The sequence below is a fragment of the Nocardioides allogilvus genome (assembly GCF_003047285.1).
Classification (GTDB): Bacteria; Actinomycetota; Actinomycetes; order Propionibacteriales; family Nocardioidaceae; genus Nocardioides; species Nocardioides allogilvus.
Map to the genome: position 1 here is coordinate 390,994 of NZ_PZYX01000002.1, position 54,402 is coordinate 445,395.

Below are 54,402 nucleotides of genomic sequence, written 5' to 3' on the forward strand. Positions count from 1 at the left end.
ACCTTCATGTAGGCCTTGTCCATGCCGACGGCCGAGGCAAGGACTCCGGATCCGACGTAGCGGACGCCGGCCATCTCGAGCATCCCCTGCAGGGTGCCGTCCTCGCCCCACGGACCGTGCAGGAGCGGGAAGACGACGTCGACCGAGCCGAGGGTCTGCGGCACCTGTGCGGCCTCGGTCACGACGAGGTCGGTCGAGCCGGCAGCGCCGAGCAGGGCGACCATCGAGCGCGATGCGTCGACCTCGGGCAGGCTCGATCCGTCGATGGCCAGGCGGGAGGCGTCGTCGGCCTCCAGCACCCAGCGACCGTCGGTGGCGATACCGACCGGGACGACGTCGTACTTCTCCCGGTCGATCGCGGCCAGGACGCTGCCGGCCGTGACGCAGGAGATTCCGTGTTCGCTGGACCGACCACCGAAGACGACGGCGACGCGAGGCTTTCGGGGCTCGTTCATTGCGAAGACCCTATCGGCCTACGCTGGCGGACATGGCTCCAGACCCGTCCCTCTCCCCCGCCACGCTGGCCGTCACCGCCGGGCGCCCCGACCCGCTCCCCGACGCGCCGCTCAACGCCCCGATCACGATGGCCTCGACGTACGTCGCCGGCGGGGACCTCGAGTACGGCCGCTACGCCAACCCGACGTGGACCGCACTGGAGGACACCCTCGGCGCTCTCGAGGGCGGTCGGTGCCTGACCTTCGCCTCCGGCATGGCGGCCGTGACAACGGTGCTCCACCTCGTCGGCAACGGCGCCAAGGTGGTCGCCCCTCGTCACTCCTACAGCGGCACGATCCTGCAGCTCGCCGACCTCGAGGCACGCGGTCGCATCACCGCGGAGCTGGTGGACATCACCGACACCGACGCCGTGGTCAAGGCCTGCGAGGACGCCGCGCTGGTCTGGCTCGAGTCGCCGACCAACCCCGCCCTCGAGCTGGCCGACATCGAGACGATCACCGCCGCCGCCCACGACGCCGGGGCCTACGTCGCTGTCGACAACACCTTCGCCACTCCCCTGCTGCAGACGCCGCTCGCGATGGGTGTCGACCTCGTCGTGCACTCCGCGACGAAGTATCTCGCCGGGCACAGCGACGTCCTGCTCGGAGCGATCTGCACGAGCGACGACGAGCTCTACAGCGTGCTCAAGAACCGTCGCGACCTGATGGGCGCCATCCCGGGAGCCTTCGAGGCCTGGCTGGTCCTGCGGGGCATGCGCACCCTGCACGTGCGCGTCGAGCGCGCCCAGGCCAACGCCCAGGAGCTCGTACGCCGCCTGCCCGACCACCCGGCGATCGCCGAGGTCCGCTATCCCGGCTTCGGCGGCATCGTCTCGATCGTGCTCGCGCAGGGCGCCATGGCCGCCGACCTGCTGACCCACAAGACGAAGCTGTGGGTGCACGCCACCTCGCTCGGCGGCGTCGAGTCGACCCTGGAGCGCCGCCGTCGCTGGAAGGCCGAGGCGCCGACCATCCCCGAGGGGCTGGTCCGGCTCTCCGTCGGCATCGAGGACGTCGAGGACCTCTGGAACGACCTGCGCACCGCGCTCGACGGCTGCGTGGGCTAGTCGCGCGATGTAACGCCCCACCACAGAGCGGCAATGAACAGGTATGGACCCCACACCCGTCTCCGCGATCCTGCATGATCGCGAGTCGCTCGAGGCCTTCTACCTCGAGCACCTTCCGTGGGTACGGCGATTCGTGGCCCGACGAGTGGACGACGCCGACACCGCAGCCGACCTGACCGCCGACGTCTTCATCGCCGCGATCGGAGCGGCGGATCGCTACCAGGACACCGGTGCTGCTCCCCGCGCTTGGCTGGCCGGCATCGCCCGCAACGTGGTCGCGATGCACCACCGACGCCGATCACGAGAGCACGCGGCCAACGGTCGGATCGAGGGCCGGGCTCTCCTCGACGAATCCTCCGCTGAGCACATCGTCACCCGCATCGACGGTGAGCGAGCAGCCCGGCTGGTCCTGGCCCGGGTGGCCGAGCTCCCGGCCACCCAGCGCGCCGTGGTCGAGCTGGTCGCGGTGGACGGCCTCAGCCTGACCGAGGCCGCAGCCGCGCTCGGCATCACTGCCACGAACGCCCGGGTGCGCTACCACCGCGGCCGCACCCGGCTCCGGCTCGACCTTCCCGATCCCTTTGAGGTGATGACATGAGCACGCAGCTCGACTCCTTCGAGACCCGACTGCTCGACGAGCTCGACGCCTTCCGCGAGCAGGTCGTCGGCGCGTCCGGGCGTCGCCGTACGACCCGACGTCGAATCGTGGCCGGGGCAGGTGTGGCTGCCGCGGCCGTCGCCGGGGTCCTGGTGATCCCGGGCCTCGGACCCACCGCCGCCTACTCGGTCTCCGAGGGCAACTCCGGGCAGATCACCGTGGAGGTGCGTCGGCTCGAGGACGCGGCCGGACTGGAGGAGGCACTGGCCGAGCACGGCGTCGCTGCCGACATCCGCTACCTGCCGTACGGCCAGGCGTGCGCGGCGGGACGCTACGTCGCGGTCGAGCGCCGGCTGACCGGCATGCGCGCCGCGCTCGGCTCGAGCATCCTGCAGATCGTGCTGCCGCCCGGTGCGGTCCGCGACGGGGAGACCTTCGTGATGTGGGTGTCCGGTCGCGAGATGACCGCGGACGAGATGGCCGAGCTCGAGGTCGAGGAAGGCACGACCGTCACGCAGGGCTTCCACAGCCGCGTCGACTTCGACGTCGCGGCAGGCCCCGTCAAGCCCTGTGACGTCGTGCCAGCCGCTAGGTCCGAGGCGCCGTAGCGCCGAGTCGATCAGTCCGTCTCGGCCTTGGTGTCGCGCGCGATGAAGCTGTTCATCATCTCCAGCGCGGTCATCCGTCCGTCGACGACCGCGTCGACGTGCTCGGCGATGGGCGCGTCCACGCCATAGCTCTTCGCCAGCGCCAGCAGCGACTTGCACGATTTGGCACCCTCGGCGACCTGGTTGGTCGAGGCGTAGATCTCCTCGGTGGTCATGCCCTGGCCGAGCTTCTCGCCGAACGAGCGGTTGCGCGAGAGCGGCGAGGAACAGGTGGCGACGAGGTCGCCGAGCCCGGCCAGGCCCATCAGGGTCAGCGGGTTGGCGCCCTGGGCCATCGCCATCCGGGCCGTCTCCGCCAGCCCGCGGGTGATCAGGGACGCGGTCGTGTTGTCGCCGAAGCCGAGGCCCACGGCCATGCCGACGGCCAGGCCGACGACGTTCTTGTAGGCACCGCCGATCTCGCAGCCGAGCACGTCGACCGAGGTGTAGGGCCGGAAGGCCGGCGAGTGGCACAGGCCCTGGATCCGGCGGGCGACCGCCTCGTCCTCACAGGCCACGACGGAGGCGGCCGGCTCGCGGCGCGCGATCTCGGGCGACAGGTTGGGCCCGCTGACGACGGCGATCCGCTCGGGGCCCGCACCGGTCACCTGGGCGATCACCTCGCTCATGCGGTTGAGGGTGCCGAGCTCGACGCCCTTCATCAGCGAGACCAGGACGGCGTCCTTCTCGATGTGGGGGGCCCACTCGGTGAGGTTGGCCCGCAGCGACTGCGAGGGCGTCGCCAGCACGACCACCTCGGCGCCGTGCAGCGCCTTGTCGACCTCGTGGCTGGCCGAGACCCCGGCCGGCAGGTCGATGCCCGGCTGGTAGTCGGGGTTCTGGTGGGTGGTGTTGATGGCGTCGGCGAGCTCGGGACGACGGGCCCACATCGTCACCTCGTTCCCGGCGTCGGCGAGCACGATGGAGAACGCGGTCCCCCACGATCCGGCACTGAACACGGCGATCTTGGTCATGGGCGGTCCTTCTTCTTCTTGGTCGGGTTGCCGATCTGCTGCACACCGGCCTTGCGGGGGTCGAAACGTTCCGTGGGTGCCTGCTCGCCGCGCAGGTCGGCGACGATCTCGGTGACGGCCGCCATGATGCGATCGGTGGCCTGGGCAACCACCTTGGCACTGAGCGGCTGGGCGCGCAGGTCGTCGAGCGGGACGGGGTCGCCCGCCTTCATCGTGACGTGCTTGCGCGGGAACAGGCGAGGGCGGGAGGAGTAGGGATAGAGGATCTCCTGCACTCCCCAGTGACCGACCGGGATGACGGGTGCACCCGTCGCGAGCGCGATCCGGGCCGCGCCCGACTTGCCGGTCATGGGCCACAGGTCGGGATCGCGCGTGAGCGTGCCCTCGGGATAGACCACGACGCACTCACCGTCGTCGACGGCCTGCACCGCGGCATCGAAGGCACCGACGGCGTCCTTGGTGAGGCGCTCGACCGGGATCTGCTTGGCCGACGTCAGCACCGTGCCGACGAACTTCGTGCGGAACAGCACCGACTTCGCGAGGTAGCGCGGGATCCGGCCGTGGTCGTGGACGAAGTAGGCCGTCAGCAGCGGGTCGAGGTGGGAGATGTGGTTGGGCACGACGAGGCAGCCCCCGGTGGCCGGGATCTTGTCACCGTCGATCCAGGTGTGCGACGACGTCGCCAGCATGGCCGGCTTGATCGTGACGACCGCGAAGTTCACCGCCCAGCCACTCTTGTCCCGAACTCTGCGAACTGACACGCACCATCCTCCTGATCGTCGGTGAGCAGGCTACTCGCAAGGATGCGAGGATCGGACGCGATATGACTCCACCGTCGCCTGCCGGTTCCTTCGTGGTGATCGTGCCGGCCAAGCCACCGGCGCGCGCCAAGTCGCGCCTCGACGTGCTGCCGGCCGCCCGCCGCCGCGACCTCGCCGCGGCGTTCGCCCGGGACACGGTCGCCGCCGCGCGCCGTACTCCCGGCGTCGCGGCCGTCCTCGTCGTCACCGACGACTTCCGGTTCGCGGCCGACCTGCGGACCGACGGCTGCGAGGTCATCCCCGACGGGGTCTCCGAGGACCTCAACGCGACCCTGCGCCAAGCGGCAGCCGAGGCCGCGCGGCGCTGGCCCGACGCCGTGCCGGTCGCGCTGTGTGCCGACCTGCCCTGCCTGGTGAGCGACGACCTCGCTGCCGCCCTCGCCGAGGTGGACGGGCCGAGCTTCGTGCGCGACGCCGCCGGTTCCGGCACCACGATGTACGCCGCTGCGCACACCGCCTTCGACCCGGCGTTCGGCCACGAGTCGGCCGCCCTGCACATCACCCACGGCGCCCGCGAGATCGTCGTGGCCGCCTCGACCCTGCGCCTGGACGTCGACGAGCCCGCCGACCTGGCCCGAGCCCTCGAGCTCGGGGTCGGCGCGCACACCGCCCGGGTGTGGGAGGCCCAGACGCAGTGATGGCGGGTCCCCCGAGGGGGCCCGCCATCAACGCTGGTCGATCAGGCCTTCTTGGCCGCCGTCTTGGTGGCGGTCTTCTTGGCCGGAGCCTTCTTGGCTGGGGCCTTCTTCGCCGTGGTGGTCTTGGCGGTCGTGGTCTTGGCCGCGGTCGACTTCGCCGGAGCGGCCTTCTTGGTCGTCGCCTTCTTGGCGGCGGGTGCCTTCGTGGCGGGTGCCTTCTTGGCGGCGGGTGCCTTCTTCGCGGGCGTCGCCTTCTTTGCGGGCGCGGCCTTCTTCGCGGGCGTTGCCTTCTTGGTCGCAGCAGCCTTGGCCGGTGCTGCCTTCTTCGCGGGCGCCGACTTCTTGGCCGGGGTCGCCTTCTTGGCCGCAGCCCTGGCCGGAGCCGAGGCCGCGGAGGCCACGCTGCGCACCGACGGCGGCTTCGGCATGTTCGCCGCCGACAGCTTCGGGAGCTTCTTGGCGCCGGCGATGATGTTCTTCAACTCTTGGCCGGCCGTGAACTTGGGCACCGACTTCTTCTTCGACTTCATCCGCTCGCCGGTCTGCGGGTTGCGCACCCACCGGGCATTGCGGACGGACTTCTCGAACGAGCCGAATCCGGTGATCGCGACCTTCTCGCCGCGAGCGACCTCACGCGTGATGGTGTCGAGCACCGACTCGAGCGCGTGGGCAGCCTGCTTGCGGTTGCCCTCGTAACGCGCAGCAAGTGCGTCGATGAGCTGTGTCTTGTTCACTAGCTTCCCTTCCAATGAACCAATGGCACCGAGCCCGTGCCCGGCGTTGTGCTTGGCACGCTAGGCACTCGTGGCATGGGTCACAATCACCACGGGGTGTTTTAGGCCGCTTTTCTTGCGGCCGAGGCTCGGCGCCTCAGGGGTTCAGGCCTTCTGGGTTGCGGGTTTCCAGCTCGGTCGCGCGTTCTCGTACGCCGCGATGACGTCGTCGTGACCCAACGTGATGCCGACGTCGTCGAGCCCCTCGAGCAGGCGCCAGCGCGTGTAGTCGTCGATGTCGAACGAGTCGACGATCGCGTCAGGACCCTCGCCGGCCGTGACGGTCCGGCTCTCCAGGTCGACGGTCACGGTCGCGCCGGGGAACTCGTCGAGGTAGTCCCAGATGCGCTGGACGACCTTCTCGTCGACCTGCGCGGCGACGAGGCCGGCCTTGCCGGAGTTGCCGCGGAAGATGTCGGCGAAGCGCGACGAGATGACAGCCTTGAAGCCGTAGTTCTGCAACGCCCACACCGCGTGCTCACGCGACGAGCCGGTGCCGAAGTCGGGCCCGGCGACGAGCACGGTCGCCCCGGAGTACTCCGGCTTGTTGAGCACGAAGTCGGGGTCGTTGCGCCAGGCGGCGAACAGGCCGTCCTCGAACCCGTCACGGGTGACGCGCTTGAGGTAGACCGCCGGGATGATCTGGTCGGTGTCGACGTTGCTGCGCTTGAGCGGCATCGCGACACCGGTGTGCGTGCTGAACTTCTCCATGACTCAGACCTCCACGCTGACGAGGTCAGCAGGTGACGAGAGCGTGCCGCGCACAGCGGTGGCGGCAGCTACGGGGATGGACACGAGGTGGGTGCGACCACCCTTGCCCTGACGACCTTCGAAGTTGCGGTTGGAGGTGGAGGCGCTGCGCTCACCGACGGCCAGCTGGTCGGGGTTCATGCCCAGGCACATCGAGCAGCCCGCACCACGCCATTCGGCGCCGGCCTCGATGAAGACCTTGTCCAGGCCCTCCTCCATCGCCTGCAGGCGCACCCGCACCGAGCCGGGCACGACGAGCAGGCGGGTGCCGTCGGCGACCTTGTGGCCCTTGATGATCTCGGCCGCGAGGCGCAGGTCCTCGATGCGGCCGTTGGTGCAGGAGCCGACGAACACCGTGTCGACGTGGACGTCGCGCATCGGCGTACCGGCCTCGAGGCCCATGTACTTCAGGGCGTTCTCGGCCGCGATCCGGTCGGACTCCTCCTCGAAGTCGGAGGGAGTCGGCACGAGGCCGCCGAGCGGCACGCCCTGGCCGGGGTTGGTGCCCCAGGTGACGAACGGGGTCATGGTCGAGGCGTCGAGGACGATCTCCGCGTCGAAGACCGCGTCGTCGTCGGTGACCAGCGTCTTCCAGTGCTCCACCGCGGCGTCCCAGTCGGCACCCTTCGGCGCCTCCGGCTTGCCCTCGATGTAGTCGAAGGTGGTCTGGTCGGGAGCGATGAGGCCGGCCTTCGCGCCCCACTCGATGCTCATGTTGCAGACCGTCATCCGGCCCTCCATCGAGAGCTCCTCGATGGCCTGGCCGCGGTACTCGACGATGTAGCCCTGGCCGCCACCGGTGCCGGTGTGGGTGATCAGGGTCAGCACCATGTCCTTGGCGGTGACGCCGGGCGGCAGCGAGCCGTTGATGGTCACGGCCATCGTCTTCGGCTTGGCCTGCATGAGGGTCTGGGTCGCGAGGACGTGCTCGACCTCGGAGGTGCCGATGCCGAAGGCGATCGCGCCGAAGGCGCCGTGGGTCGAGGTGTGGCTGTCGCCGCACACGATCGTCATGCCCGGCTGGGTCAGGCCGAGCTGCGGGCCGACGACGTGCACGATCCCCTGCTCGACGTCACCGAGCGGGTGCAGGCGCACCCCGAACTCGGCGGCGTTGCGACGCAGGGTGTCGACCTGGGTCTTGGAGACCGGGTCGGCGATCGGCTTGTCCCAGTCGATCGTCGGGACGTTGTGGTCCTCGGTCGCGAGCGTCAGGTCGGGGCGGCGGACCTGACGGCCCGCCAGGCGCAGGCCGTCGAAGGCCTGCGGCGAGGTCACCTCGTGGATGAGGTGGAGATCGATGTAGAGAAGGTCGGGCTCCCCTGGGGCACTACGGACGACGTGTTCGTCCCACACCTTCTCGGCCAGGGTCTTGCCCATTGTCTTGCTCCTTCTCGCATGAGAGTTGGTCGTACGGCGCAGCGCCGGCCGCATCTGTTCGCTCGCCGACGCCTTCGTGGTGGTCTCCGACACTACCGCTTGCATCCCATGATCTGAGACGGCAGTATTGCCATATGGACAACTCTAGCGGAGTCGGCGTGCTCGACAAGGCCGCCCTCGTGCTCTCTGCCCTCGAAGCCGGACCTGCCACCCTGGCCGGTCTCGTCGCCGGCACCGGGCTCGCCCGTCCCACCGCCCACCGCCTCGCCGTCGCGCTGGAGCACCACCGGCTCGTGGCCCGCGACATGCAGGGCCGCTTCGTGCTCGGGCCGCGACTGGCCGAGCTGTCCGCCGCCGCCGGCGAGGACCGCCTGCTCGCCGCCGCCGGCCCGGTCCTGGCCCGCCTGCGCGACATCACCGGCGAGTCCGCCCAGCTGTGGCGCCGCCAGGGCGACCACCGCGTCTGCGTCGCCGCCGCCGAGCGTCCCTCCGGCCTGCGCGACACGATCCCGATCGGTTCCCAGCTGACGATGCGCGCCGGCTCCGCCGCCCAGGTGCTGCTCGCCTGGGAGGACCCCGAGCGCATGCACCGCGGCCTGCTCAACGCCGCCTTCTCCGCCACCGCCCTGTCCGGCATCCGCCGCCGGGGCTGGGCCCAGTCCATCGGTGAGCGCGAGCAGGGCGTCGCCTCGGTGTCGGCCCCCGTCCGCTCCCCCGGCGGCAAGATCATCGCCGCCGTCTCGGTCTCGGGTCCGCTCGAGCGCCTCTCGCGCCAGCCCGGTCGCATGCACGCGCCCGCCGTGCTCGCTGCTGCCGACCGGCTGTCCGAGTCGCTGCGCCGCGCGGCCGCCGACTAGGACGGCCCCGATCGGGTACGGCCCGGTCATGACCAACACTCCTGACGAACGTCCCGACGAGCAGGGCCAGGTGTCCGAGGTGTCGCGCCTGAGCGGCGAGCCTGAGCCCATCGACCCCTCCGACGCCACGGCCGGCGCCCCCGAGGGAGAGTCCGGCGAGCCCGACGAGGGTGAGGCCGGTCCGAACGCCCGACCCGCGGAGAACATCCGCGAGAGCCATCTCGACCACTGAGTACCCGTCCGGTGGTGCCGGCGCCCGGAGGGGCGATTCACTGGTGACATGAGCCTCGCCGTCGCAGCCCTGGTCCGCGTCGTCGCCATGGGGGCCGCCCTCGCCGCCTACTACGCGGCGATCCCCCTCCTCTTCCCCGATGACGGGGGTGGGGCGAACATCGGCGCCGGGCTGATCGTGTTCGGTGCGCTGGTGCTGATCAGCTTCGGCTGGGCCTTCGTCGATGGCGCCGCTCGGGACCTCTCCGGCGCGATCATCATCTGGGCGATCGTGGCCGCCGCCTTCTCCGTCGGCTGGCTCCTCGTGCGCGCGGTGATCGAGGCCGACGCGAGCACGAGTGCGTCGGAGCTCATCCGCCACGACCTCGGCGGCGTGCCGTTCACCCTGGGGCTGGTGCTCGTCCCGGCGGTCGTGGGAGCGGTCGTGGGCGGCGCGTTGCGACCGGCTGGGAGCAGTCACTGAGTCAGAAGAGCGCGTCCTGCTCCAGCTCGAGCAGCGTCTGCTTGCGCTCGATGCCGCCGGCATAGCCGGTCAGCGTCCCGTTGGCGCCGATCACCCGGTGGCACGCGATGACGATCGGGATCGGGTTGCGGCCGTTGGCCAGCCCGACTGCGCGGCTCGCCGCGTTGGTCATGCCGAGGCGTCCGGCGATCTCTCCGTAGGACGCGGTCTCGCCGTACGGGATGAGGCGCAGCTGTTCCCAGACGCGCTGCTGGAACGCCGTGCCGTGAGGCGCGAGCGGGAGGTCGAACTCCTTGAGGTCGCGCTCGAAGTAGGCCGTGAGCTGACGCACGGCCTCGGCCAGGAGGGGGTGGTCCTCGCTGCGGTCGCCGAGCGGGCGTCCGTCCGCGGGCTGCCGGAACGGGAAGAACTCGATGGCACTGATCATGCCGTCGCGCTCGATGATCCGCAGGTCGCCGATGGGTGAGGGCAACACGGTCCACATGTCAGTTGTCTCCTTGGGGTTGCGAGAGAGAGTGCCAGAGATAGGTCTGTGCGTAGGAGCGCCAGGGACGCCAGGCCTGGCTGTCCAGGTCGGGTGGAGCACCGAGCCGGCGGAGCGCGTCGCGGGTGCCGAGGTCGGTGGCGAGGAAGACGTCGGGGTGGCCGAGGGCGCGCATCGCGATGTAGTCGGCCGTCCATGGTCCGATCCCGGGCAGGTCGAGGAGTCCGGCGCGTACGGCGTCGCGGTCATCACCCCGGTCGAGCACCACGACCTTCTCGGCCAGCGCCCGGCACAGGCCGGTCAGGGCACGGCCCCGGGCGCGCGGCATCGGCAGGTCTTCGGGGTCGATCCCGGCGATCGACTCCATGCTCGGGAAGAGGTGGGTCAGACCGGGGACGGTGGTCTGGATCTCGGTGCCGTGCTGCTGCGTCAAGCGGGCGGCGACGGTGCGCGCGCCGGCCACGCTGACCTGCTGCCCCAGCACGGCGCGTACGGCGATCTCGTTGCCGTCGACGTGGCCCGGGACGCGCAGGCCGGGGGTCCGCCTGACCAGCCGCCCCAGGACCTTGTCGCCCGCGAAGGCGTCGGCCACGGCCACCGGGTCGCAGTCCGCGTCGAGGAGGCGGCGAGCCCGCTCGACTGCCGCGGAGGTGTCACGCAGGTCCGTGAGGGCGAGCTCGGCACGGACGAACTCGGTCGTGCCGCCGACCGGCACGTCGGGCAGCGTGAGCCGGATGGTCCCGGGGCCGTGGGGCAGCGCGAGGGTCCGGGCGTAGGTGTCGCCGTCGACGACCTCCACTCCCGGGACCGCCCGCAGCGCGAGGAAGTCGAGCAGGTCGCGACCGGCATAGGGCGTGCGCACGGGCAGCCGCATCACCACGCTGCCGTCGGCGATCGTGGGCCGGCGCCGACGCCCGCGCAGCTCGGTCGGCGACACGGCATAGACCTCGCGCACCGTCTCGTTGAACTGGCGGACGCTGCTGAAGCCGGCGGCGAAGGCGACGTCGGCGAAGCTCATGTCGGTGGTCTCGATCAGGATGCGAGCCGTCTGGGCACGTCGGGCCCGCGCGAGGGCGAGCGGGCCGGCGCCGAGCTCGTGGGTGAGGAGGCGTCCGAGGTGCCGGGGCGTGTAGCCGACGCGGGCGGCCAGGCCCTCGACTCCCTCCCGGTCGACCAGGCCGTCGGCGATCAGCCGCATCGTGCGACCGGCGACGTCGGCGGCCACGTCCCAGTCGGGGCTGCCCGGCGTCGCGTCGGGCAGGCACCGCTTGCAGGCCCGGAAGCCCGCTGCCTGACAGGCCGCCGCCGTCGGCCGGAAGGTGACGTTGGCGAAGCCGGGCGTGCGAGCAGGACAGCTCGGGCGGCAGTAGATCCCCGTCGTCGCGACGCAGGTGTAGAACACGCCGTCGAAGCGGCGGTCCCTGCTCTTCACGGCCCGGTAGCAGGACTCGGGGTCGAGGTCGGTGCGCTGCATGCTGACGAGTCTGACGCAGTCCCGGCGACGGCTCTAGCGGGAATCGGACACGACGGCCGACCGGTCACGAAGTGCCCGTCCGCGCGGGGGCGGCGCACCTTTGTGCCCGGTCGGGAAATGCAAGAAGGCCAGTCCTGACGGACTGGCCTTCTCAGTGTTGTACCCCCGACCGGATTCGAACCGGCGCTACCGCCGTGAGAGGGCGGCGTGCTAGGCCGCTACACAACGGGGGCAAGCACTGCTTTGACGCGGAGGGAACTATAGCCAAGGCCGTAGTTACGCTCCAAATCCCCGCTGTTGGGCGGAGATTCGCTGGGATACTAGGACTCGAACCTAGAATAACTGGACCAGAACCAGTCGTGTTGCCAATTACACCATATCCCACTGACTTACTGGTTTTCGGTCCTTCTGACGCGTCTTCAGGACCGAGAGGAAACCCTACACGTGACCGCGCGGCCCTTCCAAAATGGCCCGGTCCATCACCGTCAGAACCACGCGTCGCGCATGCTCAGCGCGGTGTCGTCACCGGAGGCCAGCAGGTCGAACTGCACGCGGGTGCGCGGCAGCTCCCAGCGGAAGAAGTAGGCCGCAGCCTGGCGCTTGCCGTCGTAGAAGTCGCCGGCCTTGTCAGCGCACGCGACGCGCTGCTCGAGCCAGATCCAGGCCACCACGACGTGGCCGACCGCTTCGACGAATGCCGTCGAGTTGGCCATCATCCGGTCGAGGTCACCGAGGTCGGCAAGTGCCCCGATGGTGCTCGCCAGCTGGTCCAACGACTCCTGGAGACGTCCCGCGAAGTCCGCGGTGTCTCCCCCGAGGTCGGTGGCGCGTTCGATCGTCACGGCCATCCGCGCACCCAGCACCTGCAGCCGGGCGCCACCGTCAGCCAGCACCTTGCGCCCGAGGAGATCGAGACCCTGGATGCCGTGGGTCCCTTCGTGGATCTGGTTGAGACGATTGTCGCGGTAGTGCTGCTCGACGTCGTGGTCGCGGGTGTAGCCCGCACCACCGAGCACCTGGATGGCGAGGCTGTTCGCCTCCAGGCACCAGACAGAGGGCCAGTCCTTGACGATCGGCGTGAGCACCTCGAGGACCTGGGAGGCCTCATTGCGTTCGGCCTCCGTCGGGGCGGTGAGCAGATCGTCATGGACCCTCGCGGCATAGAGCACCAGCGCGAGCGCACCTTCGACATAGGCCTTCTGCGCCAGCAGCATGCGGCGTACGTCTGCGTGCTCCACCAAGGGGACCTGGGGGTCCTCCGGGCCGGCCGCCATGGGGCGACCCTGTGGCCGAGAGCGGGCGTAGGCGAGGGACTTCAGGTAGCCGGTGTAGCCGAGTGCAGCACCGGCCAGCCCGACCCCGATCCGAGCCTCGTTCATCATCGTGAACATGCACGACAGCCCACGGTGCGGCTCTCCGACGAGGTAGCCCACTGCGCCCGGCTGGCCGCCCGGCGTGAACGCGCCGGAACCGAAGCTCGGCGCAGTGTTGACCGTGCCGCGCCAGCCCATCTTGTGGTTGATGCCGGTCAGCGTCACGTCGTTGCGCTCGCCGAGCGAGCCGTCGTCGTCCACGAGGACCTTCGGCACCAGGAACAACGAGATGCCACGCGTGCCCGACGGACCACCCGGGATCTTGGCAAGCACGAGGTGCACGATGTTGTCAGCGAGCTCGTGGTCGCCTGCGGAGATCCACATCTTCTGGCCGAAGAGCCGGTAGGTCCCGTCGTCCTGCGGGACCGCGCGCGTCGTGATGTCGGCCAGGTTCGATCCCGACTCCGGCTCCGAGAGCGCCATCGTGCCGAGGAAGCGGCCCTCGAGCAGCGCCGGCACGAACTTCTCGACCAGGTCGGGCGGCGCGTGGTGGACCAGCAGGTTGGCGTTGCCGGCCGTGAGGGACAGATAGCCCGTGGTGCCGATGTTCGCGGCGGCGAACCAGGCTCCGGATGCCACGCTCACCACGGTGGGGAGCTGCAGTCCGTCGTGCTCGGCGTCGAAGCCCAGGCGCAGCAGGTCGGAGGCGGCGTACGCCTCGACAGCCTTCTTGACCTCGGGCAGCAGGTGCACGGACTCGCCGTCCCAGGTGGGCTCTGCCAGGTCGGCTGCGCGGTTGTGCGGGGCGAACAGGTCGGTGGCGAGGCGCTCACTCAGACCGAGGACACCGTCGAAGGTCTCACGCGAGTGCTCGGCATACCTCTCCCGAGCCGTGAGGGACTCGACATCGAGCCACTCGTGCAGCAGGAACTCCAGGTCTCGCCTGGACAGGATCTCCGACATGGCGGTGCCTCTCAGGTTGGCGCGTGGGTCGTCGCGAGGCCCCAGCGCCGGGCCAGGCGCGTCGCCAGGACGAGGTAGACCAACGACTGGGTGAGTGTCCCCGGGAGGCTCCACCACGTGCCACCAGTGGGGTTCAGGGCGCTGCTCATGTCGGTGAACGCGAGCGCGAGGCCGAAGGCGAGGAAGTTGTTCAGGACGTGCATCGCGATGCCCGCCTCGAGCCCACCGGTGAGGATCACCAGGGTGCCGGCCACCAGCCCGAACGCGAAGCGGTCGACGAAGATCGGCAGGTCCTGGCCGATGCCGTGGGCCAGGGCGAAGAGCAGTGACGAGAGCAGCACCGCGACGACGCGGTTGCCGAACACGCCACCGAACGCTTGCATGAGGTAGCCGCGGAACGCGAACTCCTCCCCCGCAGCCTGCAGCGGCGTGAGCAGGAGCACCACGAGCAGGAAGTCGCGGGTGGTCGAGGTGAAGGCGTTGGGCTCGCTCGCCAGCTCGGTGCCGCCGCCCTGGGGCACCACCGTGGACACCAGCACGGTCGCGACCAGAGCCACGACGGACAGGCCCAGGCAGGCCAGGAAGAACCGCCAGCGGATCCTGCGGGCGACCGACATCAACCACCCGGGCCCGAGCCCGTGCAGGGCGAGGTTGACCAGGATCGCGACCGGGATGGCCGATGCGAGCACGAGGTTGACGTAGGCCAGGCCGAGCGGCGTCACGTCGTCGAGGTCGAGCACGGACTCCACGCCGGCACCGACCGGCTCGCCGGTGGCCAGCAGCCAGGCGACGACCGGGAAGAGTGCTCCGATCGGCGCCAGGACGAAGACCCCGAGCACCACGAGCAGCACGCCGACGACTGGTCGCCACCTGCCCGGTCGGCCGAGGCGCTGCAGCCGGTGGTATTCCAGGCCCGCGCCCATCGTCACTCGGGCCTGCTCACTCGGACATCGCGTCGCGCAGGCGCGCGATGGAGCGCTCGCGACCGAGCAGCTCGAGGGACTCGAACAGCGGCGGGCTGATCTTGCGGCCCGAGATCGCGATCCGGACCGGTCCGAACGCGTTGCGCGGCTTGAGCCCCAGCTCGTCGACCAGCTTGGCTCGGAGCGCCTCGTCGATGGCGGCGGTGCTCCACACGTCGATGGCCGACAGGGCGTCGTACGCCGCCTGCACGACCTCGCGCCCGGCATCGTCGAGATCGTCGTGGCGCACGAAGTCGGCGTCGGCGACGAACAGGAAGTCGAGCATCGGCGCGGCCTCGGTGAGCTTGTTGATGCGTTCACCGACGAGCGGCATCGCCAGCTCGAGCAGCTGCGCGTCCGCATCGGAGACAGGATCGCCCAGCACTCCGGCCGTCTTGAGGAAGGGCAGTGCCCGGTGGGTGATGTCGTCGAGCGAGAGCAGTCGCATGTGCGAGGCGTTGATCGCGTCGGCCTTCTTGATGTCGAAGCGCGCCGGGTTGGGGTTGACGTCGCCGATGTCGAACGCCTCGACCATCTCCTCCATGGAGAAGATGTCGCGGTCGCCGGAGATCGCCCACCCCAGCAGGGCCAGGTAGTTGAGCAGGCCCTCGGGCAGGAAGCCCTGGTCGCGGTAGGCCAGCGCGTGCGCCTCGGGGTCCCGCTTGGAGAGCTTCTTGTTGCCCTGCCCCATGACGTAGGGCAGGTGCCCGTAGCTCGGGGTCGCCGTCGCGATCCCGACCTCCTTCAGGGCCTCGAAGAGGGCCAGCTGCCGAGGGGTGCTCGAGAGCAGGTCCTCGCCGCGCAGCACGTGGGTGATCTCCATCAGCGCGTCGTCGACGGGGTTGACCAGCGTGTAGAGCGGGTCGCCGTTGGCGCGGCACAGCGCGAAGTCGGGGACGTTCGCGGTCTCGAACGTGATGTCGCCGCGGACCAGGTCGGTCCAGGTGATCGACCCGTCGGGCATCCGGAACCGGACGATGGGCTTGCGACCATCTGCCTCGAACGCGGCCCGCTGCTCGGCGGTGAGCTCGCGACAGAAGCCGTCGTAGCCCATCACCTTGGAGCCGCTCGCCTTGCGCCGTACGTCGACCTCGTCGTTGGTGCAGAAGCACTCATAGGTGTAGGACGAGTCGCGCAGCCGCGCGAGGGCGTCGGCGTAGATCTCGCCGCGCTCGCTCTGCTTGTACGGGCCGTGCGGGCCGCCGACCTCGATGCCCTCGTCCCAGGTGAGCCCGAGCCAGCGCCACAGGTCCAGGATCCCGTCATAGGACTCCTGGGTGCTGCGCTCCTTGTCGGTGTCCTCCATCCGGAAGACGATCGTGCCGCCGTGGTGGCGCGCGAACGCCCAGTTGAACAGCGCCGTGCGGGCGAGGCCGACGTGCGGGGAGCCCGTCGGGGACGGGCAGAAACGGACGCGGACCTTGCTCATCGTGCTGCCACCTTGTTCGTGAGGGTGCCGAGACCGGCGATGGAGATCTCCACTTCGTCACCGACCTGCATCGGGCCGACGCCCGCGGGCGTGCCGGTGAGGATGACGTCGCCGGGCAGCAGCGTCATCACGCTGGAGACGTGGGCGATCAGGGTCGGGATGTCGAAGATCAGGTCGCTGGTCGAGCCGTCCTGCTTCAGGTCGCCGTTGAGGTGGGTCTGGATCCGTACGCCGTCGGCGAAGTGCTGCGGGTCGAGGTCGGTCTCGATCCACGGACCCAGCGGGCAGAACGAGTCGAAGCCCTTCGCCCGGGTGAACTGCACGTCGCTCTTCTGCAGGTCTCGAGCGGTGACGTCGTTGGCGATCGTGTAGCCGTGGATGACGTCGGTCGCCTGCTCGACGGGCACGTCGCGGCAGATGCGGCCGATGACGACGGCGAGCTCGCCCTCGAACTGCACGTCGCTGGACTGGGCCGGGTAGAAGATCGGGTCACCGGGCCCGACGACGCTGGTGTTGGGCTTGATGAACATCAGCGGCTCGGACGGCACGTCGTTGCCCAGCTCGGCGGCGTGGGCGGCGTAGTTGCGGCCGATCCCGATCACCTTGCTGCGCGGCAGCACCGGCGCCAGCAGCCGGACGTCGGCCAGCTTGAACTGCTGGTCGACGACCTTGACGCCGACATAGAGCGGGTCGCCCGCCAGGGCAACGATCACCGTGTCCTCGGAGGGTTGGCCGAACTCGTCCACCTCGCCCGTGACCACGCCGTACATGGGCTCGTCCCCGGCAGTAAATCTCGCTATACGCACGTGCCTGACCCTATCCGGCGCTCGGGTGGGTCGAGCGCGCGGCCGACGGCGGATCAGCCGAGCCGGAACACCCCGCGCTGCGGGCCGCCCTTCTCCACCGTGCTGCGCTCGATGCAGAACTCGTTGCCCTCCGGGTCGGTCATCGTGACCCAGCCGGTGCCGTCCTCGTTGCGGTGGTCCTCGTGGATCGCGGCGCCGAGGGCGATGGCCTGCTCGACCTGCTCGTCACGGGTGCAGTCGGTCGGCGCGACGTCGAGGTGCAGCCGGTTCTTGACCGTCTTGCCCTCGGGGACCGGGATGAAGAGCAGTCCCAGCCCGCGCGTCGGGAAGCTGGGTGCGACGACCACCTCGGGATCGTCGTCGTGGAAGACGCTCCACCCCAGCAGGGCCGCCCAGAAGTCCGCGAGCTTGCGGGCGTCGGCGCAGTCGAAGGTGACGTTGTGCATCTCGACGGTCATGACGCCTAGCCTTGCACGCCATGGAGGTGCTGGCACGCGAGAATTGGCAGGCCCGTGCAGCCGCCCACGCGGCCCGGGTCGACGCCTTCATCGAGCCCCACCTCGCTCGTCGCGGCTCGTCGGTCAAGCACCCCGTGCACGACTTCCTCTTCACCTACTACGCGCAGCGCCCTGCCCAGCTGCGCCGCTGGCATCCGGGGTACGGCGCCGCGCTGGCCGACGCCCCGGAGTTCGACGGGCTCCGCGGCTACCGCGACGGCGCGGTCACGGCCGAGCACGTCGCGTCGCAGGCGCAGCTCGTCCGCGGGCTCCTCAACCTGCTGCGCGCCACCGAGGCCCGGCCGGCGCACACCGGCTGCTTCGGGCTGCACGAGTGGGCGATGGTCTACCGCCAGTCCCCCGACGAGCTGCGGCACAACGACTGGCCGCTGCGGCTCGGGTCGTCCGGCACCGACGAGGTCGTCGAGGCACACCAGGTCAAGTGCTCCCACTTCGACGCCTTCCGCTTCTTCACCTCACCCGCGCGCGGGCTCAACGTCCTGCAGCCTGCGAGCGACGACCGCGCGGCGTACGAGCAACCGGGCTGCCTGCACGCGGGGATGGACCTCTACAAGCACGCGTTCCGCCTGACCCCGATGATCTGCAGCGACCTGGTCGCCGACTGCTTCGAGCTGGCGCGCGAGATCCGTGTCCTCGACATGCGCGCGGCGCCGTACGACCTGCTGGACCTCGGTTTCGACCCGATCCCGATCGAGACGCCGGAGGGGAAGGCAACCTATGTCCGCGCGCAGCGGGCGTTCGCGGAGCGGGGCGCGCCGCTGCGGCGCAGACTGATCGAGGAGTGCGAGCGACTGCTCGCCACTCGGTAGCCTGCCCCCGTGGCTGACTTCGCCCTCGAGCTGAGCTTCGACGACGCGAGCGAGGCGGCCGTTGTCAGGCAGTGGGAGGCGCTCCGGGCGGCGGGACTGCCGTCCCAGGCCGATCACAGGTCCATGACGAACGCCCCGCACCTCACGCTCGTCGCTGCCCAGACGCTCGACCCGGCGCTGACGGCTGTCGCGACCGCGACGATCGCGTTGCCGGCCACCCTCGTCGTGCGCGGCGTCGTGCTCCTCGGAGTGGGCGCGCGAGTCACGGTCGCCCTCCTCGTCGAGCCGGACCACACGCTGGCCGCCGCCGCTGCCCGCGTGCGCGACCGCGTGCCGGACCTGCGACACCCGGTCTGGACCCCGCACGTCACGCTCGCGCGCCGAGTGCCGCGGACCCGGCTGGCCGAGCTGCTGGAGGTCCTGGACGCGCACCCTGCCCCGGCCACACTGACCTGCACCCGGCTGCGCTGGTGGGACCCGGTCACGGGCGAGATCGAGGAGCTCGCGCGGAGCCAGGCGAGCGGCCGTGTGGATCTGGAGTCACCCGCAGGCCCCGAAGCCACACGGTCGGGTCAGAACTCGTAGTCGAACGCCTCGATGGCGTCGGCGAACACGTCGGCGACGCGGGCCCGGGAGGCGTCGGTGTACAGCTCGCGGTAGTGACCGGCGGGGCGGGCGTTGGCCTTGGCGCGCGGAAGGTCGGGCGAGCCGGGGAGACCGAGGTGGTCCCACACCTCGTCGAGCTCGTCGGCGAGGCGCTCGTAGCGCAGGACGCGATCGACGGCGAGACGGCCGCGGATGCGATACATCCGGCGGTTGTTGGCGAGCTGCTCGATCCACTCCTCGCTGACGTACTTCTCGAAGTCGGGCAGGTCGGGCAGGTCCTTGTACTTCCAGTAGTACAGCGAGACGACGGCGTCCCACGGGTTCCGCTCGATCGCGAACTTGTAGTAGTCGCGCCAGGCGGGGACGCCGACGACGTCGCGCGTGAGCCGCGCGCTCATGTGGTTGAAGGCCCGTCGCGGCAGGGGCGGCGACTCGAAGTTCTGGGGCGGGAGGCCACCGGCGTTGCGGCGCAGCTCCTCGTCCTCAGGGCTGATCAACGTGATGACGTCGTCGGGGCCGCACACCTTCGACAGCGCGATCTCGACGCTCGTGCCCGCCGTCTTGCGAGTCTTGAGGAAGATGAAGCGGTGGGCATGGGACGCGATCACGCGCCCGACCCTACCGGCGGCTGCGCCCGGGCTCGGCCCGGTTAGCGTGAGCGGCGTGACCGACGAGCCGCCGACCCCCATGCAGGCCGACGGCCGCCAGTACAAGAACGACGACTGGTACGCCGAGGACCTCGGCGCCGCGAGCTTCGTTGACTGCACCTTCAGCGGCGTCGACTTCAGCGAGGCGACGACGTCCGGGGCGACGTTCGAGCGCTGCACGTTCCACAACTGCTCCTTCGGCTCGAGCGTGCACACGTCGACGGCGTTCGTCGCCTGCGACTTCCGGCGCTGCAAGTTCTTCGACGCGACCTTCGACGGCTGCAAGCTGGTCGGCAGCGTCTTCTCCGAGTGCACGATGCGACCGCTGACCCTGCGCGGCGGGCAGTGGCAGTCGGTCACCATCCGCGGAGCCAACCTGAGCAGGATCGACTTCACCGGGGTCGACCTGCGCGAGGCCGACCTGTCCATGAGCGACCTGTCGTTCGCCGTACTCACCAAGGCGCAGCTCGACCGGGCCACGCTGCGGGAGACGAAGCTCGACGACGCCGACCTGCGCGGGGCCTCGCTCGACGGCGTCGACCTGTCGGTGGCCCAGCTGCGGCGCACCAAGCTCGACCTCATGGGTGCCGTGCTGCTCGCTGAGCTGTACGGCGCCGACGTCACGCCCTGACGGCAGCCTCGACGCGCGAGCGGAGACCGTCGACGACGACCTCCAGGCCGGTCCAGAAGTCGGGCAGCGAGTCGAGCTCGCGCTCCACAGCACCGGCGCTGATCGCCTGGATCGCGGTCTGCTCCTCGAAGGCGTGACCGAAGATGTAGTGGAGCAGCGTCCGGCTCCCGACGAGCGCCAGGTCGTCGTCCAGCCCGGCGGCTCGCAGGATCGCCTCGAGCTCGAGCGGCGGGCCCTGGACCCCCATGCCGAAGGCCCACACCGTGGCGACCACGTCGGCGCCGTCGGTGCAGGCGAGCATCGCGTCGCGCAGCTCGGCGCAGACCTCGTGCACCCGGCCGGTCCAGTCGGCGTCGTCGGCCGTGCGGGGGCGCTGGCCGCGGCGGAGGATCTCCTCGGCGACCGCAGCGAGCAGCGTCTGCTTGTTGGCGAAGTGGTGGTAGATCGCACTGGGCTGCACGCCCAGCTCGGCGCCGAGCCGGCGCATCGTCAGCGCGCCGAGACCGTAGGTCGCGACCAGCTGGTGTGCGTGCGCGAGCACGTCATCGCGGTGGTAACGCATCTCACTCCCCGCCGTCCGTTGACCGACACGTCCCCCGCAGCCTAACCTGAACGCCGTTCAACTGACCACTGTTCAGGTCAGTCCCCCTGATCCGAGAGCAGTCGTCATGAGCATCGCACCCAGCCGCAGCACGGGCACCGACATCGCCCTGATCGCCGGCTTCGCCGCGTTGATCGCCGTCTGCGCGATCTCCCCGGCCATCGGCATCGGCGGACCGGTGCCGATCACGCTGCAGACCTTCGGCGTGCTGCTCAGCGGCGCCGTCCTAGGCGCTCGTCGCGGCTTCCTGGCCGCCCTGCTCTACGTCGTCGCCGGCGCGGCCGGGCTGCCCATCTTCACCAGCGGCGCTGCCGGGCTCGGGGTCCTGACAGGTCCGTCGGCGGGCTACCTCGTCGGCTTCCCGCTGGCCGCGGGCCTGTGCGGCTTCATCGTCGAGCGGCTCCCCCGCCGCGCGATCCAGACCAGCCTGCCGCTGATCTTCGCCGCCGGGCTGGTCAGCAGCGCCGTCTTCATCCACACCCTCGGCATGGCCGGCCTGGTGCTGCGAGTCCCGATGACCTGGGCCGGCGCCTTCGACTTCGACAAGTTCTTCTGGCCCGGCGACGTGCTCAAGAACATCGCCGTCGCGATCGTCGCGACCGCGGTCCACCGCGCCTTCCCGGACCTGCTCGGCGCCCGGCGCACCGAGCAGCCCGAGGACGCGCTCGCGGCGTGAGCCGCATCGAGCTCGACCGCGTCACCGTCCGCTTCCCCGTGGCGGACGGTGACGTCGTCGTGCTCGAGGAGACCTCGCTGTCCCTCACCGAGCCGAGCATCGCGCTGATCGGTCCCAACGGGTCGGGCAAGTCCACCCTCGCCCGCCTCCTCAACGGTCTCGTGACCGCCTCGACCGGCCGCGTGCGCGTCGACGGCCTCGACGTCGCACGCGAGGGCCGCGCCGTACGCCGCAAGGTCGGGTTCGTCTTCACCGACCCGGCTGCCCAGCTGGTGATGCCGACGGCCGTCGAGGACATCGCGCTCTCGCTGCGCCGCCACCACCGGGACAAGCACCTGCGGCGCGCGGCGGCAGAGACGCTGCTGGCGGACTACGGCCTCGAGGGCCTCGGCGACCGCAGCGTCCACTCGCTCTCCGGCGGCCAGCGCCAGCTGCTCGCGCTCGCCGGAGTCCTGGCGATCGAGCCCGACGTCGTCGTCGCCGACGAGCCGACCACGCTGCTCGACCTCGCCAACGCCCGCCGGATCGGCGACCTGCTGCTCTCGCTCCCCCAGCAGCTCGTGCTGGTCACCCACGACCTCGACCTGGCCGCCCGCTGCGAGCGCGGGATCGTGATGGCGGACGGTCGCGTCGCGTTCGACGGGCCCGCAGCCGCAGCCGTCGCCCACTACCGGGTGACGGCATGAGCGGCGACCTGCTGGGGCTCCACCAGCCCGGCACGACGTGGCTGCACCGGCTCCCCGCCGGGGCCAAGCTGCTGGGCCTGCTGGCCGCGAGCATCGTCGTCGTCGCCCTGCACGGCCCGGCCACCGTGGTCGCCGAGCTCGCCGTGACGCTGGCCGTCGTCGCCTCCTCCCGGATGGGCTGGCGCTCCCTGCTCCGCTCGCTGCGCGGCCTGCTGCTCGTCGTCGCGATGCTGGCGGCCTACCTGTGGTGGCAGCAGGGCTGGATGCGCGCGGTCGAGTCCGTCGGCGACCTGGTCACCCTCGTGCTGCTCGCGACGGTCCTCACGGTCACCACGCCGGTCGACGAGATGCTCGACACCATCACGCGCGGACTGCGCCCGCTGCGCCGCATCGGCGTCGACCCCGACGGCGTCGCGCTCGCCTTCTCCCTGCTGCTGCGCGGCATCCCCACCACCCTCAAGCTCGCCGACGAGACCCGCGACGCCGCTGTGGCGCGCGGCCTCGAACGCGATCCCCGGGCCCGGCTGACGCCCCTCGTCATCCGGGTCGTCGCCCACGCCCGTGCCACCGGCGACGCCCTGCACGCCCGCGGCATCCACGACTGATCACCCACCCCACCAGGAGAAACCATGACGACGACCTTCGCCCAGATCGCCGACCGCATCCTCGCCGGTGGCGCCGCCACCCCCGACGACGCGCTCGCGGTGCTCCGCGCGAGCGACGCGGAGCTGCTCGACGTGGTCGCGGCGGCCGGACGGCTGCGCCGGGCCCACTTCGGGAACACGGTCAAGGTCAACTACCTCGTCAACCTCAAGTCCGGCCTGTGCCAGGAGAACTGCAACTACTGCTCGCAGGCGCTCGGCTCGACGGCGCCGATCCTGAAGTACTCCTGGCTCAAGACCGACGAGGCGCTCGAGCAGGCCGCGGCCGGGCTCAAGGGCGGCGCCACCCGCGTCTGCATGGTCTCCAGCGGTCGCGGTCCGAGTGACCGCGACATCGACAAGGTCACCGAGATGGTCGGCGCCATCAAGGGCGAGAACCCCGGCGTCGAGGTCTGCGCCTGTCTCGGCCTGCTCAAGGAGGGCCAGGCCGAGCGGCTCAAGGACGCCGGCGTCGACGCCTACAACCACAACATCAACACCGCCGAGTCCCACCACGACACGATCGTGCAGACCCACACCTATGCCGACCGCGTCGACACGGTGACCAAGGCCAAGACCGCCGGGCTCTCCCCCTGCTCCGGCCTGATCGCCGGCCTGGGCGAGACCGACGAGCAGCTGGTCGAGGCCCTCTTCGCCCTGCGCGAGCTGGAGTCCGACTCGATCCCGGTCAACTTCCTGATGCCCTTCGACGGCACGCCGTACGAGAACACGTGGGAGCTCGACCCCACCCGCTGCGTGAAGATCCTGGCGATGGCGCGCTTCGTGTGCCCCGACCGCGAGGTCCGGATCGCCGGCGGTCGCGAGATGCACCTGCGCTCGCTGCAGGGCCTCGCACTCCACGTCGCCAACTCGATCTTCCTCGGCGACTACCTCACCTCCGAGGGCCAGGCGGCCGAGACCGACCTCGAGCTGATCCGCGACAACGGCTTCGTGGTGCTCGGCTCGGACGAGCATGACGCCCAGGTCGCCGCCGGTCAGTCGCACGACCCGGCCATCCGTCGACGCGGGGCGGGGACGACCGTCGCCGCCAACGCCTGATGCCCGACCTGCTCGACTGGGACCGCGCGCACCTCTGGCACCCCTACACCTCCCTCACGACGCCGGCACCGACGCGCCTGGTCACGGCCGCGTCAGGTGCTCGGCTCGAGATCGACGGTCGCGAGGCCATTGACGCGATGTCGTCGTGGTGGGCGACCATCCACGGCTACCGGCACCCGGTCCTGGACGATGCCGTACGCCGACAGCTCGCCGACTTCTCACACGTGATGTTCGGCGGGCTGACCCACGAGCCCGCGGTCCGGCTCGGCCAGCAGCTGGTCGAGCTGACCGGTCTGCCGCACGTCTTCTTCGCCGACAGCGGCTCGGTCAGCGTCGAGGTCGCGATGAAGATGGCGATGCAGGCACGACCGGGGCGCCGGCGCTTCCTGACCGTCCGTGGCGGCTACCACGGTGACACCTTCGACGCGATGAGCGTGTGCGACCCCGAGGGCGGCATGCACACGCTGTGGTCGGGCGTCCTCCCCGATCAGGTCTTCGGGCCCCGGCCTCCCGCGGTCGGTGAGCCGATCGAGGAGTGGGTGTCCGCCATGCGAGCCCTCGCCGCCGAGCACGCGTCCGGCATCGCCGGCCTGATCGTGGAGCCGCTCCTCCAGGGCGCCGGCGGCATGCACCCCTACCCGGCCGAGTGCCTGACCGTCTTCCGCGAGATCGCCGACGAGCACGACCTGGTGCTGGTCTTCGACGAGATCGCGACCGGCTTCGGCCGCACTGGCCACCTCTTCGCCATGGACGCGGCCGAGGTGAAGCCGGACATCCTCTGCCTGGGCAAGGCGCTGACCGGCGGCTACATGTCGCTCGCGGCAGTGCTGTGCACCAGCGAGGTCGCGGACCGGATCGAGCCGGGCGGCGTGCTGATGCACGGCCCCACCTTCATGGCCAACCCGCTCGCGTGCGCCGTCGCCTCGGCCAGCATCGACCTCCTGCTCAGCAACGACTGGCAGGCGACGATCACCCGCATCAACGAGCGCCTGACCCCCGGGCTCGCCGCAGCGGCCGCGCGACCCGGCGTGCTCGGCGTACGCACCATCGGCGCCGTCGGCGTGATCCAGCTCGACCACGCGGTCGACGTGGCCGTCGCGACGGACGCCGCCCTGGCAGCCGGGGTGTGGCTGCGACCGTTCCGCGACCTGATCTACACGATGCCGCCCTACATCTGCACCGACGACGAGATCGACACGATCTGCGCGGCGATGCTCGCGGCCGCGGAGGTGGCGTGATGGGCGCCTGGGAGACGTGGCTGACCGACGAGGCAGTCCGCCGTGACGCCGCCGGGCTGACCCGCAGGCTGCGGCCGCGCGGCCCCGACGACGACGTCATCGACCTCGCCGGCAACGACTACCTCGGGCTCTCGCGCGACCCCGTCGTCGTCGCCGCGGCCGCGGACACCGCCCGCACGTGGGGCGCCGGCGCCGGGGCGTCCCGGCTGGTCACCGGCACCCTGACCCTGCACGAGACGCTCGAGCAGGAGCTGGCCGTCTTCCTGGGCCAGCCCGCCGCGCTCGTCATGTCGACCGGCTACCACGCCAACCTCGCGGTCGTCACCGCACTGGCCGACCGCGACACCTTGATCGTCTCCGACGCCCACATCCACGCGTCCCTGATCGACGCCGCCCGCCTGTCGCGCTCCGAGATCGCGGTCACGCCGCACGGCGACGTGGATGCCGTCGACCAGGCCCTCGCGGGTGCAGGGAGCCGGCGCGCGATCGTGCTGGCCGAGTCGATCTACTCCGTGCTCGGCGACGCCGCTCCCCTCGTCGAGCTGGCCGAGGTGTGCACCCGCCACGACGCACTGCTGATCGTCGACGAGGCCCACGGGCTCGGTGTGGCGGGCACTGCCGGCGAAGGACTGGTCAAGGCACTCGGCCTCGCCTCCGCGCCCCACGTCGTCGTCACGGCCACGCTGTCCAAGTCGCTCGGCGCCCAGGGCGGCGCCGTCCTCGGCTCCCCCGCCCTGGTCCACCACCTCGTCAACCGGGCGCGACCGTTCATCTTCGACACCGCGCTCAACCCGGCCGCGACCGGTGGCGCCATCGCCGCCCTGCGGGTGCTGCGCTCGCGACCGGACCTGCCGGGCGTGGTCCGCGCCCGCGTCGAGTCCCTCGCCACCCGGCTCGGCGTGGACGTCCCGGCGGGCGCCGTACTCTCCGTGCCGATGACCTCGCCGCACGTCGCGATCGCTGCCCAGGCCGAGTGCCTGGAGCACGGCGTGCGCGTCGGCTGCTTCCGGCCGCCGTCGGTGCCGGACGGCATCTCGCGCCTGCGCATCACCACCAACGCGGGCGTGCCCGACGACGCGTGGGCGAAGGCGGGCGACCTGCTGGCCAAGGTCGTCGAGGCGCACCGATGATCCTCGTCGTCACCGGCACGGGCACCGGCGTGGGCAAGACCGTCGCGACCGCGGCCCTGGCCGCACGCGCCGCCGGGTCGGTCGTCGTGGTCAAGCCGGTGCAGACGGGCGTCCTGCCCGGCGAGGTCGGTGACGTCGACGACGTACGCCGCCTCGCGGGCTGCGAGGTCACCGAGCTGGTCCGCCTGCCCGATCCGCTCGCGCCCGACACCGCCGCCCGGCTGGTCGGGGTCACGCTGCCGAGCGTGGCGGAGCACGCCGCCCGGGTCCGTGGGCTCGCGGACGACTTCGACACGGTGATCGTCGAGGGTGCGGGCGGACTGCTCGTGCGCCTCGACTCCGAGGGCGGAACGCTGCTCGACCTCGCCGCCGCGCTGGACGCCTCCGTCGTGGTCGTCGTCGCTGCCGGGCTGGGCACGCTCAACCACACCGAGCTCACCGTCGACGCGTTGCGCACGCGTGGCCTCGAGCCGGAGGGGCTGGTCATCGGGTCCTGGCCGGCCTCGCCCGACCTCGCCGAGCGCTGCAACCTCGACGACCTGCCGCGCGTGACGGGACTGCCCGTGCTCGCGGTGATCCCGGCCGACGTCGGGTCGCTGGAGCAGTCGGCATTCCTCGCAGCCGCTCCTGGGTGGTTCACGCAGGAGGCAGGGCGTAGTTAAGTGAGAACTTGTCGGATCTCGACGAGATCACGACAAACCCTCACTCAACTACCCGGCCCGCTCGGAGGTTCACCATGAATGCATCCGACCAGTACGCCAGCGTGCGCTACCTCGTCGACGACGTCGACGCAGCCGTCGAGTTCTACACCACGCACCTCGGGTTCGAGCTGCTCTCGCACCCGGCGCCACCCTTCGCCGACGTCGTGCGCGGGCCCCTGCGGCTCCTGCTCTCCGGCACCGCCAGCTCCGGCGCCCGCGCGACTCCCGACGGTTCGATGTCGGCCGGCCGCAACCGCATCCACCTGGTCGTCGACGACTTCGACGCGCTCGTGGCCCGGCTCCGGGAGGCAGGGCTGCCCTTCGCCAGCGACGTCGTCTCCGGGCCGGGTGGTCGTCAGGTCCTGCTCACCGACCCCGCCGGCAACCTCGTCGAGCTGTTCGAGCCGGCGACCTGACGCGGCTCACCACCCCGGCGGGTGCCGCCCGTCCCACGGAGCAGCGGCCTCGACCTGCGCCGAGACCGAGAGCAGCAGCTCCTCCTCGGCCGGCCGCGCGGCCAGCATCACGCCGACGGGGAGACCGTCCGGCGTCCAGTGGAGCGGCAGCGAGACCGCCGGCATCCCGGTCACGTTCCACGCGCTCGTCCACGGCGTGAACCGCTTCTGCGCCTCGAAGTCGGCCGCCGGGTCCTCGTCGTCGCGCAGGTCGCCGACCAAGGGAGGGAGCGTGGCCAGGGTCGGCGTGAGCACGAGGTCGTACGGCGCCAGGCTGGCCAGCGCGTCCGCGGCATACCTCCGGAGCTGGCCGATCGCGAGGCCGAACTCGGGAGCGCTGACGGCCCGCCCCTTCTCGCTCAGCCACCGCGTAAGCGGTCGGATCTCGTGCTCGCGCCCCTCCGGGACCTCGGCCATCGCCGTGAGGACCACCCAGCAGACCTCGAAGGTCGCCACCGCCTCGCGGGGCAGCGGCACGTCGATGTCCACCACGTCGTGACCGAGGCCGGCGAGCAGGGCGGACGCCTCGTCCCACGCCGTGCGGACGACAGGCTCGACCTCACTGTCGGTGATGACTGGTGTGATGAAGCGAGCGACCCGGAGACGTCCGGGGTCGCGGTCACAGGCAGCCAGGAACGAGTCGAGAGGGGGTGGCGCCCAGGAGGGATCCCCCACCCGCCGACCAGCGAGCACGTCGAGCAGGGCGGCGGCATCACGCACCGTGCGCGCCAGCGGACCGGGCGTGGCCAGGCCGACCGGATCGCCGTACCGCGGAGCGCCGCTGATCCGACCGCGCGTCGGCTTCAGCCCGACCAGCCCGCAGCACGACGCCGGGATGCGGATGGAGCCACCGCCGTCCGAGCCCGGCGCCACGGGGACGAGCCCGGCGGCCACCGCGGCCGCGGCACCACCGGAGGACCCGCCAGCCGTGCGGCGGGGATCCCACGGGGTGACTGCCGGCGGGGCGACGTCGGGCTCGGTGTAGCAGGGCGAGCCGAACTCCGGTGTGTTCGTCTTGCCCAGGCTGGGCATCCCCGCGGCCTCGACGGTGAGGACGAGGTCGTCCGACTCGTCGGGCACGAAGCCGTCGTAGGCCGCCGAGCCGAACGTCGTGCGCACGCCGGCCGTCGGGTGCAGGTCCTTGATCGCGGTGGGCACTCCCCACAACGGGCCGGCACCCTCGGGGCGACCGCCGTCCCGGAGCCTGCGTGCGTGCGCGCGCGCCTGCTCGGGCGTGGACGTGACGAACGCGCCGACGGTGTCGGCGCGTTCGAGGTAGTGCTCGACGAGGTCGAGCGGCGTGACGTCGCCGCGGCGCACGAGCTCACCCTGCTCGAGGGCGGTCAGGTCATGCAGTGGAGGCACGACCCGACGGTACTCGCGCGCCGCGGCGCACGCCGGGGATCAGGCCGCAGCGACGGTCTCGTGCGACACGAGGGCGGTCAGGGCACCCACGAGGCGCTCGACCGCTGCCTCGTCGGCGAGCAGGTCACCGTTGAGGGCCGACTCGCTCGCGACGATGCCCTCGACGACGGTCGCGCCGGCGATGGTCGCGGAGTGGCGCGCGTGCTCGTGCGACCACTTGCCGCCGTACGGCGTCGGGGTGGCGCCGACGGCCGCGAACGGCTTGCCCACGATGGCGCCGGCGCCGTACGGGCGCGAGAGCCAGTCGATGGCGTTGTTGAGGACGGCCGGCATGGTGCCGTTGTACTCCGGCGTCACGACGAGCAGGCGGTCGGCGGCGGCCACGGCGACACGCAGGGCGACGGCGCTCGCGGGGACGGTCTCGCCGTCGAGCTCCTCGTTGTAGAACGGGATCTGGTCGAGGCCCTCGACGATGTCGATGGTGACGCCCTCGGGGGCGTTGGCCGAGAGGTGCTCGGCGATGCGACGGTTGAGCGAGTCGGCACGCAGGGAGCCGACGAGGACAGCGACACGGGTCTGGTTCGAGGTAGTCATGCCGGTTTAAACGGACCGCGGTCCGTTTGCATTCCCGATCGCGGAGAATTTCCAGCACACGGCCGTCCGCCGGGCACGACAACTACCCTGACGACGTGCCGATCAGTCTCCCGATGGCCGACGAGCCGCCTCACGAGCGCGCCGACGCCGCCCGCAACCGCGACGCGATCCTGGCTGCCGCGTCCCGGCTCGTCGACGAGGTCGGCGTCGAGGGCCTCTCCATGGACTGCGTCGCGCACGCGGCGGGGGTCGGCAAGGGCACCCTGTTCCGACGCTTCGAGAGCCGCGAGGGCCTGATGGCGGCCGTGCTCAACCGCTCGGAGACGGAGTGGCAGTCCGCCGTCTTGGCTGGCCCGCCACCGTTGGGTCCCGGCGCCGCCGCCTACGACCGGCTGCTCGCGATGGGACACTCCCGGCTGCGGCTCAACGTCACCCACGGCGCCCTGATCAAGGCCGCGACCGGCAGCAGCGGCGCCCGCTCGCGCGCGGCCGCGGCGTTCGCGATCATGCACGTGCGCTACCTGCTCGGCGAGCTGGGCGTCGACGGCGACCTGCCCCTGCTGGCGATCGCCATCCTGGCCCCGCTCGACATCACCATGATCGAGCAGCAGCAGGCCGACGACGTCACCCTGGAGCGGATCGAGGCCGCCTGGGACGACCTCGTACGTCGCGTGGTGGCCGGCTGAGCGTCAGCGGTGGTGCTTGCGCAGCCCGAAGGTCAGCCCGTCGACGAGCGCGCCCCACGACGCCTCGATCACGTTGTGGCCGACCCCGACCGTGACCCATGACGACTCGCCGTCCGAGGTCTCGATCAGCACCCGGGTGATCGCGTCGGTGCCGTGGCCCTGGTCGAGGATCCGCACCTTGTAGTCGATCAGCTCGAACTTCGCCACCTCCGGGAAGGCCTGGCCGATGGCCGAGCGGAGCGCGGCGTCGAGGGCGTTGACGGGGCCGTTGCCCTCGCCGGTCACGACGTAGCGGACCTCCTCGGAGCGCAGCTTGACCGTGGCCTCGGACACCGCCTCGCCGTCGGGCGTGGTCTCGGTGATGACGCGCCACGACTCGACGTCGAAGTAGGAGGGGCGGACGCCCTCGACCTCCTCGACGAGGAGCAGCTCGAAGGACGCGTCGGCCGCCTCGAAGGTGTAGCCGGTCTGCTCCATCGCCTTGACCCGGTCGGTCACGCGCGTCACGAGCTCGCGGTCGCCGGAGAGGTCGAAGCCGAGCTCCTTGCCCTTGAGCTCGATCGAGGCACGACCGGCCATGTCGGAGACGAGCAGGCGCATGTCGTTGCCGACGCCGATCGGGTCCATGTGCTGGTAGAGGTTGGGGTCGACCTTGATCGCCGAGGCGTGCAGGCCGGCCTTGTGCGCGAAGGCGGACGTGCCGACGTAGGGCTGGCGCGACGCCGGCGGCACGTTGGTCACCTCGGCCACGGCGTGCGCGATCCGGGTGGCCTCGCGCAGCAGCCCGGCCGGCAGCACCGCCCGGTCGAGCTTGAGCTCGAGGTTGGCCACGACGGTGACCAGGTCGGCGTTGCCGGTGCGCTCGCCGTAGCCGTTGATGCAGCCCTGCACGTGGGTCGCGCCGGCAGCGACGGCGGCCAGCGAGTTGGCGACCGCGCAGCCGGAGTCGTTGTGGGCGTGGATGCCGACCCGGGCACCCGTCGAGGCGATCACGTCGGTGACCACGTCGGAGACCCAGTCGGGCAGCATGCCGCCGTTGGTGTCGCACAGGGCGACGACCTCGGCGCCGGCCTCCGTCGCCGTACGCAACACCTCGAGGGCGTAGTCACGGTTGTCTCGGTAGCCGTCGAAGAAGTGCTCGGCGTCGAGGAAGACCGTCTGGCCCTCGGCACGGAGGTGGGAGACGGTGTCGCGCACCATCGCGAGGTTCTCCTCGAGGGTGGTGCGCAGGGCCAGCTCGACGTGGCGGTCGTGCGACTTCGCGACCAGCGTCACCACCGAGGCGCCGCTGTCGCGGAGCGCGGCGACCTGCGGGTCGTCGGCCGCCCTGACCCCGGCCCGCCGGGTGGCCCCGAAGGCCGCGAGGCGCGCGTGGCGCAGGTCGAGCTCCTGGCTCGCGCGCCGGAAGAACTCGGTGTCCTTGGGGTTGGCGCCCGGCCAGCCGCCCTCGATGAAGCCGACCCCCAGGCCGTCGAGCTGGCGCGCGATCGTCAGCTTGTCGGCGACGGAGAGGTTGAGCCCCTCCTGCTGCGCGCCGTCACGCAGCGTCGTGTCGTAGACGTGGAAGGAGCCCTGCAGGTCGAGCGGCTGGGACATCGGATGAATCCTTCTCATCGGAGCAGATCGGGGCACAAAAAAACCTCCCGGGGTCAGGAGGTTGGCGCGGCGGGAGACCCGTCGCGCTAGAAAATGATGATGGTGCTGGTGGTGCGCATACCCCCACTGTGCCACGGACAGCAGGTCGAGGAGCGAGAACCGCGATCGGTCTCGGATCGCGGTCAGGGCCGCGCCAGCGCTGGCTCAGGGCTGGAGCCACGACGGCAGGCTCATGTCGGCGAACGGCCGCTCGGCCGCCGGCGCCCAGTCGGTCCCCTGCGCGAGCGCGGTGGCGGCGAGCCCGCTGGCCACGGCGAGGGTCGCCACGGCGGCGAAGAACCACAGCAGCGGCCGGGCGCTGATCGGGTGGGACAGCCGGTGCACGGGGCCGCGCAGCCGTCGGCTGCCCGGTCCCCACCACATCGCTCCGCCGAGCACGACGCCGATGATGGCGAGGCTCACCAGCATCGACGCGCCGACCGCGAAGCACAGCAGCGCCGCGGCCAGGCCGAGCCCGATGCTCCACAGCACGAGCAGCAGCGCGCCCGGGATCGAGGCGACCGCGTGCCAGGGCGCCGCCAGCAGCACCTGCACGCCGTCGTACCACTTGGCACCACGCAGCTGTCGGCGGGCGCCAGCCGAGCTCGCCGCCATCGAGCCGCTGCGCAGGATCCAGACGAGCAGGGTCAGGACAGCGATCGCGACGTACGGCGCCAGCGCCACCGCCGCACCGACGACCCCGATCCCCGCCAGCACGAGAATCCCCCGGCGCAGCTTCTCGAAGCCGCCGACGGGGCGCGCCGGCGGCGCGGGGGCTGCCTCGTCGCTCCCGATGGTCTGGGTGGATCCGTCCGGCAGCACCCGGGTCGACTGTCGCTGCGGTGCGGTCTCGCGCGCGGCCCAACCGGGGGGCTCGCTCGGACCTGAGTCTCGAGGAGACTCAGGTCGAAGGGCGGGCTCCGCGACCTCGGTCGGGGCGGTGGTCCCTGCCATCGCGGCGACCGCCATCGGCATGGTGAACGGGTCGTCGGCCGGCGCGGCAGCCGTGTGCGGGCCGCGGGTGGAGAGCCACTCGCGCAGCTCGTCGAGGGTCGGTCGGTTGCGCGGCTCGGGGTCGAGCGCGTCGGTCACGGCCCGCCGGATGCTCGGGTCGAGGTCGGACAGGTCGTGCTCCCCGCGGCGTACGCGGTCCATGATCGCCATGGAGGGACCGCGACCGAACGGCGCGCGACCGGTGCCGGCGAAGGCGACCGTCGCGGCCCAGGAGTGCACGTCGGAGGCCGTCGAGGCGTCCTCGCCGAAGAGGATCTCGGGGGCGAGGTAGCCGGGCGTGCCGAGCAGCCAGCCGGTGTGGGTGAGCTTGGGGTCGTCGGCCACCCGCGCCAGCCCGAAGTCGATCAGGATCGGGGTGCGGCCCTCCATCAAGATGTTGGAGGGCTTGATGTCGCGGTGCAGGACACCCACGCCGTGGACCGCGGCCAGCGCCTCGGCCAGGCAGGTCGCAAACCACACGAGGTCGTCGCCCTCGAGCGGTCCCTCCTCGTGGATGTGGTCGTGCAGGGAGAGACCGGGGACGTAGCGGGTCGCGACGAACGGGATCTCGCCCCACGGGTCGGCGTCGAGGATCTCGGCGACGCGGCGCGACTTCACCCGCGTCAGCGACGACACCTCGCGCGCCAGCCGGCGCCGCGCCTCGTCGTCGCCGACGATGTGCGGGCGCAGCACCTTGAGCGCGACCCGCTCGCCACCGGGCTTGCGGGCGAGGTGGACCACGCCCATGCCGCCCTCACCGAGGCGCGTCAGCAGCTCGTAGTCGCCGACGAAGAGACCCGGCGGTGCCTGCTCGGGACGGGAGGTGGTCACGCACGGAGATTACCGGGGCGGGCCCGGAGAACCCGTCAGGCGCTCAGTCGACCTGGTGCATCCAGCCGAACGTGTCGTCGGCGCGGCCAAACTGGACGTCGACCAGAGCCGAGCGGATCCGCATGGTGAGGTCGGTCGAGGGGGGCGCCGGCACCTCGCCGCCGTTCCACTTCAGCGACCCGACGGGGGTCACCACCGCGGCGGTGCCGCACGCGAAGATCTCGGTGATCGCGCCGCTCGTGACGCCCTCGCGCCACTCGTCGATGGAGAACTTGCGCTCCTCGACCTGGTGGCCGAGCTTGCCGGCGAGCTCGATGATCGAGGCGCGGGTGATGCCCTCGAGGATGGTGCCGGTCTGCGGGGTGACGATGCGACCGTCCTCGAAGACGTAGTACATGTTCATGCCGCCGAGCTCCTCGACGTACTTGCCCTCCTGGCCGTCGAGGAAGACGACCTGGTCGCAGCCGTGGGCCGTGGCCTCCTGCTGCGCGACGAGCGAGCTGGCGTAGTTGCCGCCGGTCTTCGCCGCGCCCATGCCGCCGCGGCCGGCGCGGGTGTAGTCCTCGGTCAGCCACAGCGTGACGGGCTTGATGCCGCCCTTGAAGTAGGCGCCGGCGGGCGAGGCGATGACCATGAACGTGACGTGCTGGGCCGGGCGGACCCCGAGGAAGACCTCGCTGGCGAACATGAACGGCCGCAGGTAGAGGCTCTTCTCGCCACCGTCGGTGTTCGTCGGCACCCACCGCTCGTCGATCTTCACCAGTGCCTCGACGGCAGCCACGAAGTCCGCGACCGGCAGCTCGGGGAAGGCCAGCCGCTGCGAGGAGCGCGCCATCCGCTTGGCGTTCTCCTCGGGCCGGAACAGGTGCACCGAGCCGTCCGCGTGCCGGTAGGCCTTCATCCCCTCGAACGTCTCCTGCGCGTAGTGCAGGACGGCGGTCGCCGGGTCGAGCGTGAGCGGGCCGTAGGGCGTCACGCGCGCGTCGTGCCAGCCACGGTCCGGGGTCCACTCGATCGTGACCATGTGGTCGGTGAAGTGGATGCCGAAACCGGGGTTGGCGAGGATCTCGGAGAGACGTGCGTCGTCGACCGGGGCGGGGTTGGCCGTGGTGCTGATGTCCATGGTCGCCAATCTAACGCTAGAGCCGGCCTGCGATCGCGTCGCCGACCTCGGACGTACGGCGCGTGGTGCCTGCCTGCCGCTCGGCCAGATCGGCGAGCACGGCCGCCTCGACGGCGGCCGACGCATCGGCGTACCCCAGGTGGTCGAGGAGCAGCGAGGTCGACAGGATCGCAGCGGTCGGGTCGGCCTTCTGCTGGCCCGCGATGTCGGGCGCGGAGCCGTGCACGGGCTCGAACATCGAGGGGGCGGTGCGGTCGGGGTTGATGTTGCCGCTGGCCGCGAGCCCGATGCCGCCCGTGATGGCGGCGGCGAGGTCGGTGATGATGTCGCCGAAGAGGTTGTCGGTGACGATCACGTCGAAGCGCGACGGGTTGACCGTCATGTGGATCATCGCCGCGTCGATGTGCATGTAGTCGGTGGTGACGTCCGGGTGCTCGGCTGCGACGGCCTCGAACAGCCGCCACCAGACCGAGCCGGCGTTGACCAGCACGTTGGTCTTGTGGACCAGGGTGAGGTGCTTGCGCGGACGGCGCTCGGCGCGGGCGAAGGCGTCACGGACGACGCGCTCGACGCCGAAGGCGGTGTTGACGGAGACCTCGGTGGCCACCTCGGCGGGCGTGCCGACGCGCAGGGCGCCGCCGTTGCCGGTGTAGGGACCCTCGGTGCCCTCGCGGACGACGACGAAGTCGATCTCGCCCTGGTCGAGCACGCTGTCGGCCAGCGGGGAGGGGGTGCCGGGGAAGAGCCGGCTCGGGCGCAGGTTGACGTAGTGGTCGAGCTCGAAGCGGAGCTTGAGCAGCAGACCGCGCTCGAGGATGCCGGGCGGCAGGTTGGGGTCGTTGGGCTTGCCACCGACCGCGCCGAGCAGGATCGCGTCGTGCTGCCGGATCTCGGCGAGCACGGAGGGCGGGAGCACGTCGCCGGTGGCGAGGTAGTTCTCCGCGCCGAGCGCGTAGTGGGTCTGCTCGAACTTCACCGGGACGTCGACCGCCTCGAGGACCTTGAGCGCCTCGGGGGTGACCTCCTGGCCGATGCCGTCGCCGGGGATGACGGCGAGCTGGACGGTGCCGGACTGGCTGGCGGTGGCCTCTGTAGTCATGTGCGAAATCTAGTTGTCGTCGGGGCGCTGGCCGCCGTTGTCTCGCAGGTCAAGCGACGCTTGCAGTGCTGCGTTGGTCGCTTCGATGCTGCGCGGGTTCTCGGGGTTGTGGCTGGCGGGGCCCCAGTCGGGGTACAGGTCGTACATCTCGTGCTCCTTCGGGATCGGTCGGGTGTTGCCCCCGTCCCGCGGCGGAGATCGTTCGACTGGTCCCACGGATCGCGTGAGGAGGGTCAGCCGACGGCCTGCGGATCGCGCGAAGTCACATCGGGAGCGAGATCCGCCGCGGGGCGTTGGTCGTGCCGGTCCAACCGGCACTGCAGGGTGTGAACCACCACTGCTGACAAGGCCCTACCGACGTCGTCGCACGTCGAACACCGCGACGAGTGGGCCCTGTCTCAGGCCTCGCCGCGGCGATCAATAAGTACGAGAACGCTCCGCATGGTGAGCCGACCGTACGCCCCCGACCCCGGGCAGCGCAGCCATCTGGCCGACCTTGCTCACGATGCGAGACAGTCGTCTTGTCATGAAAGACTCGACAACCTCATGAGTGCCCCTCCCGAACTACCCGACATCGTGTCCCGCGCCTTCGACGTCTCCCGCAAGGCGGGCTACGTCGCGTTCTGCCGCAACGAGACCGGTCGGCTGCTCGCTGCGCTGGCCGCCACGCGCGGCGGCACCATGGCCGAGTTCGGCACGGGCTGCGGGGTGGGCACTGCCTGGCTGCGCAGCGGCGTACGCAACGGGGCCCGCATCATCACCGCCGAGCTGAACCCCAAGCTCGCCACCGCAGCCGCCGAGATCTTCGAGGACGACGACCGCGTCGAGGTGCTGGAGGCCGACTGGTCGACCCTGCACGAGCGCGGTCCCTACTCGCTCGTCTTCCTCGACTCGGGCGACCCGGAGTCGGTGCGCGTCGACGCCGTCGTCGACCTGCTCGAGCCGGGCGGCATCGTGGTGCTCGACGACTTCACGCCGTGCGAGATGTGGCCGCCGATCTCCTACGGTCGCGTCGACACCCTGCGCGAGGAGTGGCTCACCGACGAGCGGTTCACCGCCGTCGAGGTGATGATCGCGCCCGACGCGTCGGCCCTCATCGCCACGCGTCGCTAGAAGGGTCTTCCCTGGCTGGCGCTCGCACCTGGTTCGGGCGTGCACCCCAATCAATACACAGTCGTGCCACTTTTCCCCCACACGGCGGACAGGCGAGTGGGTGCTACCTACCTTGGGGCGACCCCGCCGGACCGTCGTCGGTCCGGACCCTTTCTCGTTGGAGAACATTCATGAACAAGCCCTCTCGTCGCGCCCAGAAGCTCCTCGTCGGCGCGACCACTCCCGTCGCCGTCGTCTGCGCGGCGGCCATGGTCTACCAGGCGTCCTACGCAGCCTTCAGCGGCCAGACCCGCAACTCCGGCAACGACTGGTCCACCGGTTCGGTCAACCTGACCGACGACGACAACGGGTCCGCGCGGTTCCAGGTCGCCAACTTGCTGCCGGACCAGACCGACGACAAGTGCATCAAGGTCACGGCCAACGCTTCGGTGCCCAGCACGGTCAAGGGCTACGCAGTCAACCCGGTGCCCTCGAACACCGGCCTCGAGAACCGGATCAAGGTGACCATCGAGGACGGCACGGGCGGCACCTTCGCCGACTGCACCGGCTTCCAGCCCCAGACCGTGCTGGTCCCCGACTACACCTTGGCCCAGCTGGCCCAGGCCAACAACTGGGAGAGCGGTGTCGGCGGCTGGACCGTCCCGGCCGGAACCTCCTCCAAGACCTACCGGATCACCTGGCGATTCGACACCGCCGGCATGACCCAGGCCCAGGTGGACCAGCTCCAGAACTCGCGCACCGGCATCGACATCCAGTGGGAGATGCGGAGCAACTGAGGGCTCTCGGCGTCACACCACACGTATGCATCTCTCGCAGGACGGCGCAGCCGGGACCCCCTCGTGGTCCCGGCTGGTCGTCGTGCTGCTCGCGCGTGCCTACCGAGCCGTCTTCCTGACCCTGGCCGCGCTGGCGCTGGCCCCGATGCTCATCCACTGGGGCTCCTACGTCGTGGAGACGGGCTCGATGCGACCCTCGATCGCCGTCGGGGACGTGGTGCTCGCCCGGCCGGTGCAGGCGGCCGACACCGTCCACGTGGGCCGCGTCTACGTGTTCGACGACCCGAGCCGCTCCGACGACCGGCTGCTCGTGCACCGCGTGGTCGAGCGCCGCGACGACGGTGACTTCACCTCCGCGGGTGACGCGAACCAGTTCACCGACACCACGCCCGTGCGTGCCACGGACCTGACGGCGCAGGCGATCCTGCTGGTGCCGTTCGTGGGCCTCCCCGTCGTCTGGCTGGGATCCGGGCAGTGGCTGCCCCTCGCGGCGTGGTTGCTGCTGACCATGTCGGCCTTCGGCCTGGCGACGTTGCGCGCGGGCAGCGACCGGCCGCCACGGGACCGCCTGCGTCGCCGCACCAAGGGCGTGCGCCAGCCCGGCCCTGCGCCGAGCCCGGTCACGGTCGCGCGGACCGCGCTCGCTCCCACGGCCGTCGGGGTGGCGCTGCTCTTGCTCGGGGCGACGCCCATGACCGTCTCCGCGGGGTTCACGGCTCGCTCGGCCAACGGCTCCAACTCCTGGACGGTGGGCACCTGGGTCCAGGAGTACGTCGGCGCCGTGCTCACCGACCAGCCGTTCGGTTTCTGGCTGCTCGACGAGTCCAGCGGGTCGCCGTACGCCGCCGACCGGTCCGGGCACAACCGCACCGGCCAGTACTACGGCGCCCTCACCCTGGGCCGTCCGGGCGGCCTGCCCCGCAACCCCGGGACGGCGGTCGGTGTGGCGGGCGGCCGGGTCGTGCTCGGACCCACGTTCGTCGCCTCGCCTGCGACGTACTCCATCGAGCTGTGGATGCGCACGACCTCGACGGCCGGCGGCTATGTCGCAGGCTTCGAGGACGACCGTGACGACAACTGGCGCGGAGCCGACGCCGACCGGATCGTGTTCCTCCAGCCCTCCGGACAGCTGACCTTCGGCCTCTGGAGCAACCGCTCGACGAGCATCACCACTCCGCGCGCCTACAACGACGGCGTGTGGCACCACGTGGTCGTGACCAGCACGTCTGCGCGGTCATCGGTGGTGTACGTCGACGGCGTCGCCGTCACCAGCGGGACCACCTCGCCGGTGAACAGCTACCCGGGTTACTGGCGGATCGGCCAGGGCAGCACGGGCAACCAGAACGGGGTCAGCTCGTCGTTCCCCGGCGACCTCGACAACGTCGCGGTCTACCACTCGGTGCTGTCACCGACTCGCGTCGCCGCCCACTGGGCTGCCCGCTGACGTGAGGTCGACGGCACCGGGCAGGTCCACGGTGAACCACGGCAGCATCAGCTGGGTCAGCGGTCCGATGAGTACGGCGTAGAGCACGGTCCCGACGCCCAGCACACCGCCGAGCGCCAGGCCGAGCACCACGACCAGCACCTCGAGGCCGGTGCGCACCAGTCGCAGCGAGAGCCCGGTGCGGCGCGCGAGCCCGGTCATCAGGCCGTCGCGCGGCCCGCGGCCGAACTGCGCGCCGATGTAGAGCGCACTGGCCATGCCGCACAGGGCGACACCGCCCAGGGCCAGCGCGATCCGCGCGACCATCCCGTCGCCGGGGGCGAGCACGGCCAGCGTCGCGTCGGCGGACATGCCCACGATGAAGGCGTTCGCGATGGTGCCGATGCCGGGCTTCTCCTTGAGCGGGATCCAGAAGATCAGCACGATGAAGCTGAACAGCACCACGGCCTGGCCGATCGTCATCGGCACGTGTCGGATGAAGCCGGAGTGCAGCACGTCCCACGGCGCCAGGCCGAGCGCCCCGCGGAGCATCATGGCCAGCGAGACGCCGTACAGGACGAGGCCGATCAGCAGCTGCGGCACCCGGCGACCGAGGCGACCGGCGCGCAGCTGCGCGATCGGGCCGAGGTCGACGAGGGCGGTGGGGGGACGCACGCCAGCCGTGCCGGAGATGATGCTCATGGACTCATTCTCCGACAGATTGGCCTTCTCTTCGATAGCCAATCGTGGAAGAGTGGTCTGCATGACGCGCACCATCAGTGCTTCCCGAGTGGCCACTCTCGTGGGTCCGCTGTCCGGCGACGAGCGGCCCCTCTACCTCGAGCTGGCCGAGGGCCTGCGCCTGCTGATCGGCGAGGGACGCATCCCGGCGGCCACCCGCATGCCCAGCGAGCGCGAGCTCACCACCGCCCTCGGCGTCAGTCGGACCACGGTGACGCGGGCCTATGCCGAGCTACGGGACCGGGAGTACGCCGAGTCGCGCCGCGGCTCCGGCACCGTGACCCGGCTGCCGCTGCACGCGACGTCGGTGACCGACCGCATCTTCGCCCCGTGGTCGCAGGACCCCGACGTCGTCGACCTCAACTGTGCGGCGCCCAGCGCCCCGGCGGGCGTCGCGGCGGCCTACGAGGCAGCGGTGGCCGAGCTCCCGCCCTACCTGTCCAACCACGGCTACTACCCCGCCGGGCTGGCCCGGTTGCGCGAGGTGGTCGCCGAGACCTATGCCGAGCGGGGGCTCCCGACGTCCCCCGAGCAGATCATGATCACCAGCGGCGCGCTGGCCGGCGCCGCGGTGGTCGCGCAGGCCCTGACGTCGCCCGGCGACCGGGTGGTCGTCGAGGACCCGGTCTACCCCAACGCCACGCAGGCGCTCGGCCACCGCAGCGCCCGGCTGGTGCCGGCGCCCGTCGACCCCGACGGCTGGGACCTCGCCGCGACGGCGGCCATCGTGCGCCAGGCCGCTCCCCGGCTCGCCTACCTGATCCCGGACTTCCAGAACCCCACCGGACTCGTGATGAGTGACGATCAGCGCGCCGAGTACGCCGCCGCGCTGAAGCGCGCCCGGGTCACCCCGGTCGTCGACGAGGCGCACCAGGCGCTGGCCCTCGACGGACAGGCGATGCCGGCTCCCTTCGCCACCCACTCCCCCGGTGCGATCACCATCGGCAGCGCCAGCAAGCAGTTCTGGGGAGGCCTGCGACTCGGCTGGCTGCGCGTGCCCGAGCCGATGATGCCGGCGCTCCTGCAGGCGCGGATGAGCCTCGACCTGGGCGCGCCCCTGCTCGAGCAGCTCGCCCTGGTGCACCTGATCGAGAACAGGCACGCCGTTTGGGCGGCCAACCGCGAGCGGCTCGGCCGGCAACGCGACGTGCTGCTCGACGCGCTCGACACGCAGCTGCCCGACTGGACCTTCCACCGGCCCACAGGTGGGCTGGCGGTGTGGTGCCGGCTCCCCCGGCCCCGCGCGAGCGCGCTGGTCGCCGAGGCCGAGCGGCTGGGCGTGATCGCGGCGGCCGGCCGGGTGTTCGCCGTCGAGGGCGGGCTCGAGCACTTCGTCCGGCTGCCCTGGACGAGGCCGGCCGACGAGCTCGAGCTCGCCGTCACCCGGCTCGCCCAGGCGTGGACCAACCCCGGAGCCGTCGCTCGGACAACCCCGGACCGGTTGACGGTCGCCTGAATCCGCGGCGCCCACGGTCCGGCCTGAGCCCGCCGGGTAAAGAAAGATGCGAGTTCAACCAATCCCCTGCGCGGCCCCGCACTGCGACATACCTTCGCAGCGTCTGGCCGATGGAGCCAGCACCAGCTCACACACCCTTGGGGGACCCAGCATGAAGTTGAACCGCACCACGGCCGTCGCGCTCGGCGCAGCCGTCCTCGTCAGCGGAAGCTTCGGCGTCGCCGCGGCTGACGACGTCACCCGGCTGATCAGCAGCAAGCACATCAAGGACGGCTCGATCCAGGTTAAGGACCTGACCGACGGCGCACAGGAGAAGCTCTCCGGTGAGGACGGCACGAACGGGGCCGTCGGGCCCGCGGGTCCTGCCGGCGCCAAGGGCGACACCGGCGCGAAGGGCGCTGACGGTGCCAAGGGCGAGACCGGCGCAATCGGTCCGGCCGGCGCAGTCGGTCCTGCCGGCGCCAAGGGCGAGGCTGGCGCTGCCGGCGCTGCAGGCGCGAAGGGTGACACCGGCGCTCCCGGTGCCCCCGGCGCGAAGGGTGACACCGGTGCTCCCGGTGCTCCCGGCGCTCCCGGCGCAGTCCTGGTCGACCTCGGCCCGGCCGCCAGAACGGCTGACGTGAACGTCGTCAACATCGGTGGTGGGTTCAACGAGGCCGGCCGCGGCGCCACCCAGGTATCGACGTTCACCCTCACCCAGGGCACCTATCTCCTGTCGTCCGACGCATTCTTCATCTCGAAGCCCTTGACGACGACGTCGGGCCTGACCCGGCTGCAGCTGGCGATCCGGGGCGTGGACGGCTCGACGTTCGGTTCCGACCTCGGCACCTGCTTCACCGGCCTGGCCTCGACACTCGCCCAGCGCGAGGCGACCTGCAACACCACTCGCATCGTGCGCGTTGACGTGCCCAGCCTTGTTGTAAACGTCAAGGCCTTCGGCTACGCCGACGACCAGGGCCAGGCCGACTCCGGCAAGTTCAACGTCACCACGAACATCTCGGCCCTCAAGATCGGCTGACGCAACACCAACAAACAGAACCGCCCGGCGAGCACTGCTCGCCGGGCGGTTCTGTTTGCTGTGTCGAAAGAAGTGCTCAGACCAGGTCGGCAGCGCGGACGGACACCGCGTTGATCGCCGTCTCGATCTCGGCGAGCGTCTCGGCCGGGATCACGGAGTCGACCGACAGGGCGACCAGCGCCTCGCCGCCCTTGTCCGTGCGCGAGACCTGCATGCCGGCGATGTTGACACCGGAGGCACCGAGGATGCCGCCGACGGTGCCGACCATGCCCGGCCGGTCGGCGTAGGTGAAGAACGCCAGGTGGTCGGTGGGCTCGATGTCGATGTCGAAGCCGTTGACCTCGACGAGGCGCTCCTTCTGGGAGATGCCGACGAGCGTGCCGCTGACCGAGATCTGCGAGCCGTCGGCCAGGGTGCCGCGGATCGTGATCAGGTTGCGGTGGTCGGGGCTCTCCGGGTCGGAGACGAGGCGTACGGCGGTTCCCCGCTCGGCCGCCAGCAGCGGCGCGTTCACGTAGGAGACCTGGTCCTCGACGATGTCGGTGAAGACACCCTTGAGGGCCGCGAGCTCGAGCACCTTCACGTCGAACTCGGTGATCTCGCCCCGGACCTCGACGTCGATCTGCTGGGCGACCTCGCCGGCCAGGGCGGTGAAGACCCGGCCGAGCTTCTCAGTGAGCGGGATGCCGGGACGGACGTCCTCGGCGATGACGCCGCCCTGGACGTTGACGGCGTCGGGAACGAGCTCACCCGACAGGGCCAGGCGCACGGACTTGGCGACGGCGATGCCGGCCTTCTCCTGGGCCTCGTCGGTCGACGCACCGAGGTGGGGCGTGGCGACGACGTTCTCCAGCTCGAAGAGCGGGCTGTCGGTGCAGGGCTCCTTGGCGAACACGTCGAGGCCGGCGGCAGCGATCTGGCCGGTCTTCAGCGCGTCGTAGAGGGCGGCCTCGTCGACGATGCCACCGCGGGCAGCGTTGACCAGCACCAGCGAGGTCTTGGCCTTCGCGAGCTGCTCGGCACCGATCAGGCCCACGGTCTCGGGGGTCTTGGGCAGGTGCACGCTCATGAAGTCGGCCTCGGCCAGGAGGGTGTCGAGGTCGACGAGACGCACGCCCATCTGCGCGGCGCGGCCAGCCTGGACGTAGGGGTCGTAGGCGATGACCTTCATGCCGAAGGCGCTCAGGCGCTGGGCGACGAGGACGCCGATGCGACCGAGACCGACGATGCCGACGGTCTTCTCGTAGAGCTCGATGCCGGTGTACTTCGAGCGCTTCCACTCGCCGTTCTTCAGCGCGGCGTGGGCCGGGCTGACGTGGCGGGCGGCGGCCAGCATCAGGGCGACGGCCAGCTCGGCGGCGGAGACGATGTTGGACGTCGGGGCGTTGACGACCATGACGCCGGCCTGCGTGGAGGCCTTGACGTCGACGTTGTCGAGACCGACGCCCGCACGGGCGACGACCTTGAGCTTCTTGGCGGCGGCGAGCGCCTCGGCGTCGACCTTGGTGGCCGAGCGCACGAGGATGGCGTCGACGTCGACGATGGCGGCGAGCAGCTCGGCGCGGTCGGCGCCGTTGCAGTTGCGGATCTCGAAGTCGGGACCGAGCGCCTCGACGGTGGCGGGGCTCAGTTCTTCGGCGATGAGTACGACAGGCTTTGAAGTCACAGCGGAGTTCCTCGATGTGGGTGATCGATGAGGGCCTGCACGACGCTGTGCACGGCCAGCCTACAAGGTGTGGGCGTCAGATGGCACAGCCGTCCGGTCCGCAGGCATCGCCGCTCGCGAGCATCTCCACGACCGGGTGCGACTCCGACCAGGCCCGCTCCAGCACCTGGGTGAACGCCTCGGCCGGCTGGGCTCCGGAGACGCCGAACTTGTTGTCCACCACGAAGAACGGGACCCCGGTCGCGCCGAACGCCTGAGCCTGCTCGATGTCGGCCCACACCTCGTCGGCGAACTCCGTGCTGCCCAGCACCCGGTCGACGGCTGCCGCGTCCAGACCGGCCTCAGTGACGATCGAGCGCAGCTCACCGTGGTCGGCGACGTTGCGGGCGTCGATGAAGTACGCCGACAGCAGCGCCTCCTTCACCCGGCCCTGCAGCTCCGGTCCGCCGTCGTGGAGCGCGAGGTGGACGAGCCGGTGGGCGTCCATGGTGCCGACGCGCTTCGACTCGTGGTGGCGCCAGAGCATGCCCTCCTCGGCCGCGGCGGCCTCCACGCGGTCGATCATCGTGCGTCCGGCGTCCGGCCCACCGCCGTACTTGCGGCCCAGCGCCTCGGCGACGGTCTCCACCGGGGTCGTGGGAGCACCCGGGTCGAGCTGGTAGGAGTGCCACACCACCTCGACCTCGTCGGCGTGCTCGAAGGTGCTCAGGGCCGTCTCGAGGCGGCGCTTGCCGATGTAGCACCACGGGCAGACCACGTCGGACCAGATGTCGATGCGCATGTGGGCAGCAACCTCGCTCAGCGCGGAGATGTTCCCGCGACGGCGGCGGCGATCGGTGTGTCACCTGACACGAGGTTCCACTGGGCACCGATCCCGGCGTCGGAGTCGAGGACCTCGGCGAGGACCGCCGCCACGTCGGCGCGCGGGACCTCGGCCCGGGCGACGTCCTGACCGAGCTCGACCAGGCCCGTGGCGTCGCCGTCGGTGAGCATCCCGGGGCGGATGATCGTCCACTCGAGCCCGCTGTCGCGCAGGGCCGTGTCGGCGTCACGCTTCGCGTCGACGTACGCACGCCAGACCGGGTTGGCGTCTGCGGCGACCGGGTCGTCCACGTTGATCGCGGAGACCTGGACGAAGCGGCTGACGCCGGCCTGCCGAGCGCCCTCGATCGACTTGAGCGACCCCTCGAGGTCGACCGTCCGCTTGCGCTCGATGTTGCCGTCAGGGCCGCCGCCCGCGGCGAAGACGACTGCTCGGGCGCCCTCGAAGGCGGCGCCGAAGTCCTCCGCTGTGCTGTTCTCGATGTCGAGCAGGCGCACCTCGGCACCCGCTGCCTCGAGCCGTGGACGGTGCTCCTCGGAGCGCACCAGCGCGACCGGGGTGTGGCCGCGCTCCACCAGCAGGGGGTGCAGCAGGCGGGCGATCTGGCCGTTTCCTCCGACGATGGCGATGCGAGTCATACCGGCCACAGTGCCACGACGCCGGTCAGACGTTTTCCTGGCGAGCGACGGTGGCTCGACGGGCGACCAGGGTGACGGCGAACGAGAGGCCGAGGGCGAGCAGCACGCCCAGGTTGGCGTAGGCCCAGGGGCCGTCCCAGTAGGGCCCGGCCGGGTCGTCGACGTAGGTCCCCAGGCCCAGCGGGCGCAGCAGGAAGCCCTGCCAGTTGTTCCAGGACGCGTCGGTCGCGAACGAGTTGACGACCAGCCCCCAGCCGAGCACGGAAGCCCCGATCATCGTGCCGATCGAGGTCCAGTCGAAGGCGCCGTAGCGCCCGGTGGCGTCGAACAGCGCCTCGTCGTCGTAGTCGCGCCGGCGCAGGAGGATGTCGGCGATCATGATGCCGGCCCAGGAGGCGAGCGGGACTCCCAGCGTGATCAGGAAGCTCTGGAACGGCCCGAGGAAGTCGGCGGCGAAGAAGACGACGTAGATCGTGCCGAGGGTGAGGAGCACGCCGTCGACGCCGGCCGCCTGCGGGCGCGTGAGCTTCACTCCGAGCGACAGCAGGGTCAGGCCCGAGGAGTAGATGCCGAGCACTGCCCCGCTCACGAGCGCCAGGATCGCGGCCAGCAGGAAGGGCACGAGGAACCACGTCGGCAGCGCCCTGCCCAGGGTGCCGATCGGGTCGGCGACGATGCCGGCCGCCAGGTCCGGCGACGAGCCGGCGAGCAGGAGTCCGAAGAGCACCAGCAGGACCGGCGCGATCGCACCGCCGAGCGTGTTCCAGCCAACGATCGCGGCACCGCTGGCCGAGCGTCGCTGGTAGCGCGACCAGTCGGCCGCGATGTTGATCCAGCCCAGGCCGAAGCCGGTCATCACCATCACGAGCGCTCCGACCATCTGCTGGACGCTGCCGTCGGGGATGGCGGTGACCTCGGACCAGCGCACTTCGTCCAGGGTCAGCGCGAGGTAGATGATCGTGGCGATGCCCGTGATCCAGGTCAGCCACGACTGCATCTTCATGATCACGTGGTAGCCCGCCACGCTGGCGGAGACGATGAGCGCCGCGACCACGACGGTGGCCACCACCTTCGTCATCGTCCCGGAGGCCCAGCCCAGCTGGTCGAAGATGGTCGCGGTCGCGAGCACGGCGAGGATCGCGAGGAAGGTCTCCCAGCCGATCGAGACCAGCCAGGACACCGCGCCGGGAAGCTTCTGCCCCGTCACGCCGAAGGCCGCCCGGCTCAGGATCATGGTGGGGGCGGATCCGCGCTTGCCGGCGATGGCGATGACGCCGCACAACGCGAACGAGATGACGACCCCGACCACCGTGACGACGGCCGCCTGCCAGAAGGAGATGCCGAAGCCGAGCACGAACGACCCGTAGCTGATGCCGAAGACGCTGACGTTGGCCGCGAACCACGGCCAGAACAGGTCCCGCGGCCTGGCGGTCCGGTCGGCCTCGTCGATGATCTCGATGCCTGTCTGCTCGACGCCGAGTCGTCGGGTCGCTGCCAGAGTGCTGTCGCTCATGACCTCATGATGCACCCGCCCCGCCGCAGGCGTGCTCAGGGTGACCCCTGTCCCGGCTCAGGGTCGGGCGGGGGTCGAGTGGGGGCAGGGCGGGGGTTGCCACCCGATGTGGCGGAAGGTGGCCGGCCAGCAGAGTGGCGACCATGATCACCGTTGACTCACTGACCCGGAGGTACGCCGGCTTCACCGCCGTCGACAACGTCTCCTTCACCGCCCAGCCCGGCCGCGTGACCGGCTTCCTCGGCCCGAACGGCGCTGGCAAGTCCACCACGATGCGGGTGATGGTCGGGCTCACCGTCCCCACGTCCGGTTCGGCCACCATCGACGGCATCAGGTTCGCCGACCTGCCCAATCCCGGCCTCGAGGTCGGCGTCCTGCTCGACGCCTCCGCCCAGCACGCCGGACGCACCGGGCGGGAGACCCTCACGGTGGCTGCCGACACGATGGGCCTGCCCCGCACGCGGGTCGACGAGATGCTCGAGCTCGTCAGCCTGACGCCCACCGAGGCCAAGCGGCGGGTGCGCAACTACTCGCTCGGCATGCGCCAGCGCCTCGGGATCGCCACCGCGTTGCTCGGCGACCCGCGCGTGCTCATCCTCGACGAGCCGGCCAACGGTCTCGACCCGGCCGGCATCCGCTGGATGCGCGACCTGCTGCGCAGCTATGCCGACAAGGGCGGCACGGTGCTGCTCTCCTCGCACCTCCTGCACGAGATCGAGGTCATCGCCGATGACCTCGTCGTGATCGGCAACGGCAAGATCGTCGCCTCCGGCACCAAGGAGGAGCTGCTCGCAGCAGCGGGCACCCTCGCCCGCTCGACCTGGCCGCGCGACCTCGCCCACGCCCTCGAGCAGGCCGGCATCGCCAGCACGCTCGCCGGCGACGGCTCGGTCCGCACCGACGCCGATCCTGCCCAGGTGGGCGCGGTGGCACTCGCCGCCGGCATCGCCCTCACCGAGCTCCGCTCCGCCGAGGGCGCGGGCCTCGAAGACATGTTCCTGTCGCTCACTGCCGACACCCAGCGCGAAGGAGTTGCGGCATGATCGCCACGACCGTCTCCCCCACGACCAGCACCGATGCGTCACGCTCGTTCCCGGTGCGCGAGCCCGCCCGCGCCATACCGATCACCCGCCTGGTCAAGGTCGAGCTGCGCAAGATGTTCAACACCCGCTCGGGCTTCTGGATGCTCGTCAGCATCGGCATCCTGTCGCTGCTGGCGACCGGCGCCGTGATCATCTTCGCGCCCGACAACGCCGTGACCTACGAGAACTTCGCGACGGCGATCGGGTTCCCGATGTCGGTGATCCTGCCGATGATCGCGATCCTCGGTGTGACCAGCGAGTGGAGCCAGCGCAGCGGGCTCACGACCTTCACCCTCGTGCCGAGCCGCGGCCGGGTGATCAACGCCAAGGCGACCGCGACCTTCCTGGTCGGCCTCGTCTCCATGGCCGTCGCCTTCGCCGTCGGCGCGCTGGGCAACATCGTCGGCTCCGCCCTCGCCGGCGTCGACACGGTGTGGGACGTCTCGCTCGCGACGGCGCCGCAGATCGTGCTCGGCAACCTCGTCGGTATGGCGATCGGCTTCACGCTCGGTGTCGTGCTGCGAAGCTCCGCGGCGGCCATCGTCGGCTACTTCGTCGTCTCGCTGGTGCTGCCGGGGATCCTCGCCCTGCTCGCCCAGGTGCGGGACTGGTTCGCCGACCTGCAGCCCTGGATCGACTGGAACTACACCCAGGTCAACCTGTTCGAGGGAGCCACCGACACCGCCAAGGAATGGGCCATGCTCGGCTCGACCACCGCGATCTGGATCGTGCTGCCGCTGATCGTCGGGCTGCTGTTCCTGCGCCGCTCCGAGGTGAAGTGACCGGTCACGAAGTCACCTGAAATACGCGCCGACCGGGCACAGAGTGTGAACTTTGTGCCCGGTCGGCGTTGTTCGTGCGTGACTGTGTGACGGGTCAGCGAGCCGCGGAGCCCTCGGTGTAGTCCGAGTCCTCCTGCTTCCACGCGAAGTGGGAGCGCAGCGTCTTGCCGGTGGCCTCGATCGAGTGCGCGGCTTCCTTCTCGCGCAGCTCGAGGAACTCCGTGCCGCCGTTGTCCTGGTCGTCGATGAAGCGCTTCGCGAAGGCACCGGACTGGATGTCGTCGAGGATCGACTTCATGCTGGCCTTCACCTCGGGGGTGACGACGCGCGGGCCGGAGACGTAGTCGCCGTACTCCGCCGTGTCGGAGACCGACCAGCGCTGCTTGGCGATGCCGCCCTCCCACATGAGGTCGACGATGAGCTTGAGCTCGTGGAGGACCTCGAAGTAGGCGATCTCGGGCTGGTAGCCGGCCTCGGTCAGGGTCTCGAAGCCCGCCTGGACGAGGTGGGACACGCCGCCGCAGAGGACAGCCTGCTCACCGAACAGGTCGGTCTCGGTCTCCTCGGTGAAGGTCGTCTTGATGACACCGGCGCGGGTGCCACCGATGGCCTTGGCGTAGGACTTCGCGAGGTCCCAGGCGGTGCCGGACGCGTCCTGCTCGACGGCGATGATGTCGGGAATGCCCCGCCCGGCGACGTACTCGCGACGCACCGTGTGACCCGGGGCCTTGGGCGCCACGAGGATCACGTCGACACCGGCCGGCGGCTGGATGTAGCCGAAGCGGATGTTGAAGCCGTGGCCGAAGACGAGGGTGTCGCCCTCGGTGATGTGCGGCTCGATCGACTCGGCGTAGATGTGGCGCTGGAACTGGTCGGGGGCGAGCACGACGATGACGTCGGCCTCCTGGACCGCCTCGGCGACGGAGAGCACGCGCAGCCCCTCGTCCTCAGCCTTGGCGCGGCTCGTGGAGCCTTCCTTCAGGCCGACCCGGACGTCGACGCCGGAGTCGCGCAGGTTGAGCGCGTGGGCGTGACCCTGGCTGCCGTAGCCGATGACGGCGACGTTCTTGGCCTGGATCAGGCTCAGGTCGGCGTCGTCGTCGTAGAACATCTCAGCCACTGGGGGCTCTCCTTCTGGTTGGTGTGTCTGGTTCGAGTGGATTGTGGTTTCGAGACGGTCGCGGAGCGACCTCCTCAACCGCCGAGGGCCGTGGGCGCGGACACCGGGACAGGGCGGATGCTGCGCTCGCTGATCGAGCGCGACCCCCGGCCGATCGCGACCATGCCGGACTGCACGAGCTCGCGGATCCCGAAGGGTTCGAGCACGCGCAGCACGTCGCTGAGCTTGTCGGCGTTGCCGGTCACCTGGATCGTGATGGCGTCGGGAGCGACGTCGACGACCTTGGCGCGGAACAGCTGGACGGCATCGAGCACGGCGCCGCGGGTCTGGGCATCGGCCTTGACCTTCACCAGCATCAGCTCGCGCGTGATCGAGGCAGACCCGTCGAGCTCGACGATCTTGATCACCTCGATCAGCTTGTTGAGCTGCTTGGTGACCTGCTCGAGCGGGGACTCGTCGACGTTGACCACGATCGTCATCCGCGAGACCTCGGAGTGCTCGGTCGGGCCGACGGCCAGGCTCTCGATGTTGAAGCCGCGGCGGCTGAACAGCCCCGCGATGCGGGCCAGGACGCCCGGCTTGTTCTCGACCAGGACGCTGAGCGTGTGGGTTGCCATCAGAGGTCATCCTCGTCGAACTGGGGCGCGAGGTCGCGCGCGTACTTGATCTCGTCGTTGCTGGTGCCGGAGGCCACCATGGGCCAGACCATGGCGTCGCGGTGCACGCGGAAGTCGACGACGACGGGCTGGTCGTTGATCGACATCGCCTTCTCGATCGTGGCGTCGACATCGGCCGGCGAGTCGCAGGCCAGGCCCACGCAGCCGTAGGCCTCGGCCAGCTTGACGAAGTCCGGGATGCGCTTGCTGTGCAGGTCGGTGTTGGAGTAGCGCTCGTTGTAGAAGAGCGTCTGCCACTGGCGCACCATGCCGAGCGACTCGTTGTTGATGATCGCGACCTTGATCGGGATGTCGTTGATCGCGCAGGTGGCGAGCTCCTGGTTGGTCATCTGGAAGCAGCCGTCACCGTCGATGGCCCACACGGTGGAGTCGGGCATGCCGACCTTCGCGCCCATCGCGGCCGGGACGGAGTAGCCCATGGTCCCGAGCCCACCGGAGTTGAGCCAGGTGTTGGGGCGCTCGTAGCGGACGAAGTGCGCGGCCCACATCTGGTGCTGTCCGACGCCCGAGGTGTAGATGGCCTCGGGGCCGGCAATGGCACCGAGCCGCTCGATGACGTACTGCGGAGCGAGCGAGCCGTCGGTCGGGGTGTCGTAACCGAGCGGGTAGTTGGCCTTCACGCCCGAGATGAACGCGACCCAGCCCTCGTAGTCGCCGGTGTTGCCGGCGTCGGCCTCGGTGGCGAGCAGCGCGATCAGCTCGGCGATCACCTCGGCGCAGTCCCCCACGATCGGGACGTCGGCATGGCGGTTCTTGCCGATCTCGGCGGGGTCGATGTCTGCGTGGATGACCTTCGCGTTGGGCGCGAACGAGTCGAGATTGCCGGTGACCCGGTCGTCGAACCTGGCACCCAGGCTGATGATCAGGTCGCTCTTCTGCAGCCCGGCGACCGCGGCCACGGTGCCGTGCATGCCCGGCATGCCGAGGTGCTGCGGGTGGCTGTCGGGGAACGCACCACGCGCCATCAGGGTGGTGACGACCGGGATGCCGGTGGCCTCGGCGAGCTTGAGCAGGCCGGCCGAGGCGCGGGCGCGGATGACGCCGCCGCCGACGTAGAGCACCGGCTTGCGCGACTCCAGGATGAGCCGGACCGCCTCGCGGATCTGCTTGCTGTGCGGCTTCGTCACCGGGCGGTAGCCGGGCAGCTGCAGCTCGGTCGGCCACTGGAACGTGGTCATTGCCTGGAGCGCCGACTTGGCGACGTCGACCAGCACCGGACCGGGGCGACCCGTCGAGGCGATGTGAAACGCCTCGGCGACGATGCGCGGGATCTCGGCGGGGTCGGTGACGAGGAAGTTGTGCTTGGTGATCGGCATCGTGATGCCGCGGATGTCTGCCTCCTGGAAGGCGTCCGTGCCGATCATGGAGGCGCCGACCTGGCCGGTGATCGCGACCAGCGGGACCGAGTCCATGTGGGCGTCGGCCAATGGCGTGACGAGGTTGGTCGCGCCCGGACCGGACGTCGCCATGCAGACACCGACCCGGCCGGTGGCGGCGGCATAACCCTGGGCCGCGTGGCCCGCGCCCTGCTCGTGGCGCACCAGGATGTGCCGGATCTTGGTCGAGTCCATCAGCGGGTCGTAGGCCGGGAGGATCGCTCCACCCGGGATACCGAAGATGTCGGTGGTGCCCGCGCTCTCGAGGGACTTGATCAGGCTCTGCGCACCGGTCATCGGCGCCCCAGCGATCCCGCCCTGCTCTGTCATGGTGAACCTTTGCTTGTGTGACGAATGAAAAAACCCCTCGGCCCGGCGGGCAACGAGGGGAGGACGCGTGAGCAGTCGAGGTGGAAGGCCTCAGCTCACGCGTCGCGTGCGTACAAGAATGTCAGTGCGCATGCGCCTACCGTTGCCGTCGGGGAGCTCCGACGTCAACCTACTCTGCCAGCCGTCCCATTATTTGGTACGGCGATCCCAGCATGTGGTTGAGGATGAGAACCGTCACTCCCCCCTGCCCGCTGCGGTGCAGATGCACACCTTGTTGCCGTCCGGGTCGGCGAGCACCCAGAAGCTGTGCTCGGGGTGCTCGCCGACCAGCGTGCCGCCGGCCGCGACCGCCGCGTCGATGCGGGCCTGGACCTGGTCACCGGGGACGAACACGTCGTAGTGCCAGCGCTGGCGGTCGGGCTCGGAGCCGGAGTCCTGGAACCAGACGTTGATGTTGCGGCCGAACGTGTCGCGCAGCTCGTCCGGCGCGTCGTCGAGCGGCTCGTAGCCGAGGGCGGCCCGCCAGAACGGCTGGATCCCGCTCGGGGCAGGGGTGTCCAGGGCGGCCTCGATCTGGGTGAGCGAGTCGGGGTCGGAGCCGACGCCCAGGCCGCGCGCCGCCTCGCTGATCTGCGCGGCGAGGTCGAGGTCGCGCTGGGTGACGTGGCCGACGTCGTGGCTGGTCAGCATCACGTCGACCCGCGGGTAGGTGAGGGTGATGTCGGGGTGGTGGTTGGCCGCCTCGGCAGCCTCGCCGATCGCGTTGACCAGCGACAGGCCGGTGGCGAAGTCGCCGGTCGTGAAACGGGCGTGGATGCCCTGGGCGAGCATCCGCCAGTCGTCGAGCCCGGCGGCTCCCACGTCGCCGTACAGCTTCATGGTCTCGGTCATGGCAGCACCTTCTGTCCGATCTCGGAGGGGTTGTGGCAGATCTCCCAGCGGAAGCCGTCGGGATCCACGAAGTAGCCGGAGTAGCCGCCCCAGTCGCGCTGGACGGCGTCGGTCACCTGGGCGGCGCCCGCGACCCGGGCCTGCTCGAGCACCCGGTCGACACCGTCGGTCGTGGCCAGGTTGTGGGCGATGGTGATCGGCGGGACTCCCCCGCCCGGCGGCTGCCCGACCTCGGCGGTGAACGCGTCGACGTCCCACAACGACAAGATCAGCTTGTCGCCGACGTCGAACATGAGCACCTCACCGGGCTGGTCGAGGCAGGGCTTCCAGCCGAGACCGTCGAGGTAGAACTTCCGGGACTCGCCCAGGTCGCGCACTGCCAAGGTGATGAAGCTGATCCGCTGGTCCATGGCTTTCACTGTGCCACCGGCCACCGACACCGGCCAGTGGCGCGTCCGTGGATGCGGCCCACCCGCCGATCTGACACGGTGGACACATGGCTTCCCCACTCGACTCGCTCAAGAAGGCCGCGCAGGCTGTCGTCGGCGCTCCCCACGTGTTCAACGCCGCCCGCGACGCCGGGGCCAGCGCCTCCGCCGCCGCCGACGTCATGGCGGCGTCGGCCGCCGCGATCCAGATCGCCTCGTCCGCCACCGACGGCACGCCCGGCATGGAGAACGCCGTCCGGCACTTCATCTGGCAGGCCTACATCGCCGGACGCCACGGCAGCGCCGTCGCCGAGGCTGTCGCGGCCGCCCACGAGGAGGGCCGCAACACCCCCCACGACACCCGCGTCGACCTGCACAACAACGCCGCGGGCCGGGCGTACGGCGAAGCGAGTTCCGCCACGATCGGCCAGGGCTCGCTCACCGACGCGCTGAAGGCCCTGGTGCCCGTCGCGAAGGAGAAGTGGGCCAGCGACGAGCTGATCTGGGTCAAGCCGCACTGAGACCGCCGCAGCCGGCGACCGTTCAGGTCACCGGGCGAGGTCGTCGTCCCCGAAGGCGGGCAGGCCGTCGATGCTGAGCGTGTTCTTCTCGCGCCGGTAGGCGATGCGGCCGTCCTCGCCCCGGCGCTCCATGTTGGGCGTGAGCAGGTCGCGCTCCGAGTCGAGCGAGAGCAGCGGCAGGGC

60 protein-coding genes and 2 tRNA genes (2 of these 62 cut by a window edge) are annotated in these 54,402 nt (G+C 70.8%); 27 read left to right on the forward strand and 35 right to left on the reverse strand.

Annotated features, from left to right (window positions below; translation table 11 throughout):
• On the reverse strand, positions 1–455 hold the 5' end (the start) of the coding sequence (locus tag C9J87_RS05240) for a D-alanine--D-alanine ligase family protein (protein ID WP_107704902.1). 661 nt of this gene lie to the left of the window's left edge; only the first 455 of its 1,116 coding nucleotides appear in the window; the start codon lies at positions 453–455; its stop codon lies beyond the left edge, outside the window.
• 32 nt (positions 456–487) lie between these two features.
• On the opposite strand from C9J87_RS05240, the gene C9J87_RS05245 reads away from it, so the two are divergent.
• The 3 genes from C9J87_RS05245 to C9J87_RS05255 are packed head-to-tail and all read left to right on the forward strand — an operon-like array spanning position 488 to position 2,767.
• A complete protein-coding gene (locus C9J87_RS05245; protein ID WP_107704903.1) occupies positions 488–1,561 on the forward strand; it encodes a trans-sulfuration enzyme family protein in 1,074 nt (357 codons plus the stop codon).
• Positions 1,562–1,604: 43 nt separating this feature from the next.
• Positions 1,605–2,159 (forward strand): RNA polymerase sigma factor, encoded by a 555-nt coding sequence (locus C9J87_RS05250; protein ID WP_107704904.1) that lies wholly within the window; start codon positions 1,605–1,607, stop codon positions 2,157–2,159.
• Positions 2,156–2,767, forward strand: coding sequence for a hypothetical protein (locus C9J87_RS05255; protein ID WP_010833741.1), 612 nt, complete (start codon positions 2,156–2,158; stop codon positions 2,765–2,767). Before C9J87_RS05250 ends, C9J87_RS05255 begins: the two co-directional genes overlap by 4 nt.
• 11 nt (positions 2,768–2,778) lie before the next feature.
• Here the strand turns inward: C9J87_RS05255 and C9J87_RS05260 are convergent, their stop codons facing one another.
• Both C9J87_RS05260 and C9J87_RS05265 read right to left on the reverse strand, forming a co-directional pair.
• Complete coding sequence (locus tag C9J87_RS05260) at positions 2,779–3,780, reverse strand: NAD(P)H-dependent glycerol-3-phosphate dehydrogenase (protein WP_010833742.1); 1,002 nt, start codon at positions 3,778–3,780, stop codon at positions 2,779–2,781.
• Positions 3,777–4,541, reverse strand: coding sequence for a lysophospholipid acyltransferase family protein (locus C9J87_RS05265; RefSeq protein ID WP_107704905.1), 765 nt, complete (start codon positions 4,539–4,541; stop codon positions 3,777–3,779). Before C9J87_RS05265 ends, C9J87_RS05260 begins: the two co-directional genes overlap by 4 nt.
• 62 nt (positions 4,542–4,603) lie before the next feature.
• Here C9J87_RS05265 and cofC point away from each other — a divergent pair, with 62 nt between their 5' ends.
• On the forward strand, positions 4,604–5,239 hold the full coding sequence (gene cofC / locus C9J87_RS05270) for a 2-phospho-L-lactate guanylyltransferase (protein ID WP_107704906.1): 636 nt from the start codon (positions 4,604–4,606) through the stop codon (positions 5,237–5,239).
• A 41-nt stretch (positions 5,240–5,280) separates the two neighbouring features.
• Here cofC and C9J87_RS05275 read toward each other — a convergent pair whose 3' ends face one another.
• From C9J87_RS05275 to leuC, 3 genes are all read right to left on the reverse strand, one after another.
• Complete coding sequence (locus tag C9J87_RS05275) at positions 5,281–5,973, reverse strand: HU family DNA-binding protein (RefSeq protein ID WP_107704907.1); 693 nt, start codon at positions 5,971–5,973, stop codon at positions 5,281–5,283.
• A gap of 144 nt (positions 5,974–6,117) precedes the next feature.
• On the reverse strand, positions 6,118–6,723 hold the full coding sequence (gene leuD, locus C9J87_RS05280) for a 3-isopropylmalate dehydratase small subunit (protein ID WP_010833746.1): 606 nt from the start codon (positions 6,721–6,723) through the stop codon (positions 6,118–6,120).
• A gap of 3 nt (positions 6,724–6,726) precedes the next feature.
• Positions 6,727–8,139 carry a 3-isopropylmalate dehydratase large subunit gene (leuC, locus tag C9J87_RS05285; protein WP_010833747.1) on the reverse strand — a complete coding sequence of 471 codons (1,413 nt, stop codon included), beginning with the start codon at positions 8,137–8,139 and terminating at the stop codon, positions 6,727–6,729.
• A gap of 134 nt (positions 8,140–8,273) precedes the next feature.
• Here leuC and C9J87_RS05290 point away from each other — a divergent pair, with 134 nt between their 5' ends.
• From C9J87_RS05290 to C9J87_RS05300, 3 genes are read left to right on the forward strand one after another with little or no spacing between them, the layout of a single operon-like run.
• Entirely contained in the window at positions 8,274–8,996 is a 723-nt protein-coding gene (locus C9J87_RS05290; RefSeq protein WP_036491064.1) for an IclR family transcriptional regulator, read from the forward strand.
• Positions 8,997–9,024: 28 nt separating this feature from the next.
• Positions 9,025–9,228 (forward strand): hypothetical protein, encoded by a 204-nt coding sequence (locus C9J87_RS05295; RefSeq protein ID WP_036491066.1) that lies wholly within the window; start codon positions 9,025–9,027, stop codon positions 9,226–9,228.
• Between the two features lie 48 nt (positions 9,229–9,276).
• Complete coding sequence (locus tag C9J87_RS05300) at positions 9,277–9,690, forward strand: hypothetical protein (protein ID WP_107704908.1); 414 nt, start codon at positions 9,277–9,279, stop codon at positions 9,688–9,690.
• A gap of 1 nt (position 9,691) precedes the next feature.
• On the opposite strand, the gene C9J87_RS05305 is transcribed toward C9J87_RS05300, so the two are convergent.
• The 9 genes from C9J87_RS05305 to C9J87_RS05345 form a co-directional block, all read right to left on the reverse strand.
• A complete protein-coding gene (locus tag C9J87_RS05305; protein ID WP_107704909.1) occupies positions 9,692–10,174 on the reverse strand; it encodes a methylated-DNA--[protein]-cysteine S-methyltransferase in 483 nt (160 codons plus the stop codon).
• Between the two features lies 1 nt (position 10,175).
• Positions 10,176–11,648 carry a DNA-3-methyladenine glycosylase 2 gene (locus C9J87_RS05310; RefSeq protein ID WP_107704910.1) on the reverse strand — a complete coding sequence of 491 codons (1,473 nt, stop codon included), beginning with the start codon at positions 11,646–11,648 and terminating at the stop codon, positions 10,176–10,178.
• Between the two features lie 160 nt (positions 11,649–11,808).
• Positions 11,809–11,881 (reverse strand) — tRNA-Glu (locus tag C9J87_RS05315).
• A gap of 79 nt (positions 11,882–11,960) precedes the next feature.
• Positions 11,961–12,032 (reverse strand) — tRNA-Gln (locus tag C9J87_RS05320).
• A gap of 101 nt (positions 12,033–12,133) precedes the next feature.
• A complete protein-coding gene (locus C9J87_RS05325) occupies positions 12,134–13,924 on the reverse strand; it encodes an acyl-CoA dehydrogenase (protein ID WP_107704911.1) in 1,791 nt (596 codons plus the stop codon).
• Between the two features lie 11 nt (positions 13,925–13,935).
• Positions 13,936–14,847, reverse strand: a complete 912-nt coding sequence (locus tag C9J87_RS05330) for a CPBP family intramembrane glutamic endopeptidase (protein ID WP_036491069.1) — start codon at positions 14,845–14,847, stop codon at positions 13,936–13,938.
• A 16-nt stretch (positions 14,848–14,863) separates the two neighbouring features.
• Positions 14,864–16,315, reverse strand: coding sequence for a glutamate--tRNA ligase (gene gltX, locus C9J87_RS05335; RefSeq protein WP_107704912.1), 1,452 nt, complete (start codon positions 16,313–16,315; stop codon positions 14,864–14,866).
• Positions 16,312–17,121 (reverse strand): fumarylacetoacetate hydrolase family protein, encoded by an 810-nt coding sequence (locus C9J87_RS05340; RefSeq protein ID WP_036491071.1) that lies wholly within the window; start codon positions 17,119–17,121, stop codon positions 16,312–16,314. Before C9J87_RS05340 ends, gltX begins: the two co-directional genes overlap by 4 nt.
• 53 nt (positions 17,122–17,174) lie before the next feature.
• Positions 17,175–17,579 (reverse strand): VOC family protein, encoded by a 405-nt coding sequence (locus C9J87_RS05345; protein ID WP_107704913.1) that lies wholly within the window; start codon positions 17,577–17,579, stop codon positions 17,175–17,177.
• Positions 17,580–17,599: 20 nt separating this feature from the next.
• Between C9J87_RS05345 and C9J87_RS05350 the strand changes: the two genes are divergently transcribed.
• Both C9J87_RS05350 and C9J87_RS05355 read left to right on the forward strand, forming a co-directional pair.
• Positions 17,600–18,448 (forward strand): 3-methyladenine DNA glycosylase, encoded by an 849-nt coding sequence (locus tag C9J87_RS05350; protein WP_107704914.1) that lies wholly within the window; start codon positions 17,600–17,602, stop codon positions 18,446–18,448.
• Between the two features lie 9 nt (positions 18,449–18,457).
• Positions 18,458–19,033, forward strand: a complete 576-nt coding sequence (locus C9J87_RS05355; protein ID WP_010833758.1) for a 2'-5' RNA ligase family protein — start codon at positions 18,458–18,460, stop codon at positions 19,031–19,033.
• Here the strand turns inward: C9J87_RS05355 and C9J87_RS05360 are convergent.
• Positions 19,021–19,662, reverse strand: a complete 642-nt coding sequence (locus tag C9J87_RS05360; RefSeq protein WP_010833759.1) for a sulfotransferase family protein — start codon at positions 19,660–19,662, stop codon at positions 19,021–19,023. The genes C9J87_RS05355 and C9J87_RS05360 overlap by 13 nt on opposite strands.
• Before the next feature lie 55 nt (positions 19,663–19,717).
• Between C9J87_RS05360 and C9J87_RS05365 the strand changes: the two genes are divergently transcribed.
• Entirely contained in the window at positions 19,718–20,332 is a 615-nt protein-coding gene (locus tag C9J87_RS05365) for a pentapeptide repeat-containing protein (protein WP_232211514.1), read from the forward strand.
• Here C9J87_RS05365 and C9J87_RS05370 read toward each other — a convergent pair.
• Positions 20,322–20,894 (reverse strand): TetR/AcrR family transcriptional regulator, encoded by a 573-nt coding sequence (locus C9J87_RS05370; RefSeq protein ID WP_107704915.1) that lies wholly within the window; start codon positions 20,892–20,894, stop codon positions 20,322–20,324. The genes C9J87_RS05365 and C9J87_RS05370 overlap by 11 nt on opposite strands.
• A gap of 106 nt (positions 20,895–21,000) precedes the next feature.
• Here C9J87_RS05370 and C9J87_RS05375 point away from each other — a divergent pair, with 106 nt between their 5' ends.
• The 8 genes from C9J87_RS05375 to C9J87_RS05410 all read left to right on the forward strand — a co-directional run bounded on the left by C9J87_RS05375 (position 21,001) and on the right by C9J87_RS05410 (position 27,480).
• Entirely contained in the window at positions 21,001–21,609 is a 609-nt protein-coding gene (locus C9J87_RS05375; protein WP_010833762.1) for a biotin transporter BioY, read from the forward strand.
• On the forward strand, positions 21,606–22,295 hold the full coding sequence (locus C9J87_RS05380; protein WP_010833763.1) for an energy-coupling factor ABC transporter ATP-binding protein: 690 nt from the start codon (positions 21,606–21,608) through the stop codon (positions 22,293–22,295). Before C9J87_RS05375 ends, C9J87_RS05380 begins: the two co-directional genes overlap by 4 nt.
• On the forward strand, positions 22,292–22,900 hold the full coding sequence (locus tag C9J87_RS05385; protein WP_010833764.1) for an energy-coupling factor transporter transmembrane component T family protein: 609 nt from the start codon (positions 22,292–22,294) through the stop codon (positions 22,898–22,900). The genes C9J87_RS05380 and C9J87_RS05385 overlap by 4 nt, the downstream gene beginning before the upstream one ends.
• 24 nt (positions 22,901–22,924) lie before the next feature.
• On the forward strand, positions 22,925–23,995 hold the full coding sequence (gene bioB, locus C9J87_RS05390; RefSeq protein ID WP_010833765.1) for a biotin synthase BioB: 1,071 nt from the start codon (positions 22,925–22,927) through the stop codon (positions 23,993–23,995).
• The gene (locus C9J87_RS05395; protein WP_107704916.1) at positions 23,992–25,233 is read left to right on the forward strand and encodes an adenosylmethionine--8-amino-7-oxononanoate transaminase; all 1,242 of its coding nucleotides are present in this window, start codon (positions 23,992–23,994) and stop codon (positions 25,231–25,233) included. Before bioB ends, C9J87_RS05395 begins: the two co-directional genes overlap by 4 nt.
• Complete coding sequence (locus C9J87_RS05400; RefSeq protein ID WP_107704917.1) at positions 25,233–26,363, forward strand: 8-amino-7-oxononanoate synthase; 1,131 nt, start codon at positions 25,233–25,235, stop codon at positions 26,361–26,363. Before C9J87_RS05395 ends, C9J87_RS05400 begins: the two co-directional genes overlap by 1 nt.
• Positions 26,360–27,025: a dethiobiotin synthase gene (gene bioD, locus C9J87_RS05405; RefSeq protein ID WP_010833768.1), complete on the forward strand. Its 666-nt coding sequence runs from the start codon at positions 26,360–26,362 to the stop codon at positions 27,023–27,025. Before C9J87_RS05400 ends, bioD begins: the two co-directional genes overlap by 4 nt.
• A 74-nt stretch (positions 27,026–27,099) precedes the next feature.
• Positions 27,100–27,480: a VOC family protein gene (locus tag C9J87_RS05410; RefSeq protein WP_010833769.1), complete on the forward strand. Its 381-nt coding sequence runs from the start codon at positions 27,100–27,102 to the stop codon at positions 27,478–27,480.
• A gap of 6 nt (positions 27,481–27,486) precedes the next feature.
• Here C9J87_RS05410 and C9J87_RS05415 read toward each other — a convergent pair whose 3' ends face one another.
• On the reverse strand, positions 27,487–28,884 hold the full coding sequence (locus C9J87_RS05415; protein ID WP_107704918.1) for an amidase: 1,398 nt from the start codon (positions 28,882–28,884) through the stop codon (positions 27,487–27,489).
• 39 nt (positions 28,885–28,923) lie between these two features.
• The gene (locus tag C9J87_RS05420; protein WP_010833771.1) at positions 28,924–29,478 is read right to left on the reverse strand and encodes an NAD(P)H-dependent oxidoreductase; all 555 of its coding nucleotides are present in this window, start codon (positions 29,476–29,478) and stop codon (positions 28,924–28,926) included.
• A gap of 95 nt (positions 29,479–29,573) precedes the next feature.
• On the opposite strand from C9J87_RS05420, the gene C9J87_RS05425 reads away from it, so the two are divergent.
• Positions 29,574–30,164 carry a TetR/AcrR family transcriptional regulator gene (locus C9J87_RS05425; protein WP_232819834.1) on the forward strand — a complete coding sequence of 197 codons (591 nt, stop codon included), beginning with the start codon at positions 29,574–29,576 and terminating at the stop codon, positions 30,162–30,164.
• 3 nt (positions 30,165–30,167) lie between these two features.
• On the opposite strand, the gene cimA is transcribed toward C9J87_RS05425, so the two are convergent.
• The 5 genes from cimA to C9J87_RS19605 all read right to left on the reverse strand — a co-directional run bounded on the left by cimA (position 30,168) and on the right by C9J87_RS19605 (position 35,992).
• Positions 30,168–31,760, reverse strand: coding sequence for a citramalate synthase (cimA, locus tag C9J87_RS05430; protein WP_010833773.1), 1,593 nt, complete (start codon positions 31,758–31,760; stop codon positions 30,168–30,170).
• A gap of 204 nt (positions 31,761–31,964) precedes the next feature.
• Positions 31,965–33,623, reverse strand: a complete 1,659-nt coding sequence (locus C9J87_RS05435) for a serine/threonine-protein kinase (protein ID WP_010833774.1) — start codon at positions 33,621–33,623, stop codon at positions 31,965–31,967.
• A 43-nt stretch (positions 33,624–33,666) separates the two neighbouring features.
• On the reverse strand, positions 33,667–34,746 hold the full coding sequence (locus tag C9J87_RS05440) for a branched-chain amino acid aminotransferase (RefSeq protein ID WP_107704920.1): 1,080 nt from the start codon (positions 34,744–34,746) through the stop codon (positions 33,667–33,669).
• Positions 34,747–34,762: 16 nt separating this feature from the next.
• Positions 34,763–35,845, reverse strand: a complete 1,083-nt coding sequence (locus C9J87_RS05445) for a 3-isopropylmalate dehydrogenase (RefSeq protein WP_010833776.1) — start codon at positions 35,843–35,845, stop codon at positions 34,763–34,765.
• Positions 35,846–35,854: 9 nt separating this feature from the next.
• Positions 35,855–35,992 (reverse strand): hypothetical protein, encoded by a 138-nt coding sequence (locus C9J87_RS19605; RefSeq protein ID WP_156887230.1) that lies wholly within the window; start codon positions 35,990–35,992, stop codon positions 35,855–35,857.
• Positions 35,993–36,391: 399 nt separating this feature from the next.
• On the opposite strand from C9J87_RS19605, the gene C9J87_RS05450 reads away from it, so the two are divergent.
• The 3 genes from C9J87_RS05450 to C9J87_RS05460 all read left to right on the forward strand — a co-directional run bounded on the left by C9J87_RS05450 (position 36,392) and on the right by C9J87_RS05460 (position 39,178).
• Positions 36,392–36,958, forward strand: coding sequence for an O-methyltransferase (locus tag C9J87_RS05450; RefSeq protein WP_036491076.1), 567 nt, complete (start codon positions 36,392–36,394; stop codon positions 36,956–36,958).
• Between the two features lie 170 nt (positions 36,959–37,128).
• Positions 37,129–37,734 (forward strand): hypothetical protein, encoded by a 606-nt coding sequence (locus C9J87_RS05455; RefSeq protein WP_010833778.1) that lies wholly within the window; start codon positions 37,129–37,131, stop codon positions 37,732–37,734.
• Positions 37,735–37,759: 25 nt separating this feature from the next.
• Positions 37,760–39,178, forward strand: a complete 1,419-nt coding sequence (locus C9J87_RS05460) for a LamG-like jellyroll fold domain-containing protein (RefSeq protein WP_010833779.1) — start codon at positions 37,760–37,762, stop codon at positions 39,176–39,178.
• Here the strand turns inward: C9J87_RS05460 and yczE are convergent.
• Positions 39,140–39,859: a membrane protein YczE gene (gene yczE / locus C9J87_RS05465; RefSeq protein ID WP_036491079.1), complete on the reverse strand. Its 720-nt coding sequence runs from the start codon at positions 39,857–39,859 to the stop codon at positions 39,140–39,142. The two genes, C9J87_RS05460 and yczE, sit on opposite strands and share 39 nt — an antisense overlap.
• 61 nt (positions 39,860–39,920) lie before the next feature.
• Between yczE and yczR the strand changes: the two genes are divergently transcribed.
• The gene (gene yczR / locus C9J87_RS05470; protein WP_107704921.1) at positions 39,921–41,354 is read left to right on the forward strand and encodes a MocR-like transcription factor YczR; all 1,434 of its coding nucleotides are present in this window, start codon (positions 39,921–39,923) and stop codon (positions 41,352–41,354) included.
• A 151-nt stretch (positions 41,355–41,505) separates the two neighbouring features.
• Positions 41,506–42,372: a collagen-like triple helix repeat-containing protein gene (locus tag C9J87_RS20410; RefSeq protein ID WP_269801725.1), complete on the forward strand. Its 867-nt coding sequence runs from the start codon at positions 41,506–41,508 to the stop codon at positions 42,370–42,372.
• A 76-nt stretch (positions 42,373–42,448) separates the two neighbouring features.
• On the opposite strand, the gene serA is transcribed toward C9J87_RS20410, so the two are convergent.
• From serA to C9J87_RS05495, 4 genes are all read right to left on the reverse strand, one after another.
• Complete coding sequence (gene serA / locus C9J87_RS05480) at positions 42,449–44,038, reverse strand: phosphoglycerate dehydrogenase (RefSeq protein WP_010833782.1); 1,590 nt, start codon at positions 44,036–44,038, stop codon at positions 42,449–42,451.
• Positions 44,039–44,114: 76 nt separating this feature from the next.
• On the reverse strand, positions 44,115–44,819 hold the full coding sequence (locus C9J87_RS05485; RefSeq protein ID WP_107704923.1) for a DsbA family oxidoreductase: 705 nt from the start codon (positions 44,817–44,819) through the stop codon (positions 44,115–44,117).
• Between the two features lie 17 nt (positions 44,820–44,836).
• Positions 44,837–45,499 (reverse strand): SDR family oxidoreductase, encoded by a 663-nt coding sequence (locus C9J87_RS05490; protein WP_107704924.1) that lies wholly within the window; start codon positions 45,497–45,499, stop codon positions 44,837–44,839.
• Positions 45,500–45,524: 25 nt separating this feature from the next.
• Entirely contained in the window at positions 45,525–47,012 is a 1,488-nt protein-coding gene (locus tag C9J87_RS05495; protein WP_010833785.1) for a purine-cytosine permease family protein, read from the reverse strand.
• Between the two features lie 143 nt (positions 47,013–47,155).
• Between C9J87_RS05495 and C9J87_RS05500 the strand changes: the two genes are divergently transcribed.
• Positions 47,156–48,055, forward strand: coding sequence for an ABC transporter ATP-binding protein (locus C9J87_RS05500; protein ID WP_198652279.1), 900 nt, complete (start codon positions 47,156–47,158; stop codon positions 48,053–48,055).
• On the forward strand, positions 48,052–48,876 hold the full coding sequence (locus tag C9J87_RS05505) for an ABC-2 transporter permease (RefSeq protein ID WP_107704926.1): 825 nt from the start codon (positions 48,052–48,054) through the stop codon (positions 48,874–48,876). Before C9J87_RS05500 ends, C9J87_RS05505 begins: the two co-directional genes overlap by 4 nt.
• Positions 48,877–48,970: 94 nt before the next feature.
• Here C9J87_RS05505 and ilvC read toward each other — a convergent pair whose 3' ends face one another.
• The 5 genes from ilvC to C9J87_RS05530 form a co-directional block, all read right to left on the reverse strand.
• Positions 48,971–49,996: a ketol-acid reductoisomerase gene (gene ilvC, locus C9J87_RS05510; RefSeq protein WP_036491084.1), complete on the reverse strand. Its 1,026-nt coding sequence runs from the start codon at positions 49,994–49,996 to the stop codon at positions 48,971–48,973.
• 74 nt (positions 49,997–50,070) lie between these two features.
• Entirely contained in the window at positions 50,071–50,613 is a 543-nt protein-coding gene (ilvN, locus tag C9J87_RS05515) for an acetolactate synthase small subunit (RefSeq protein ID WP_010833789.1), read from the reverse strand.
• Positions 50,613–52,454 carry an acetolactate synthase large subunit gene (locus C9J87_RS05520; protein ID WP_269634817.1) on the reverse strand — a complete coding sequence of 614 codons (1,842 nt, stop codon included), beginning with the start codon at positions 52,452–52,454 and terminating at the stop codon, positions 50,613–50,615. Before C9J87_RS05520 ends, ilvN begins: the two co-directional genes overlap by 1 nt.
• 159 nt (positions 52,455–52,613) lie before the next feature.
• Positions 52,614–53,270 (reverse strand): 4a-hydroxytetrahydrobiopterin dehydratase, encoded by a 657-nt coding sequence (locus C9J87_RS05525; protein ID WP_010833791.1) that lies wholly within the window; start codon positions 53,268–53,270, stop codon positions 52,614–52,616.
• Entirely contained in the window at positions 53,267–53,680 is a 414-nt protein-coding gene (locus tag C9J87_RS05530) for a VOC family protein (RefSeq protein ID WP_010833792.1), read from the reverse strand. The genes C9J87_RS05525 and C9J87_RS05530 overlap by 4 nt, the downstream gene beginning before the upstream one ends.
• 86 nt (positions 53,681–53,766) lie before the next feature.
• Between C9J87_RS05530 and C9J87_RS05535 the strand changes: the two genes are divergently transcribed.
• On the forward strand, positions 53,767–54,219 hold the full coding sequence (locus C9J87_RS05535) for a DUF6973 domain-containing protein (RefSeq protein WP_010833793.1): 453 nt from the start codon (positions 53,767–53,769) through the stop codon (positions 54,217–54,219).
• Positions 54,220–54,246: 27 nt separating this feature from the next.
• On the opposite strand, the gene C9J87_RS05540 is transcribed toward C9J87_RS05535, so the two are convergent.
• On the reverse strand, positions 54,247–54,402 hold the end of the coding sequence (locus tag C9J87_RS05540) for a pyridoxamine 5'-phosphate oxidase family protein (RefSeq protein ID WP_010833794.1). 408 nt of this gene lie beyond the right edge of the window; only the last 156 of its 564 coding nucleotides appear in the window; its start codon lies beyond the right edge, outside the window — the gene reads right to left on this strand; its stop codon occupies positions 54,247–54,249.

Coding starts and splice junctions, on each gene's coding strand:
- C9J87_RS05245 (WP_107704903.1), top strand. CDS start 488: ATGGCTCCAGACCCGTCCCTCTCCCCCGCCACGCTGGCCGTCACCGCC.
- C9J87_RS05250 (WP_107704904.1), top strand. CDS start 1,605: ATGGACCCCACACCCGTCTCCGCGATCCTGCATGATCGCGAGTCGCTC.
- C9J87_RS05255 (WP_010833741.1), top strand. CDS start 2,156: ATGAGCACGCAGCTCGACTCCTTCGAGACCCGACTGCTCGACGAGCTC.
- C9J87_RS05260 (WP_010833742.1), bottom strand. CDS start 3,780: ATGACCAAGATCGCCGTGTTCAGTGCCGGATCGTGGGGGACCGCGTTC.
- cofC (WP_107704906.1), top strand. CDS start 4,604: ATGACTCCACCGTCGCCTGCCGGTTCCTTCGTGGTGATCGTGCCGGCC.
- leuD (WP_010833746.1), bottom strand. CDS start 6,723: ATGGAGAAGTTCAGCACGCACACCGGTGTCGCGATGCCGCTCAAGCGC.
- leuC (WP_010833747.1), bottom strand. CDS start 8,139: ATGGGCAAGACCCTGGCCGAGAAGGTGTGGGACGAACACGTCGTCCGT.
- C9J87_RS05290 (WP_036491064.1), top strand. CDS start 8,274: ATGGACAACTCTAGCGGAGTCGGCGTGCTCGACAAGGCCGCCCTCGTG.
- C9J87_RS05295 (WP_036491066.1), top strand. CDS start 9,025: ATGACCAACACTCCTGACGAACGTCCCGACGAGCAGGGCCAGGTGTCC.
- C9J87_RS05300 (WP_107704908.1), top strand. CDS start 9,277: ATGAGCCTCGCCGTCGCAGCCCTGGTCCGCGTCGTCGCCATGGGGGCC.
- C9J87_RS05305 (WP_107704909.1), bottom strand. CDS start 10,174: ATGTGGACCGTGTTGCCCTCACCCATCGGCGACCTGCGGATCATCGAG.
- C9J87_RS05310 (WP_107704910.1), bottom strand. CDS start 11,648: ATGCAGCGCACCGACCTCGACCCCGAGTCCTGCTACCGGGCCGTGAAG.
- C9J87_RS05325 (WP_107704911.1), bottom strand. CDS start 13,924: ATGTCGGAGATCCTGTCCAGGCGAGACCTGGAGTTCCTGCTGCACGAG.
- C9J87_RS05330 (WP_036491069.1), bottom strand. CDS start 14,847: ATGGGCGCGGGCCTGGAATACCACCGGCTGCAGCGCCTCGGCCGACCG.
- gltX (WP_107704912.1), bottom strand. CDS start 16,315: ATGAGCAAGGTCCGCGTCCGTTTCTGCCCGTCCCCGACGGGCTCCCCG.
- C9J87_RS05345 (WP_107704913.1), bottom strand. CDS start 17,579: ATGACCGTCGAGATGCACAACGTCACCTTCGACTGCGCCGACGCCCGC.
- C9J87_RS05350 (WP_107704914.1), top strand. CDS start 17,600: ATGGAGGTGCTGGCACGCGAGAATTGGCAGGCCCGTGCAGCCGCCCAC.
- C9J87_RS05370 (WP_107704915.1), bottom strand. CDS start 20,894: ATGCGTTACCACCGCGATGACGTGCTCGCGCACGCACACCAGCTGGTC.
- C9J87_RS05375 (WP_010833762.1), top strand. CDS start 21,001: ATGAGCATCGCACCCAGCCGCAGCACGGGCACCGACATCGCCCTGATC.
- C9J87_RS05385 (WP_010833764.1), top strand. CDS start 22,292: ATGAGCGGCGACCTGCTGGGGCTCCACCAGCCCGGCACGACGTGGCTG.
- bioB (WP_010833765.1), top strand. CDS start 22,925: ATGACGACGACCTTCGCCCAGATCGCCGACCGCATCCTCGCCGGTGGC.
- C9J87_RS05400 (WP_107704917.1), top strand. CDS start 25,233: ATGGGCGCCTGGGAGACGTGGCTGACCGACGAGGCAGTCCGCCGTGAC.
- bioD (WP_010833768.1), top strand. CDS start 26,360: ATGATCCTCGTCGTCACCGGCACGGGCACCGGCGTGGGCAAGACCGTC.
- C9J87_RS05410 (WP_010833769.1), top strand. CDS start 27,100: ATGAATGCATCCGACCAGTACGCCAGCGTGCGCTACCTCGTCGACGAC.
- C9J87_RS05420 (WP_010833771.1), bottom strand. CDS start 29,478: ATGACTACCTCGAACCAGACCCGTGTCGCTGTCCTCGTCGGCTCCCTG.
- cimA (WP_010833773.1), bottom strand. CDS start 31,760: ATGTCCCAGCCGCTCGACCTGCAGGGCTCCTTCCACGTCTACGACACG.
- C9J87_RS05440 (WP_107704920.1), bottom strand. CDS start 34,746: ATGGACATCAGCACCACGGCCAACCCCGCCCCGGTCGACGACGCACGT.
- C9J87_RS05445 (WP_010833776.1), bottom strand. CDS start 35,845: ATGACTACAGAGGCCACCGCCAGCCAGTCCGGCACCGTCCAGCTCGCC.
- C9J87_RS19605 (WP_156887230.1), bottom strand. CDS start 35,992: ATGTACGACCTGTACCCCGACTGGGGCCCCGCCAGCCACAACCCCGAG.
- C9J87_RS05450 (WP_036491076.1), top strand. CDS start 36,392: ATGAGTGCCCCTCCCGAACTACCCGACATCGTGTCCCGCGCCTTCGAC.
- C9J87_RS05455 (WP_010833778.1), top strand. CDS start 37,129: ATGAACAAGCCCTCTCGTCGCGCCCAGAAGCTCCTCGTCGGCGCGACC.
- C9J87_RS05460 (WP_010833779.1), top strand. CDS start 37,760: ATGCATCTCTCGCAGGACGGCGCAGCCGGGACCCCCTCGTGGTCCCGG.
- yczE (WP_036491079.1), bottom strand. CDS start 39,859: ATGAGCATCATCTCCGGCACGGCTGGCGTGCGTCCCCCCACCGCCCTC.
- yczR (WP_107704921.1), top strand. CDS start 39,921: ATGACGCGCACCATCAGTGCTTCCCGAGTGGCCACTCTCGTGGGTCCG.
- C9J87_RS20410 (WP_269801725.1), top strand. CDS start 41,506: ATGAAGTTGAACCGCACCACGGCCGTCGCGCTCGGCGCAGCCGTCCTC.
- C9J87_RS05485 (WP_107704923.1), bottom strand. CDS start 44,819: ATGCGCATCGACATCTGGTCCGACGTGGTCTGCCCGTGGTGCTACATC.
- C9J87_RS05490 (WP_107704924.1), bottom strand. CDS start 45,499: ATGACTCGCATCGCCATCGTCGGAGGAAACGGCCAGATCGCCCGCCTG.
- C9J87_RS05495 (WP_010833785.1), bottom strand. CDS start 47,012: ATGAGCGACAGCACTCTGGCAGCGACCCGACGACTCGGCGTCGAGCAG.
- C9J87_RS05500 (WP_198652279.1), top strand. CDS start 47,156: ATGATCACCGTTGACTCACTGACCCGGAGGTACGCCGGCTTCACCGCC.
- C9J87_RS05505 (WP_107704926.1), top strand. CDS start 48,052: ATGATCGCCACGACCGTCTCCCCCACGACCAGCACCGATGCGTCACGC.
- ilvN (WP_010833789.1), bottom strand. CDS start 50,613: ATGGCAACCCACACGCTCAGCGTCCTGGTCGAGAACAAGCCGGGCGTC.
- C9J87_RS05525 (WP_010833791.1), bottom strand. CDS start 53,270: ATGACCGAGACCATGAAGCTGTACGGCGACGTGGGAGCCGCCGGGCTC.
- C9J87_RS05530 (WP_010833792.1), bottom strand. CDS start 53,680: ATGGACCAGCGGATCAGCTTCATCACCTTGGCAGTGCGCGACCTGGGC.
- C9J87_RS05535 (WP_010833793.1), top strand. CDS start 53,767: ATGGCTTCCCCACTCGACTCGCTCAAGAAGGCCGCGCAGGCTGTCGTC.